Source organism: Plantibacter sp. CFBP 8798 (assembly GCF_014841195.1).
Lineage (GTDB): Bacteria > Actinomycetota > Actinomycetes > Actinomycetales > Microbacteriaceae > Plantibacter > Plantibacter auratus.
In genome coordinates, this window is the sequence record NZ_JACYTS010000001.1 from 1179427 (window position 1) to 1235943 (window position 56517).

Below are 56517 nucleotides of genomic sequence, written 5' to 3' on the forward strand. Positions count from 1 at the left end.
GTCCGGAGACCTGCCACATGCCGGTGAGGCCTGGCTTGATGTGCAGACGCCGGTGGACGTCCTTCTCGTACTCGGCGACCTCGCTCGCCAGCGGCGGCCGGGGCCCGACGAGACTCATGTCGCCGGTGAGGATGTTCCACAGCTGAGGCAACTCGTCGAGGGAGTACTTGCGCAGGATGCGACCGACGCGCGTGATGCGCGGGTCGTTCTTCATCTTGAAGAGCACGCCGTTGCCCTCGCTCTGCGCCATGAGGGCGGGGAGGGCGGCTTCGGCGTCGGTGACCATGGACCGGAACTTGAACATCGTGAAGCGCTCACCGTTCCTGCCGACGCGTTCCTGCCGGAAGAGGACCGGGCCCGGGCTGTCGAGCCTGACGGCGAGGGCGACGAGGGCCAGCACTGGCGAGATGAGGAGGATCCCGAGGCTCGTGAGCCCGATGTCGAGTGCGCGCTTCATGATGTGGTGACCGCCCTCGAACTGCGGGATCTCCACGTGGATGAGCGGCAGCTCCTCCACCGGGCGGAAGTGGATGCGGGGCCCGGCCACGTCGGTGAGTCGGGCCGCGAGCACGAGCTCGGTCGCCGTTCCCTCGAGGTCCCACCCGAGTCGGCGGACGTAGTCGCTGCCGCCGTCGACGGGGCCGGCGATGATGACCGCATCGGCGGTGAGGTTCGCGGCGGCCTGGGCGACGCCGTCGATGTGCGCGATGACCGGCACCGAGGTTCCCCGGCTCGAGAACGGCTCGGCCGTCTCCTGGTCGACCACGGCCGCACCGACGACGGTGTAGCTCATGCTGTGCTGCTTGGCGACCTGTTCGAGGACGTACGCGACGTCGTCACGCCGGCCGACGACGACCGTCCGTGCGGTGTACTCACCGACGCGACGACGGCTGAGCAGCCATCTGCGCCACATCCAGCGGGAAGCGAGGAGCGCGAGTGTCCCCGCGGGGAGCGCGAGGATGAAGTAGCCCCGGGCGATGTCGATCTTCAGGATCAGGAAGACGATGGCGAGGATGCCGAAGGCGAACGCGCTGGCGTTGACGACGCGCTTGTACTCGGCGACACCGGAACCGATGATGCGGCTATCCCGGGTCCTGGTGAAGCCGAGGAAGGCGAGCCACACGAGCACGATGACGCCCGACAGCAGGATGTAGAGCTGCTGGGCCTCGGGGCCGACCGGGTCGTCGCCGAACCGCACGACGAACGCGGCCGAGACGGCGAAGAGTGCGATGACGCTGTCGGTGAGGATGAGCCAGCGACGGTAGCGCTTCGACCACTCGCGCTGGGTCATGGACTTGACCGCGACGGTGGAGGACTCCGCGCCGAGCGCAGCAGCTCGGCGTCGGACGAGCGCGATGGGTCCCGTGATGGGGAAGGCGTTGTCGTTCACGTCGGCGCTCATGCTCGGGTCGACCCCTCGGAGCGGAACTGGGCGAACGCCGCGCTTCGGGTGCGCGGACGGATCTGTCGGGAGGACCGACGGCGGTTCGGGTACGTCGTCATTGGGTTGCTATCCACTTGTGGGGTTCGGGTGCGGTTCGGGTGCGCGATGCGCAAGGGCGGTTCGGGCCGCCCGCGGAGAACGCGACGTCGCTCGTGTGCCCACGACCGACCGGTGAAACCGGTCGAGATGAGCGTCCCCCTTGGATATCCCTCAACTGTAGGAAGCGGGGGTCATCGGCGGATCCCCCACTCCAGGGGGGTCGCCGCCCCCAATGCTGGGGGTGTGGGGGTCCTTCGACGCGCGATTCCGTCGTCATCGGCCGAGATGACGACGGACCTCGTCGGTCGCTCTCGTCGCCGCCCGGTGGGGGACAGCACCCACTGCCGACGTCACACCGGTCGTGGGTGGCGGCTCGGCCGTAGGCTCAGCGACTACATTGGTGCCATGGATGGAGCGCGCGCGACCGATGGCGTGATCGCCGACGCCGCCCGCGATCCCATGGCCGATTGGCCCACCGGGCGCCTCCTGTCCACGGCGTCACGACTGATCGAGCACACCTGGCAACAGGCCCTGGACGGCATCGGGGTGACCCACGCCGGTCTCATCGTGCTGCACCTGCTCGACAGCGGCCCCGCCAGTCAGAAGGAGCTCGCCCGACGAGCCCGCGTGCAGAACCAGACGATGTCACGCACGCTCGACCGACTCGAGCGGGCCGGCCACATCGAGCGGATCGCGGCGGCCGACGACCGTCGTCGTCACGTGGTGAGCCGGACACCAGCGGGTGACGAGGCCTGGCTGGCGGCACACCGGCTCGAGGCCGACGTCTTCCCGGAGCTGCCCGATGAATCGGCGCTGCGGTCGCAGCTGCTCGCGATCATCCGTTCGGGCGAGTCCGCCCGTTGGTCGCCCGAGGACGTCGAACCCGCCTGACCTGCCGGGCCGATCTTCCCCGGTAACTGAGCGTGCCCAGCTGTCCTTCGACGGGCTCAGGGACCGTTCCAGGTCCGGGTGCACCTCTCCCGGTCGCTGAGCTTGTCGAAGCGCCCACGAGGAACCTTCATGATGCGATGGCGTCCGGCCGGGGCGGCACTTCGGGTGTCCGTTCAGGGGCACGCCCAGGCACACCCGTGCCCCGTCCGGGGGGATTCGAGCTGGTGCTCCGGGACGAGAGTGGCTAGTGTGATCAAAGTTTCTATTGTGACTGTTGTGACAGGATGACGGCCGCGACCCGCCGAGGTCGCCGTGATCGTGTCGTCGGACTGGAGAATGATGACCCCCGCACGAACGCCCGGTGCGCAGTACGGCCGCCGCCGTCCCTGGCTGGCGATGGCTCTCTCCGTCGGCGTCGTCACGGCGTCACTCACCGTCGGTGCCCTGCCCGCCCACGCGGACGACTATCCGAGCTGGGCCGATGTCGAAGCGGCCAAGTCGAGCGAGTCCGCGAAGGCCGCCGAGATCACGAACATCACTGCACTCATCACCTCGCTGCAGGAGCAGTCCGACGCCGCGTTCCGCACGGCGCAGATCGCCGCCGAGGCCTATCGTCAGGCGCAGGACGCCGTGACCGAGGCGACCGCCCGCGAGTCGGCGCTGCGCGAGCAGGCCGAGGCCGCTGCGGCCGCCGCCAAGGTCTCGAAGCAGCGCGCCGGTGCGCTCATCGCGCAGCTGTCGCGTGGCGGCGGTGGCGACGTCTCGCTCGACCTCGTCCTCGGCGCTGGGAAGTCCGACGACCTGCTCTCCCGGCTGTCCGTCATGGACAAGCTGGGCGAACGGAACGCCGCGAGCTACGCCGAGGCGGTGACCGACCGCAACGCGGCGAGCGGCCTGACCGACCAGGCGGAGGTGGCGAAGACGGAACGCGAACGCCTCGAGGGCGAAGCGCAGACGAAGTACGACGAGGCGGAGAGCGCCTCGGCGGCGGCATCCGCAGCGGTTGCGGCCCAGGAGCAGCAGGCCGACCAGCTCTACGCGCAGCTCGCCTCCCTGAAGAACACCACCGCCGAGACCGAGCGCGGGTACGCGGCCGGTGAGTCCGCTCGCCAGGCGGCGGAAGCGGCGGCAGCAGCGGCTGCTGCTGCCGCGGCCAACACCCCTCCTGCTTCGTCCGGCGGTTCGTCCGGCGGCGGTGGATCGAGCGGTGGCGGCGGCGCGTCCAGCGGTGGTGGCGGCGGCGCGGTCGCACCTCCGGACTCCGCCGGCGTCGAGTCGGCGATCGCCTTCGCGCTCGCCCAGGTCGGCAAGGGCTACCAGCTCGGCGGTTCCGGTCCGAACGTCTGGGACTGCTCGGGCCTCACCCGCGCGGCCTACGGGAGCGGCATCGGGACGCACTCCGCGACGAACCAGTACTACACGATGCAGTCGCAGGGACGCCTCGTGCCCTACAGCCAGAAGCAGCGTGGCGACCTCATCTTCTGGTCGAGCGGCTACGACTACTACCACGTCGCCATCTACCTCGGGAACGGCCAGATCGTCGAAGCGGCCAACGAGCGGGCCGGCACCCGGGTCGGCGGTATCTGGGGATCCGGCGACGTCGCACCCTACGTCGGTCGCCCGACGGGTTGACCCCATGAGCTCCGCCGAGGTCGACGCCTACCTCGCCTCCCTCACGCACCAGCTGAAGCCGGCGGTTGTGCGGCTGCGCGAGGCGATCATGGCCTCGGACGAGGGCATGTCGGAGCACCTCAAGTGGAAGGCGCCGAGCTTCGTCTACGACGGCGAGGACCGCGTCACCTTCGCTCTGCACCCGGCGAACCGCATCCGGATCATCCTGCACCGGGGCGCGCATCAGCGGGACGACAGCGACGCCTTCCGGTTCGACGACCCCTCCGGACTCGTGGTGTGGGCGGCACCCGACCGCGGTGTCGTCACCTTCTCCAGCATCGAAGCGGCGGCGGATGCCGAGCCCGCCCTGCTCGAACTCATCGGGCGCTGGGTGCGGGCCTGACACCCGTCGACGAGCGCGGGAGCACGCGGTCGGCGAGCCGTCGTATGATCGACTGCCGAGCGGGCGACAGCGCACCGACGGACCGGCGGTGAAGGAGGCCTCGTGCGCAGTGCCGTGCTCGGCCTCGTGCTGCTCGTCATCGGGACGATCGCGATCCTCACCGGTGTCCTCCCCGCCCCGGAGGCCCTCGGCATCGCCGACCGCGTCTGGCCGATCCTCCTGTTCGTCGTCGCGATCACCGTCGTCGCCGAACTCGCTGCGGACGCCGGCCTGTTCACCCTCGTCGCCTCGCGGCTCGTGCGCTGGGGCCGGGGGAGCACCTGGTTGCTCTGGTTGCTCGTCGTCGCGCTGGCCACGCTCAGCACCGTCTTCCTCTCGCTCGACACCACGGCCGTCCTCCTGACGCCGGTCGTCATCACGCTCGCGAGGCACGCCGGGCTGTCGCCGGTGCCGTTCGCCCTGACCACCGTCTGGCTGGCGTGCACGGCGTCGCTGCTGTTGCCGGTGTCGAACCTCACCAACCTCCTCGCGGAGCACGCGATCGACGAGGCCGCCACGGCGTCGGGTGGCGGCCCGCTCGGCCCGGGCGGATTCGCAGCGCTCATGGTCGTCCCGGCGATCATCGCGGTCGTGGTCCCGTGCGTGGTCCTCGCGATCGTGTACCGCCGTCAGCTCGCCGGTGCCTACACGGTGGACGTGGAGGCGCAGGACGACGACCGGGTGCTGCTGTGGACGTCCGGTCTCGTGGTGCTCGTGCTCCTGCCGCTGCTGGTGTCCGGCATCCCGGTGTGGATGTCGGCGGTCGGTGCGGCGGTGATCCTCGTCGTCGTGTTCCTCATCCGGCGTCCGGCGGCGCTGCGTCCGGCGCTCGTCCCGTGGCAGCTCGTCCTGCTCGCGTCAGGACTGTTCCTCGTGGTGGAGGCAGCTCACGCCCTCGGGCTCGCGCGGGCGCTCGCGTCCATCGCGGGGACCGGCGACTCCCTCCTGGCGCTCCTGCAGTTGGCGGGGGTCGGCATGGCGAGCGCCAACCTCGTCGACAACCTCCCGGCGTACCTGGCCCTCGAGCCGGTCGCCGGCGACCCCGTGCGCTTCGCGGCACTGCTCATCGGTGTGAACGCGGGCGCGCTCATCACCCCGTGGGCGGCGCTCGCGACGCTGCTCTGGCACGCGCGGCTCACCGCGGCGGACGTCGAGTTCGGTTGGGGCCGGTTCATCGCGCTCGGGTTCGTGGTCGCCCCGCTGACGGTGGCCCTCGCCACCGTCGGGCTCTGGCTGGCCCACGGTGCCGGCGCGATGCTCCCGTGACTTCCCACGCCGCCCTCAATGCTCGTGGCGTGCGTCCGCCGCCCGACGCCGCTCCAACAGCTCCGTGACGATCCGGTCGATGAGCTCGAAGGGGATCGGCCGGCTGAACGGGAACTGCAGCGTGTCCTTCGCGGCCCGGTAGTCGGCGACGGCGTTCTGGAGGGGGCCGTCGAACGGCGGGATCGAGTACAGGGCGATGTGGTGCTTCCAGGCGCCGAGGTAGAGCAGGTAGCGGTCGTCGAGCATGAACGTCGGCATGCCGTAGCGGATGGCCTCGGTGACTCCAGGCACGATGCGGTGGACGCGGAGTCGGATCTCCTCGATGGCGTCCGCGGCGTCGGTGGGTTGCGCGGCGAGGTAGTCGTCGATCGTTGTGGGTGCACCCGGCATGTCTCTCCTCGTCGGAACGGAGACGGCACGGGAGCCCCTGCCCCCGTGCCGTCATCGTCCCATGTCCGCGTCTCGCGCGACAGTGGTGGTTCTACCGCTTCGCGAGGGCGCGGCGCACGTCCTCCTGGACGAGGTCGGTGTTCATGATCGCACCTGCCATCGATCCGGCGGCCGCCGCCTGCAGGACCTGGGTACGCAGGTTGGTGACGTCTCCGGCCGCCCAGACACCCGGCACCGAGGTGGCGCCCAGTTCGTCGACGCCGATCGCGTCGCCGAACTCGGCCCCACGCGGGTGCGGTCGCGTGTGGAGCCCGAGACCGGTGAACGCGTCGGCGCGCACCCGGTTGACCGGGACCACGGCCAGCGCCTCGACGGGGACGGTGCGGCCGTCGTCCAGGCGCACGCCGACGAGCCGGTCGTCGGCGATCTCGAGCCGCTCCACGACGCCGTCGACCACCTCGATGCCCCGTGCCGCGAACGCCGCCTCCTGCTCCGCCGTGAAGGCGCCCGCGGTGTTGCGGAGCACGACGACCCGGTCGCTCAGCTGCCGGAACAGTTGCGCCTGGTGGGCTGCGGCCTCCGCGTTCGTGCCGAGGACACCGATCACGCGGTCCTGGACCTCCCAGCCGTGGCAGTAGGGGCAGTGGAGGGCGTCGCGGCCGAACCGCTCCCAGAGGCCGGGGATGGACGGGAGCTCGTCGGCGGTGCCGGTGGCGATGAGGAGGCGGCGACCTCGGACGATCGCGCCGTCCGCCGTCGTCAGGGTGAATCCGTCATCGTCACGCCTCGCATCGACGACCTGACCGTCGACGACGCGGACGCCGTACGACGCCACCTCCGCGCGGCCGAGGCGCAGGAGCTCGCGAGGCGGGGTGCCCTCGCGGGTCAGGAAACCGTGGACGCCGTCGGCGGGCGCGTTCCGGGGCTCGCCGCCGTCGACGACGATCACGGACCGTCGTGATCGTCCGAGCATGATGGCTGCACTGAGCCCGGCGGCGCCCCCGCCGACGATGACGGCGTCGACGAGGTCGGTGGTGGGTGCTGGGGTGACGGGAGTGCTCATGGATCGTTCCGTTCGGTCGACGTGCTGGGAGGTGTCCAGGGTGCGCCGAACGGTGCCGAAGTGGCAAGAAGACTTGCCGAAGCGGCAACGTGGGAGCGAGAATCGACCCATGGCGCATGCACACGACGAGCAACGGTCCATCGACGGCGTCCTGGATGCCGTCGGGCCGAGGCTGCGAGCCATCCGGCAGCATCGCGGCACCACCCTCGCCGCCCTGTCGGCTGAGACGGGCATCTCGGTCTCCACGCTCTCCCGGCTCGAGTCGGGCCAGCGCCGACCGAACCTCGAGCTGCTCCTGCCACTCGCCAAGGCGCACCAGGTGCCCCTGGACGACCTCGTCGGTGCTCCGCAGACGGGTGATCCCCGCGTCCACCTGAAGCCCGTCCAGCGGTACGGCCAGACGATCGTGCCGCTGACGCGTCGATCGGGCGGCCTCCACGCGTTCAAGAGCATCATCCACGGCGGCGACGGCCCGCAGACGCCCGAGACGCAGAAGGTCCACGAGGGATACGAATGGCTCTACGTCCTCAACGGCCGGTTGCGGCTTCTCCTCGGCGACCAGGACATCGTGCTCACCGCGGGAGAGGTCGCCGAGTTCGACACCCGCGTCCCGCACTGGTTCGGCCGGGCAGAGGCCGCAGCGGTGGAGTTCCTCAGCCTGTTCGGCAAGCAGGGTGAACGGATGCACGTCCGCGCGACGTCGACGAGGAGGAGCACGTGATCGGACACGATGACGAGGAGGGTGCCCGCCCGCCCGAGGACGACCGGCCGTTCGCGGAGCAGGTCCTCGAACGCCGCGGGTTCGCGATCACGGCGGCCCTGTTCGTGATGCTCGGAGGGCTCGTCGTGCCGTTCGTCGGCTGGGTGGCCGGCATGGTCATGCTGTGGCGGGGGCGCGCCTGGACGACCAGGCAGAAGGTCTGGGCCACCGGCGGACCGATCTTCGCGAGCGCCGCGGTGCTGCTCGTCCTGGCCCTCCTGACCGCGAACGGGAAGTCGACGGACGCCGGCGTCGGTGGCTCCCCGGTGCTCCCCGTCGTCTACGACCTCGGGTCGACGGCCGTCGTGCTGCTGCTGATCGGGTATGCGGCGGCCGGCACCTGGTTGCTCTGGCTGGCGCTCCGGCCCGTGGGCCTGCGCGCCTGATTCGCGGTCGTCGCTCAGGTGGACCGGGCAGCATGGGGAGATGCCCGACTCCTCGCGATTCCGCCGCCCCCTGCCCGTCCAGCCCGGACCCGGTGAGGAGTCCGTCTGGGAGTACCCGCGTCCACCGCGGGTCGAGGCGCGCGACGAGCGCGTCGTGATCCGGTTCGGCGGCACGGTCATCGCGGAGTCGACGGCCGCGGTCCGGGTCCTGGAGACGAGCCACCCGCCGGTCTACTACGTCCCGGCGGCGGACTTCTCGCCGGGGGTCCTGGTGCCGGTCGACGGGACGACCATGTGCGAGTTCAAGGGCGAGGCACACTACCTCGACGTACGGGTGGGCGACACGGTCGCCGGTGCCGCCGCGTGGACCTACCCCGATCCGCGTCCGGGATACGCGCCGCTGTTCGGCATGATCGCCGTCTATCCGGGACGCATGGACGCCTGCGAGGTCGACGGAGTGCCGGTGCAGGCGCAGGAGGGCGACTTCTACGGCGGATGGATCACGCCGGGCATCGTCGGGCCGTTCAAGGGCGCCCCGGGCACGCGCGGCTGGTAGCAGACGCCGGAGCCTTACACCCGCTCCTCCTCCGCGCGCAACGCCCTGGGGCACAACGCACCGGCATGCCACGCTGAGCGCCAAGCGCCGTCGACGACGAGGCGCGCAGGAGGCGGTCGAAGCCATGGACGTGTTCGATGAAGCAGCGGACCCGGGTTGGTCCCTCCTCCGTGTCGTCCCGCTGTTCGGCCTCGCCGTCAGCGTCGGAGCGGTCGCCGGAGCGGCCCTCGCGGCCGGTGCAGAGCTCTTCGGGACGGTCAGGACCGTCTCGGTGCATCCGGCCGATCTCGGCGGGATCGCCGTCCTCGTCGGTGGACTCGTCGGAGGGATGCTCGCCGCCGTCGGGGCGGTCGGTGCGCTGCTGGCGCTCGGCATCCTCGACCACTGGGGCGAGCGGGGCCCGGTCCACCGGGCCTGGATCGCCGGTGGTGGTGCGGCCTTCCTCGTCCTGATCGTCGGCGGCCTCATCGCCGCACCCATCGGACTCGCCTCGACGATCGGGGTCGTCGTGTTCGCGGTGCTCGCCGCCGGGGTGGCGGCCGGCGGTGGGCTCTACGCCTTCGAACGGGCGCTGGCGCGTCGTCGATCCGGGTGGGCCGGCCTCAGCCGGTAGCGCGGACGGTCAGCCGGCGAGCTGTTGAAGGCGCGCCCGGTGCCAGTCGGTCTGCGTGAGGGCCGAGACGCGGAGGAGACCGGTCAGCGCGTCCCATCCGGCCGACCAGCCGATGCGGGAGGCGATGGTCCACACGCTCGCGTCGGGGTCGTCCAGAAGGACGGCGCGCACCTCGTCGGCTCGCCGCAGATGGTGGGCGGCCAGCTCGTCGCAGCGGTCCGCGAGTCCCGTGAACCGGAAGCCGTGTCCGGGGACCACCTGATCGCCGTCGTATCCGCGGACGCGGTCGAGTGATGACAGATAGGCCGTCACCGGGTTCTCCGAGGTGTGCGCCCCGAGGCCGAGGCCGGAGAAGATCGTCGGCAGCACGTGGTCGCCCGTGAACAGGTAGCCGCGGTCCTCATCGCGCAGGGTGAGGTGGCCCGTCGTATGGCCGGGGGTGTGCAGGACCCTGATCGAGCGACCGGGGAGCGTCAGCAGGTCGCCGTCCTCGAGCGTCCGGTCCGCACGGGTGTCGCCGAGGTGCCCGGCGGGTGCCGTCGCACCAGTGGCCCAGGGGCACACGGTCGTGTCGTCCGCCGGGACACCCCACTCGTCCAGTGCCGCAGCGAGGTCGGCCGGGCCCGGCGGGGTCGAGCCCGCCGCCTCGTCCTCGAGGCGGTGCATGAGGACCGGTGCGGCGAGCTCGTCGCGGAGCATGCCGGCGAGCCCCAGGTGATCCGGGTGCAGGTGGGTCACGACGACGCCGGTGAGCGTCGTCACCCCGATGCCGCGGAGCTCCCGCAACAGGTGCTCGCGGCCCTCGGGGGTGTCGGTTCCGGGGTCGATGACGATCGCACGACCGTCGGTGCCGAAGAGCACCGAGCAGAGGGTGAAGGGATTGCCGGGGTCGCCGGTCGGGACGGCGATGACGACCGTGTCGGCGTCGAGGTGCTCCGTCGCAGGGATCCGGCCGTCGCGGAAGGCGGCAGCCTGGGATTCGCTCGATGAGGTGATCATGGTGCTGCTCCGGGTGGTGTCGGGGGACGGACCAACCCTAGTCGTGGGGCCCGTCGGGTTCAGTACGATGGGTGCATGACCGTCAACGACATCCTCATCGGCGTGATCGCCTTCATCACCGTCTTCGGCGGCATCGGCCTGGTCGGGGCGCTCGTCGCCATGGCCAAGTCGGGCTACCACGGCTGATCCTCCCCGCAGGAGGCTCGGCCGGTTCCGCGGCGGCTCAGCGGGCGACGGCCTCGTCCGTGGCCCGCTGCACCGCCGCGAGTGCTGCCGCGACGGCCGAACGCTGCAGTGAGCCCTTCCGCGCCGTCGCGACGATCTTCCGCTCGCTCATCCCGGCGATGGGCTTCCGCACGACGTCCGTCCGCGAGCCGATCGCGATGTCCGGGAGGACGGCGATCGACAGCCCGGCCGCCACGTGGTCGATGACGACCTCGTAGCTCGTGAACCGTCCGGCCACCCTCGGCTCGAACCCCGCGCGACGACAGATCAGCGGGACGAGTTCGCCGAGGTAGGTGCCCGGTGCGTCGAGGGCCCACGACTCCGTCTGCAGCTCACTGAAGGTGACCTGATCCTGCGCGGCCAGTCGGTGGTCGAGCGGCGCGATGAGCAGGAGCGGGTCGGTGGTGAGCGGCACGCTGTGCACTGAGGGGTCGAGGAGGAACCCGTCCTCCTGATCGACGGTGATCACGACGTCGCAGCTGCCCCGCTGGACGGCGGTGGTGCTCTCGTGCGGCTCGACCTCGATGAGTTCGACCTCGAGGCGCGGGTACTGCCGCGCGAGGGAGCGCGCGGCGGGGATGAGGATCGGGGCGATGACGCTCGCGAACCCGGCGATGCGGAACCGACCGGACGGCTCGGACTCGACCTCGGCCAGTTCGACCTCGATGGCGTCCATCTGAGCGAGCAGGGCCCGAGCGCGCTCGACGAGCAGCGCACCCGTCGGCGTCAGGGTGAGCGTCCGGCCGCGTCGTTCCAGGAGCGCGGCGCCGGTCTCGGCCTCGAGCACGGAGAGCTGCTGCGAGACGGTCGAGGGGCTGAGGTCGAGCTCACGGCCGACGGCGCGGATCGTACCGAGGCGGTCGAACGCCTCGAGCAGTCGCAGTCGCACGGGGTTCAGGGCCATGCTGCAACAGTATCGAGCGCGCCAGGGCACCCTCCACACGGGTGGCAGTCCGATCCGGGTCCCGTGGCTCCCGGCGGGTGCCGACCGTCGCCGTCCTGGTCACTCCCAGACGAGCTCTTCCGGCAGATGGCCGGGCTCGGCGAGTCGGGCGTTCCGGAGCACCGCACCGTCGGGGCCGAGCGAGAGCGCCGTCACCGAGAGCGAGGCGAGACGCAGGCCGTCGTGGTCGTCGATGCGGACGATCGCCTCGTCGGCATCGGCGCGCACGGTCGTCGTGGAGCGCAACGTGCGCAACCACGGCTCCCAGGACGCGGCCGTCGCACCGTCCAACGGCCCGATGGGCGACGGGACGTCGAGGAAGGCCGGCCGCCACCGGTGGACCCGTGGGACGTCGAGGTGGTCGGGGCCCTCGTGCGTCACGAGGTGGAGACCGGGTTCGACGTCGATGGACCGGGGTGAGGTGCCGTCCCAGCTCGTGACGGTGACGCGGTCAGGACGCAGCTCCACGAGGTTCCAGGACCTGGCGCTGCGGGCGTCGTCCGGGTCGACGCCGGTCGTGACGGCTTCCAGCGGCAGCACGCCCCGCGAGGTCCACCCGGCGGCGGGCATGTCGAGGTCCTCGCGTCGGTTGAGGACCACCGCCGCCCGGGGGCCGCCCGGGGCGCCGTCGTTCGTCGCCAGCCACGCGCCGCCCGCTTCGCGGTCGTGGATGCCGCGGACGCTGTCACCGAGTCCGGGCCACCACGCGCCTGGTGGGTCCCAGGCACGCCCCGGCTGTTCGTCTCGCAGCCCGAGCACGGCGATCGGCCACGCGCGTCCCGGCTCGAAGTCGATGATCACGGTGCACACGCTGGTTCCTCCTCGGCCGGCCGGACTAGGACAGACTAGACGAGGACCCGGCGCGGGAGCGCCGGAAGCGAGGAGGCGGCATGGGCGTGCAGGACGCATCGCGGGAGGCGGCGGGGCGCACGGTCGTCGTCGGGATCACGGGCGGGATCGCCGCGTACAAGGCGGTCGGCGTCGTCCGCGGGTTCGTGCTCGCGGGATTCGACGTCCACGTGGTGCCGACTGAGAGCGCACTCCGGTTCGTCGGCCTGCCGACCCTCGAGGCGATCAGCCGGAACCCCGTCACGACCTCGCTGTACGACGGCGTCGCCGAAGTCCGGCACGTCGCCCTCGGGCAGCGCGCGGAGCTCATCGTCGTCGCGCCGACGACGGCCAACACCCTCGCGAAACTCGCGGCGGGACTCTCCGACGACCTCCTCGGCACCACCATCCTGGCCAGCCGGGCGCCGGTCCTGCTGGCACCGGCGATGCACACCGAGATGTGGCAGCACCCGGCGACGACCGCGAACGTCGCCCTCCTCCGATCGCGCGGGGTGGCCGTCATCGGGCCGGCGCACGGCGCGCTGACCGGCGGCGACACGGGGGCGGGACGCATGAGCGAACCCGACGACATCGTGGCCGCCGGCTTGGCGCTGCTCGCCGGACGCGCCGGTGGAGCGGACGCGCACCCGGACGACCTGCGGGCCGAGCGCGTCGTCGTCTCGGCCGGCGGCACCCGCGAGCCGCTCGACCCGGTGCGGTTCCTCGGAAACCGGTCGAGCGGCCGGCAGGGGCTGGCCATCGCGCAGGCCGCCGCCGAGCGCGGAGCCGAGGTGGTGCTCGTCGCGGCGCACCTGGACTCCAATGTCGCGGCCGACGCGGATGCGGTCGACGGTCTGCGGGTCGTCCCGGTCGGCACCGCAGCGGAACTCGCAGCGGCCATGGAAGACGCGGCGGCCCACGCGACGCTCGTGGTCATGGCGGCCGCCGTGGCGGACTACCGCGCCGCCGAGATCGCCGAACGGAAGATCAAGAAGGACGACACCGGCGACGAGCTCACCCTGCGACTCGTCCGCAACCCCGACGTGCTCGCCGGACTCTCCGCGGCCCGGGTGCCGGGACGGATGGTCGTCGGGTTCGCCGCGGAGACCGCCACCGACCGCGAGGAGTTGCTGGCCCTCGGCCGGGCCAAGGCGGTACGCAAGGGCGCCGACCTCCTCGTGCTCAATCGCGTGGGGTGGACGAACGGCTTCGGCACGCCCGACAACGAGGTCGTCGTGATCGACGGTGCCGGCGAGGTGGTCGGTGAGGCGACCGGATCGAAGCGCAGCATCGCCGACCGGCTGCTCGACCTCGTGCTCGCCCACCGGGCGGAGCCGGTTCGTTCCCAGGCGGGCGAGCCTCCCCCCGAACAGGGCTGACCACTGCCACGATGGCACCATGCCACGCCTCCGTCCCGCGCGCCGTCGCGCCTCCATCGCCGCGGCCCTCGCCGGAGTCATCGTCCTCTCGATGGGTCTCGCACAGCCGGCCGCAGCTGCGGAGTACCCCAGCTGGGAGGACGTCGAGGCGGCCCGCTCGAGCGAATCCTCGAAGCAGTCGACCATCGGTCAGATCGAAGGGCTCGTCCAGCAGCTGAAGACCGCTGCGGCGCTCGCCGAAGCTGAGGCCGTCCTCCGTGCCGACGAGTACGAGGCTGCTCAGCTGGCCGTCGACGAGGCGAGCTACCGTGCCGTCTCGCTCCGCGAGCAGGCCGTCGCCGCGACGACCGCGGCGCAGGCCTCCAAGCGCCAGGCCGGCGCGCTCGTCGCCGCGTGGTTGCGGTCGGGGAACGTCGACCTCAGTACCGCCGCATTCCTCGACGGCCAGGAGCCGGAGTCGCTCCTCGGGCGCTTGAGCACGATCACGAAGCTCAGCGAGTCCACGGACGGCACCTACGACCGGGCGAGGACCGATGCGAACACGGCGTCGCTCCTCACCGAGCAGGCGACCATCGCCGAGGCCGCCCTCGGCGAGCTCGCCGCGGCAGCCGAGACCGCGCTCGGAGATGCGGTCGCAGCCCGTGCCGACGCCGAGACCGCCGTGTCCGAGCAGCAGGAGTACCTCGCGACGCTTGAGGCCCAGCTCGTGGTCCTCAAGGAGAACCGCGCAGCCACCGAGGCCGACTACCGCAAGGGTGAGGAAGTGAAGGCGGCTGCGGCCGCCGCTGCTGCAGCCGCGGCGGCTGCGGCTGAGGCTGCACGCGCGGCTGCCGAGGCCGCTGCGAACGCGGGCGGTGGCGGAGGTGGCGGAGGTGGCGGCGGAGGCGGCGGTGCTTCGGGTGCCGTCGGGAGCCAGGGGTGGGCCCTGCCGATCTCCGGCCGGATCACCGACAACTACGGACCGCGACCCGGTCGCCCCGTGCCCGGCGTCAACCCGTTCCACTCGGGCACCGACATCGGAGCGGGTTGCGGGCGAGCGGTCTACGCCGCGAACGCCGGCACCGTGGTCTACGCCGGCTGGCTCGGCACCTACGGCAACTGGGTCCTCGTCGACCACGGTGGCGGCGTCATGACCGGGTACGCGCACAACAGCAGCATCCTCGTCGGCGAGGGGCAGTGGGTGTCCGCCGGTCAGAACATCTCGCTCGTCGGGACGACGGGTGCCTCGACCGGATGCCACGTGCACTTCGAGGTCAGGATCGGCGGCTCGCGCGTCGATGCCGTCCCGTTCATGGCGGACCGGGGCATCCGCCTGGGCTGAGCGGCGACGGACACCGGGGCGTCAGAGTCCGAGGCGCTCGAGCTCGGCATCCATCCGGCGAGCCATCTCCGCGTATCCCTCGTTGTTCGGGTGGAGGCCGTCCGCGGCCATCCACTCCGGGTGCCCCTCGATCCAGTGCGACGCCCCGGGGATGGTGTCGGCGTCGATCTCCTGCGCGGCGTCGGCCACCCAGCCGATGATCGTCTCGATCGACTGCGGCCGCTCGTCGGTGTACCAGAACGGTTCGACGACGATGAAGCGGGCCTCCGGGAGGGCGTCGCGGAGGCGCTGCAGGTCCGTCGTGATCTGCTCGTGGATCCGGTCGGCGGCATCGTCGAAGCTGAACGCGTCGTTGAGCCCCATCGTGACGAAGACGATGTCGGGCTGCTCGGCGATGATGAGGGAGGGCAGGTCGCCGCTGCCGTCGCCGAAGCGGTCGCGGTGGTTCACGAACCCGAGGCCGTTGACGCTGGGGTTGAACTCCCGCCAGCGGCGTTCCTCGCTGACGACGGTGGACCAGCGGTTGGCCGGGTCGCTCGCTCCGGTGCCGAGGGTGTACGAGTCGCCGTAGAACGCGACGAGCGGTCCGTCGCCCGTGGCGCCGCCGGTCCCCGAGCCGGGGGACGCGCAGGCGGTGAGGCCGGTGGCGAGGGCGAGCAGGGTGACGGCGGCGAGCAGTCGTGATCTCATAGGGATGCTTCGGAGCGGTGGGCGTCGCGGAGGGTCGAAGCGTCGATGGGCCGCCGACAACTCGAAACGCGAAAGCGGTTGCAGCTAGGGCATGTCCACGCGAATGCGTGCACTAGCCTGTCTCCATGCCGCAGATCCGTATCCGAGACGCAGCCCTGTTCCTCGGGGTCAGTGACGACACCGTCCGTCGCTGGATCGACCAGGGCGCGCTCGTCAGCGCGAAGGACGACGCAGGCCGTGGCGTCGTCGACGGCCTGTCGCTCGCTCAACTGGCCAGGCAGAACGCCGTCCTCCCCGTCGACCCCTCGGAGATCGGACGCTCGGCACGCAACCGCTTCGTCGGCATCGTCACCGACATCACGATGGACACGGTGATGGCGCAGGTGGAACTGCAGTGCGGCCCGCATCGCGTGGTGTCGCTCATGAGCAGTGAGGCCGTGCGTGAACTCGGCCTCGAACTCGGCTCCACGGCCATCGCCGTCGTGAAGGCCACGACGGTCCTCATCGAGACCCCGAAGGCGAGCTCATGAACCGCACCGCACCCCGTCGATCCTTCCGACTGTTCAGCGCGCTGGCCCTCGGCACCGGCGTCCTGCTCGCAGCGTCCGCGTGCGCCGCCCCCGCCGCGACGCCGACACCCACCGCCTCGGCCACGACGGATGAGCTCAGCGGCTCCATCACGGTCTACGCGGCGGCTTCGCTCAAGACGACCTTCACCGCGCTCGCGGAGGACTTCGAGGAGGCGCACCCCGGTACGACCGTCGAGCTGACCTTCGCCGGCTCCTCCGACCTCGTCACGCAGCTCACGAACGGTGCTCCCGGAGACGTGTTCGCGTCCGCAGACGAGAAGAACATGGCGAAGCTGACCGATGCCGACCTCGTCGAGGGCGACCCGGTCGACTTCGCGACCAACGTCCTGCAGATCGCCGTGCCCCCGTCGAACCCCGCCGGCGTGGAGACCTTCGCCGATCTCGCCCGTCCGGGCGTCAAGACGGTCGTGTGCGCGCCGCAGGTCCCTTGTGGAGCGGCCACCGTCGCCGTCGAGGACGCCTCGGGTGTCGCGCTGAGCCCGGTCAGCGAGGAGTCGTCGGTCACCGACGTCCTCGGCAAGGTGACCTCGGGCGAGGCCGATGCCGGGCTCGTCTACGTGACCGACGTCATCGCGGCCGGCGACGCCGTGCAGGGCATCACCTTCCCGGAGTCGTCGAAGGCCGTCAACACCTACCCGATCGCGCCGCTCGCAGGGAGCGCGAACCCCGCCGTCGCGGCGGCCTTCGCGGCCTACGTCGTGAGCGCCGGGGGACAGCGGGTGCTCGCCGACGCCGGCTTCGGCGCACCGTGACTGACCCCGTGAGAGGACTCGGCTCGGGGGTGCCCCGCTGGATCGTCGTCGTCGCCATGGTCGGCGCGGCGTTCGTCCTGCTGCCGCTCGTCGCGATCGTCCTGCGCGTGGACTGGGCGGACTTCGGTGCACTCGTCACCTCCGAGTCGTCGGTCGCGGCGCTCGGGCTGAGTCTGCGGACGTCGTCACTCGCGACGGCCCTCTGCATCGTGTTCGGCGTGCCGCTCGCCCTCGTCCTCGCGCGCACCCGGTTCCCGGGGCAGCGTCTGCTGCGGTCGCTCGTCCTCCTCCCGCTCGTGCTCCCGCCCGTCGTCGGCGGGATCGCCCTGCTCTACACCTTCGGCCGGCTCGGCCTGCTCGGACCGGCACTCGCGGACGCCGGGATCGACATCGCGTTCTCCACGACCGCCGTCGTCCTCGCCCAGACCTTCGTCGCCCTGCCGTTCCTCGTGCTGAGCCTGGAGGGGGCGATCCGCACGACCGGCTCGCGGTACGAAGCCGTCGCCGCGACACTCGGTGCTCGTCCCACCACCGTCTTCCGCACCGTCACGCTGCCGCTCCTCGCGCCCGCCGTCGTGTCGGGCGCGATCCTCTCGTTCGCGCGGGCCCTCGGCGAGTTCGGGGCGACCCTGACCTTCGCGGGCAGCCTCCAGGGGGTCACCCGGACGCTGCCGCTCGAGATCTACCTGCAGCGCGAGACGGATCCCGACGCCGCTGTCGCACTGTCGCTCGTCCTCGTCGTCGTGGCCGTGCTCGTCGTCGGCGTCGCTGGGGCGCAGGGGTCGATCCGCCGTGGACGGACCGTCGCCGGAGTGGTTCGATGACCGGGGTGGCCCTGGCGTTCCAAGCGACGCTGCGTGAACGCGACTGGGAGCTCGCCGTGGACCTCGCCGCGGGGGAGACCGTCGCCGTGCTCGGACCGAACGGCGCCGGCAAGTCGACGATGCTCGCCGTCCTCGCCGGGCTCCTGCGTCCGGACACGGGTCACGCGACCCTCGCCGGTCGCGAGCTCTTCGCGGTCGGTGGACCGGGTCGGGACCAGTGGTCGCCGCCGCACCGGCGGGGGATCTCGCTCCTGGCCCAGGAAGCACTGCTCTTCCCCCACCGCTCCGTGCTCGACAACGTCGCCTACGGCCCGCTGGTCGCCGGTGCGTCACGCGGCGAGGCTCGGGACATCGCCCGACGACGGCTCGCGGAGGTCGAGGCGTCCGAGCTCGAAGGGCGCCGTCCTGCCGAGTTGTCCGGCGGCCAGGCGCAGCGGGTGGCACTCGCGCGCGCGCTGGCCCCGGACCCGGCCCTCCTCCTCCTCGACGAACCGATGGCCGCACTCGACGCGACGGTCGCGCCCCACCTGCGCCGTATGCTCCGCGAGCAGTTGCGTGGGCGGACGACCGTCCTCGTCACGCACGAGGTGCTCGACGCGTACACGCTCGCGGACCGGGTGATCGTCCTGGACGCCGGGCGCATCGTCGAGCAGGGGCCGACGGCGGAGGTGCTCGAACGGCCGCGGACGGCGTTCACCGCGGACCTCGCGGGACTCGAACTGCTGACGGGCGTCCGCACGGCACGCGGGCTCCGTCTGCCGGACGGAACGGAGGTCGAGGTCGACCCCTCCGCGGAGGCCGACCCGATCCCGGCCGGGGTCGCCGTCGCCTGCGCGTTCCGACCGTCCCGCGTCGAGGTCCGCGAGGCTGGCGGGTCTGGCGGCCCGACTGCGTCAGGCGCCGTCCGCGCGACGATCACCGACCTCGAGCCGCGGGGCGACGTCGTCCGGGTCCGCTCGGCGGTCATCACCGCCGACGTCGCCGTGCAGCAGCTCGCGGCCGCGGGCTGGTCGACGGGCGACGTCGTCGACTTCGTGGTCGACCCGCGGGCAGCCGTCCTCTACCCGCGCTGAGGCGTCCTGCATCGGGACACGGCCGGGACGTGACAGAGTGAGCCGATGAACCGATTCTGGAGACGCTGGTGGCCGATCGTCGTCGGGGCGGCCGGCACCCTCGCGATCGGCGGGATCTGCGCGGCGCTCGTCGCCATGGGGCTGGTGCGGCCGAACGCCATCCTGGCCGCCTCGTACGCGGTGCGCGGTGTCGATGTCTCCTCGTACCAGGGCGAGATCGACTGGGACGTCCTCGCGGCTCAGCCCATCGACTTCGCGATCATGAAGGCGACCGAGGGATCCGGCGATCAGGACGAACGGTTCGCCGCGAACTGGGCGGGTGCGCAACGAGCGGCCGACGAGACCGGCTTGCTGATCGGGGCGTACCACTTCCTGAGTTTCGACAGCCCTGCCGAGACGCAGGCGCAGAACATCTTCGACACCGTGCCGGTCACGGCGGGCGCTCTCCCGATCACCATCGATCTCGAGTGCTATGCCGACTACTGCCGGACGCCACCGAGTGCGGAGCGGGTCGCCGCCGTGCTCGATCCGCTCCTCGCGGCACTCGAGGAGCACTACGGTCGGCCGCCGATCATCTACGCCACCATGCGGTACTACGACGCGTTCCTCGCGGGCTCGTACGAGCGGAACCCGATGTGGATCCGCTCGGTCGTCACGCCGCCGGTCCTGTCGGACGGGCGGGCGTGGGACCTCTGGCAGTACACCAGCCGGGAACGGCTGCCCGGGTACGTCGGCAAGGAGGAGTTCATCGACGTGAACGTCTTCGACGGCTCCCTGCGCGACCTCCAGGCCTTCGTCGGCCCCTGATCCGCGGCCCCGGAGGCGAGTCGGGGTTACGGGGCGGGAGCGGGTCCGGTGGTCGGCTCGGCGACGGGGAGGAACGTGTCCTCGCCGTCGACCTCCTGCTCGATGGAGTCCTCGGTGGTCTCGTGGTCCTCGGGGAGGTTGTCGTCGTTCGCTGCGTGCTTGCTCATACGACCACGATACGACGGGTGTCGCGCTGGGCAATGGGGTTGCGCGCCGATGCCGGGCGCTGGCCGACCACCATCGCTCTCAGGAGGCGAAGGCGAGTGAGCGGGCTGTGAGTTCTTCGGTCAGAATGTCGACGGCCTTCGGTCCGACGCCGTGGATGCGGAGCAGGGCGGCGGGGGAGACCCGCGTGAGCTGCTCGAAGCGGGTGAACCCGTGCGCGCCGAGCGCTTCGTGGGCGACCGAGCCGATGGTGGCCGGGAACTCGGACGCCTCGGCGGGCACGAGTTCGACGAAGAGCGCGGCGATCCGCTCCTCGATGTCGTCGCGGATGCGGCGGACGGCCTCGATGCCTTGGCCGGCCGGGTCCTCGAGTTCCCAGTCCTCGTAGCGCTTGCCGGGGAAGATCGGGCAGGCGTCGCCGCAGCCCATCGTGATGACCGCGTCGGACGCCCGGACGGCGTCGGTCGTGAGGATGCGGGGCACGGCTGCGGTGATGTCGATGCCGTGTTCGGCCATCGCCTCCACCGCCACGGTGTTGATCCGGTCCTTCGGTTCGCTCCCGGCCGACAGCACCTCGACCCGGTCGCCGGCGAGGGCGTCGAGGAAGCCGGCTGCGATCTGGGATCGACCGGCATTGTGCACGCAGACGAAGAGGACGGTCGGGGCGGTGGTGGTCGTGCTGGTCATGGCGTCTCCTGGAGGTGGCGTGAGCCGAGCGCGGACGAATGGTCGAGCAGGTCCACGAGGGCAGCGTAGCTGGTGGCGGGGTCGGCGCCGCGGGTGAAGCCGCCGACGAGCTCGAAGGACACGAAGCCGTGGAGGGCCGCCCGGACGATGCGTCCGGCGTCCGTCATCGCCACACTGTCGAGACCGCGCCCCGCGAGTGCCCGTTCGACGAGCATCACGAGCTCGCGGTCGGCCGGCTCGCCGGTGTCGGCGCGGACGTCCTCGATCGAGAACGCGAGGGCGTACCGGCCGGGATAGGCGAGGGCGAAGCGGCGGTACCCCTCGGCCAGCGCGGTGAGTGCAGGGGACCCGCTCAGACTGGTCGTCGCGATGTCGAGTCCGCTGGCCAGGTGGGCGAGGGCGAGCTGGGCGACGGCGGCGCGGAGGTCCTCGGTGCTGCGGACGTGCTTGAGGAGGGCCGGTGCCGAGGTGTCGAGCTCGCGGGCCAGGGCGGCGAGCGTGAGGGCGTCGGCGCCATACGTGTCGGCGAACTCGGCGGCTCCGACGATCACCCGTTGGCGGGAGAACTTCGTCCGGGAAACGGGTGCATCGGTCATCGGATCGAGCTTAACGCCACGCGGCCCTCATGCCGTGCGGCTTCAGACCGTCGGCGGTGTGGCTTCGTGGTGGGGCGCGCCGTGCGTGCGGCGGTCCTCCTTCATGGCGGCTTCCGCGAGGTGGCGTCGGCCGCCCGCCAGTTCGTTGCGGACCTCCGCCTCGAGCGTGCGGAACGGTTCCCAGTAGTTGCCGTCGTAGTCTTCGACGATCTGGAACGTCCAGCGTCCGTCGATGACGTTGCGTCCGACCAGCTCGGTGTCGATCCGGTCGGCGAGGGCGTCGTGTCCGGCTTCGCGCAGGGCGTCCGCGGCTTCGCCGAGCGCGAGGTCCGCTTTGCCGGTCAGGCGATGGAAGCCGTAGAGCATGCCGCGCGCCTGCTCGACCACTTCGAGCGCCTCGGTCACTTTGCCGACCGCTTCCACGGTGGCGTCGTCGACCCCTGCGGGGACTCGGTGGGCGTCGTCGGGGCCGTCGGTCGTGCGGTCGTCTGCAGAACTCATACGACCAGTCTGTCCGGATCGGCCCCGGATGTCTGGGGCTTGCGGACGGAGGTGCACGATGTGCGCCGGCGGATGTCCTCCCGCGCACCGAGCGAGAGCACCCCGCCTGCCCTTCGACAGGCTCAGGGACCGAAACGTTCTGGGCACACCGCTGCCGGTCACTGAGCTTGTCGAAGTGCCCACGAGGACGCCTCATCGTTCCGGGCACACTTTTCTCGGTCACTGAGCTTGTCGAAGTGCCCTCGAGGACGCCTCATCGTTCCGGGCACACTTTTCTCGGTCGCTGAGCTTGTCGAAGTGCCCACGGGGAACCCTTCGACACTTCGACAAGCTCAGTGCGGCGCAGCCCAGGGACCGGAAACGGTCAGAACGGTGCGGGGTCCGGTCCGGTCCGGTGGTGTTTGCCGTCGGGTGTCGTCCAATCGAGGACCCCGCCGGGTCCGTGTTCGAGGTTCCACCCGGGCAGGTGCTTCATCCGGTGATGATGTCGACAGAGACACGCGAGGTTCCCGACATCTGTGGTGCCGCCGTCTTCCCACGCGACCGAATGATCGAGGTCGCAGGCTCTGGCTCGCCTGCCGCAGCCCGGTGCCCGACAGGTGCCGTCCCGGAGGCGGACCGCGCGTTGCAGGTCGGCGGGAACGCGGTACTGATTCCGTCCCACTGAGAGGACGGCGCCGGTTTCCGGCTGGACGAGGATCCGGGTGAAGCTGGGCGCGTTCACCGCGATGCGTGCTGCGGTCTCCGGGTCGATCGGGCCGAAGCCGTCGAGGGTAGCCGGGGCGTCGCTGACACCGGCCATGCTCAATGCCGGCACGGTGATCTGCACGGTGGGCTTGATGTGCTCCTGGACCTCGATCGGATGCGGGAGCACCGGGCTCGACATCACGTCGTCCGGTGTCACGCCGGTGAGGGCGAGTGCCGCCAGGGCGTCCGCTTGCAGCTGCGCGCACGTGCGGGTGTCGCCGGCAGCGCGCGACTCCGCCGCGGCTGCTTCGACCCGCTCGACGAGCCCCTGGGCGATCGGCGCCGTGGTGAACAGGTGCACCCACGCCATGCCGTCGGCTGCGGGTTCGAACTCGACCCGGCGGTCAGCCTCGGAGCGGACCGCTCGGGCGGTGATGGACTCGGGGTGGAGGCGCTCGCGGATGATGCGAGCGCGTTGCCGGAGGTACGAGACGGTCGCACCTTCGGCGACCGGCAGCACCTGCTCGAGGAACACCGCCCGCCCAGCAGCAGGGACGTCACCGAGCTGGTCGGTGATCACCTGCGCATGCCGCGCCGAGATCCGCCCCGCCTCCAGCGACGCCAGCGCGACGGGTGCGTCGTTGACGAGACGTTCGGCATCGTTCGTCGCACGCTGGACGGTCCGCTCCGGCATCCGGGTCGCCATCGCGAGGGCCGCGCACGTCGACCGACGGGACAGCGCCTGACGCTCGGCCGGCGGGAAGATGGCCGGGACCGTGGCGTCCGCGAAGGCGTCCGCATAGGCGGCGGAACGGGCGAGGAGGCGCGCCTTCCGTGTGTCCAGGACAGCCTGCTGCCGGTGGATCTCAGCCCACTCGTCCGAGAACTCCGCGAGTTGCGCGGCGTATTCGTCGCTCGCGCGGGTCGCGGTGGCGGTGGTCTCGGTCATGGGACAAGTCGATCATGGACCACTGACATTCCAGATGGCGAGTCGTCTCGGATGTGGGAGTCTCCTCGTGTGCCCTTCGACAGGCTCAGGGACCGGAGGAGGCATGCCGGATTCGCGGGGTTCTCCCGGGCGCCCTTCGACAAGCTCAGGGGCCTGAGGGGGTTGCTTCGGGGGCCGGAGGGTTCGCTCGGGGACCGGTGGTGCGTGCTCAGGGACCAGAGCGGCATCGCTGGTGGGGGAGGGGTCGTGCGCCCTTCGACAGGCTCAGGGAGCGGAGGGAGTTCAGGGATCGGACGGGTGAGACTCGTCTGCCCGGGCGGGCTAGTAGTTCAGGCAGCGATCCGGATCCTCGGTCTCCGGAGGATCACCCTGATACAGGGTGAAGAAGTTCTCGGCCGGGCCGGACAATGATCCGCGGGCGTGGACACACAGGCGCGCGAGACCGTCGTCGCTCCGCACGTCGGAGGTGATCCGGGACGTCTCGCATGCGCCGTCGCCGGGATGGAGGACGAGGTCTCGATTGGTCCCCTCGTTGTCCACCATCCAGGTCCCGGAGAAGTCGATCGGGTCGTCAGCGTGGGGGTCGTCGTCAAGACTGCACTGGACATCCGAGGGCCATGCGGTGGCCTCGAAGGTCCCGTCGTCGGCGAGCTCGAGCCGGGTGTCCCCACTGCGCCAGGTGCCGACGGCCTCACCACGTGGCAGTCCGTACCGCGTGTCCGAGCAGGCGACGAGCGACGTGCCGAGCATGACTGCGAGTACGGAGGCGGTCACCCAGCGTGACGGTTTCGATTCCACAGTGCGAGTCTGTCCGCCGTGGGCCAGGAGTGGCAACTCGGGTGGTGGCGTGGGTGTTCGCGGGCATCCGGGCAAAAAAAGAACCCCCACCATGTAGAAGCTAGGTGGGGGTTCCGTGGCTCCGACGGGCGTCGATCCCGTGACCTCACGATTTTCAGTCGTGCGCTCTACCAACTGAGCTACAGAGCCGAGTACATCAGCTGCACGAACGGCGACGATGTCTCAAAAGCAGAAGCCCTCCCTTGCGAGAGGGCTTCCGACCTTTTGCGACCCTGACGGGACTTGAACCCGCGACCTCCGCCGTGACAGGGCGGCACGCTAACCAACTGCGCTACAGGGCCATACATGTTGAATTGCTGGTGATGCGAACTACGGTGATGCTGGTGTTACTCGGTGCTTCTCGCAGTCGCGCAGACTCACTATACCTGAATCCGAGCGGCTGTTTTTCCAGTAGTCATTGGTGACCCCAACGGGATTCGAACCCGTGCTGCCGCCGTGAAAGGGCGGTGTCCTAGGCCGCTAAACGATAGGGCCGCGAAGCCCTGAAGCTTCATGACTACCGAGCGACAAGCATACGGATGAAACGGTCGAATCCAAAATCGGGTTCGCGGAGCAGGGTTCGGCGCTCCATGCCGGATCTGACGACAGGCACCGAATGACCGCTCCACGGCCCCCGGCCGGGGTTAGCCTCTGGCGTGGACCACTCCCGGATGCCGCGGCCGACGGGAGTGTCCGCAGCTGGTCCCGACCCCCATCGGGCTAGCGTGGACAGTGGTACCGATGTGACCGATGTGACTGCAGCGAACCGAGATGGGCCCCTACTTCATGAGCAAGAAGCTTGCCGGCGCTTGGCGCCGAAGCCGGACGACCAACGCCGGATCGGCGTCCTCCGTGCGGTGGCGAGGACGCCTCACCGCCGCAATCGTCATGTCGCTCGCGATCGTCGGCTCGTTCGGCGTCGCCGGTCCGGCGTCGGCAGCCGACTACCCCTCGTGGGACGACGTCCAGGCCGCGAAGGGCAACGAGGCCGCCAAGGCCGCCGAGGTCACGAACATCAAGAACTTCATCGTCCAGCTGCAGGACGAGCTGCAGGTCGCCCAGGACGAGGCCGAGAAGCGCGGTACGGAGTTCCAGGCCGCTGAGGAGGCCTTCTTCGAGGCCGACGCCAGAGCCACCGCGATCCAGTCGCAGGCCGACGCCAAGACGGCCGAGGCCGACACCGCGACGAAGCAGGCCGGCCGGGTCGCCTCGCAGCTCTACCGCTCCGGCGGCGCCGACCTCAGCCTGAGCCTCTTCCTCGACGGCGAGAGCAAGGGCGCGACCGACCTCCTGTCGAAGCTCGGCAACATGAACCAGGTCGCCGAGCACAGCAACGGCGTCTACGAGCAGGCGGTCGCCGCGCGCAACACCGCGGCTGCGCTCGGTGAACAGGCCGGTGTCGCCCGCGACGAGCGCGAGTCGCTCCGGCAGGCGGCGCAGGCGGCCATGGAGGCCGCCCAGGCGGCGGCGTCCGCGGCGGCGGCGAAGCTCGAGAAGAACCAGGAGCTGATCGTCACGCTCAACGCCCAGCTGACGGCGCTGCAGGACACGACCGCGAAGACGGTCAAGGACTTCGAAGCCGGCGAGGCCGCGCGGAAGGCCGCCGAAGCTGCGGCAGCGGCCGCGCGTGGCGAGAGCGCCGACGGCGGTCAGCTCAGCAGCCAGGGCTGGGCGATCCCGGCCTCCGGCAGCATCTCGGGCACCTACGGCTACCGCGATCCGATCTCCACGGGCGGCGGCAGCTCAGGCAGCTTCCACCGCGGCACCGACATCGCGGGCGGCTGCGGCATCCCGATCTACGCGGCGACCTCCGGCACCGTGACCTACGCCGGTTGGTACGGCACGTACGGCAACTTCATCCTCATCGACCACGGCTCCGGCGTCTCGACCGGCTACGCGCACATCGTGAACGGTGGCATCCAGGTCGGCGTCGGCTACCAGGTCTCCGCCGGACAGGTCATCGCCTACGTCGGCACGACCGGTGCCTCCACCGGCTGCCACCTGCACTTCGAGGTCCGCATCAACGGCAGTGCGATCGACGCGCAGCCGTTCATGGCCGACCGCGGGGCGCCGCTCGGCTGACCGAGNTCCGCAGTGGGTCAGTGACCCTCCGCCTTGAGCTTGTCGAAGCCCGCGAGGATGATCTTCTCGGCCGCTGCGGCGTCGCCCCATCCGTCGATCCGCGCCCACTTGCCGGGCTCGGTGTCCTTGTAGTGGACGAAGAAGTGCTCGATCTCGTCGCGCGTCGCCTGCGGGATGTCGGTCAGGTCCTGGATGTGCGACCAGCGCGGGTCCTTGTACTGCACGGCGATGACCTTGTCGTCGCCGCCGCCGTCGTCCGTCATGTGCAGCACGCCGACGGGGCGGACCTTGATGCCGACGCCCGGGAAGGTCGGGAAGTCGAGCAGGACCAGGACGTCGACCGGGTCGCCGTCCTCGCCGAGGGTGTTCTCGAAGAAGCCGTAGTCGGCGGGGTAGACGAAGCTCGTGAACAGGACGCGGTCCAGGAAGACCCGACCGGTCTCGTGGTCGATCTCGTACTTGTTGCGGCTGCCCCGCGGGATCTCGATGACGGCGTCGTACTCGGCCATAAGCCTGCTCCTTGCGCGGTTGGATGACGTTGAGTCGGCGCGGTCGCCGACGAGGACCAACCATAACCGATGCGTCCCGGGGCGAACGGTGTGGGGAGGCGCTCGGCGCGGTGCAATAGCGTGGTCCGCGTGAACGACGTCCGACCCCCGCTCCACCCGTCCGTCGCCGCCCTCCGGAAGGCGGTGCGCGACGCGATCGCGGGCACGGCGCCCACGGCGTCGCGTGACGTCGCCGGTGCCGACCTGCTCGTCGCACTGAGCGGTGGCGCCGACTCGCTCGCGCTCGCCGCCGCGACCGCGTTCGAAGCCGGAAAGCTCGGCCTGCGGGCCGGCGCCGTGATCGTCGACCACGGACTGCAACCGGGCTCGGCGGACGTCGCGGCGCGTGCCGCGGACCAGGCGCGCGCCCTCGGGCTCGACCCCGTCCTCGTCCGGGTCGTCGAGGTGGGCTCCGAGGGTGGACCGGAGGCCGCGGCACGGGCGGCCCGGTACACCGCACTCGACGCCGCGCGAGTCGAGGTCGGCGCGTCCCTGGTGCTGCTCGCGCACACCCTCGACGACCAGGCGGAGACCGTCCTCCTCGGCCTCGCTCGCGGGTCCGGAACCGGCAGCCTCCAGGGGATGGCGCCCGTCTCCGGTGCGCTCCTCCGACCCCTGCTCGGGATCCGGCGCTCCCAGACCCGCGAGGCGTGCGCTGCCGAAGGACTCGAACCGTGGCACGACCCGCACAACACCGACGACGCCTACGCGCGGGTCCGGGTCCGGGAACGGGTCCTGCCGGTGCTCGAGGCGGAGCTCGGGCCGGGGATCGCCGAGGCCCTCGCCCGCACCGCCGACGCCGCCCGGGAGGACGCGGAAGCGTTCGAGGAGATGATCGACGAGACCATCGAGGAGCTCGTCGAGCACGCCGAGGCCGGGATCTCTGTCAGTGCCGGCGCACTCGCGGCCAACCCTGCAGCGCTCCGCCAGCGGATCATCCGGCACATCGTGCAGAGCGAGTTCGGCGTCTCGCTCACGCGGTCGCAGACGATCGAGGTCGCGCGGCTCGTCACCGATTGGGCGGGCCAGGGTCCGATCGATCTGCCCGGCCTGACGGCGTCCCGACACGCGGGACGCATCGTCTTCGCGGCCCGCTGACCGCCGGGCTCTCCGAGCAGGAGGCGCACGGGCTTCCGGGTCATCTCGCATACACTCGACGCATGGAGCAGAGCGACATTTCCGACGACCTCACGACCATCCTCGTCACCGAGCAGGAGATCCGCGACAAGCTCGCCGAACTCGCCCGGCAGATCGAGACCGACTACGCCGGGAAGGACGTCCTGCTCGTCGGCGTGCTGAAGGGTGCGGTCATGGTCATGGCCGACCTCGCGCGCGAACTCCGCATCCCGCTCTCGATGGACTGGATGGCCGTCAGCTCGTACGGTGCCGGCACGAAGTCGAGCGGTGTCGTCCAGATCCGCAAGGACCTCGACGCCGACCTCACGGGCCGCCACGTCCTGATCGTCGAGGACATCATCGACTCCGGCCTCACCCTCTCCTGGCTGCTCGAGAACTTCGCCTCGCGCGGAGCCGCGTCCATCGAGGTCTGCGCGCTCCTCCGCAAGCCCGAGGCCGCCAAGGTGCACGTCGAGTGCAAGTACGTCGGTTTCGACATCCCGAACGACTTCGTCGTCGGGTACGGTCTCGACTTCGACGAGAAGTACCGTAACCTCCGCGACGTCGGCGTCCTCGCCCCGCACGTCTACGCCTGAACCACTCCACCGACCTCACACCGCACCCCCGTTAAGCCCACGGCAAACACAGGGGAGGCATCCAGCGGCGAGGGGGTAGCCTGATTTCCGACGCGGCTCCGCCCGTCGACCCCTCCTGCAGAAAGGGAACGGGCCAGCCCCGGCCTCTCAACTTATGAACGTCAAGCGTCTCTTCAAGGGTCCCATCCCGTACCTCATCATCGCCGCCCTGGTCTTCTGGATCGGCATCAGCCTGATGAGCATGAACGGCTTCCGTGAGGTCTCCACGCAAGAGGGTCTCGCCTTCCTCGAGAAGGGTCAGGTCAAGGAGGCCGTCATCACCGACGGCGACCAGCGAGTCGACCTCACGCTGACGAAGGCGGACGACGAGTTCGGCAAGCAGGTGCAGTTCTACTACGTCGGCGCCCGTGCGGCCGACGTGGTCGAGGCCGTCGACGCCGCAGACCCGTCCGGTGGCTACAACGACAAGGTGCCCCAGCCGAGCTGGCTCCTGTCGATGCTCGGACTCCTCCTCCCGCTGCTCCTCATCGGTGTCTTCTTCTGGCTGATGCTCTCCGGCATGCAGGGCGGCGGCAACAAGGTCATGCAGTTCGGCAAGTCGAAGGCGAAGCTCGTCTCGAAGGAGTCGCCGAAGGTGACCTTCGACGACGTCGCCGGTGCCGACGAGGCGATCGAGGAGCTCGAGGAGATCAAGGACTTCCTCAAGGAGCCCGCGAAGTTCCAGGCCGTCGGTGCGCGCATCCCGAAGGGCGTCCTGCTGTACGGCCCTCCCGGAACGGGCAAGACGCTCCTCGCCCGCGCCGTCGCCGGTGAAGCCGGCGTGCCGTTCTACTCGATCTCCGGTTCCGACTTCGTCGAGATGTTCGTCGGTGTCGGTGCGAGCCGCGTCCGCGACCTCTTCCAGCAGGCCAAGGAGAACTCGCCCGCGATCATCTTCGTCGACGAGATCGACGCCGTCGGTCGCCACCGCGGTGCAGGCATGGGCGGCGGACACGACGAGCGCGAGCAGACCCTCAACCAGCTGCTCGTCGAGATGGACGGCTTCGACGTCAAGACGAACGTCATCCTGATCGCCGCGACCAACCGCCCCGACATCCTCGACCCCGCGCTCCTGCGCCCGGGTCGCTTCGACCGCCAGATCGGCGTCGACGCCCCCGACCTCGCAGGCCGAAAGAAGATCCTCGAGGTGCACGGCAAGGGCAAGCCGCTCGCCGCGAGCGTCGACCTCGAGGTCGTCGCCCGCAAGTCGCCCGGGTTCACCGGTGCCGACCTCGCCAACGTCCTCAACGAGGCCGCGCTGCTCACGGCACGCTCCAACGCCCAGCTGATCGACAACCGCGCTCTCGACGAGGCCATCGACCGCGTCATCGCCGGCCCGCAGCGCCGCACGCGCGTCATGCGCGAGCAGGAGAAGCTCATCACCGCCTACCACGAGGGCGGGCACGCGCTCGCTGCGGCGGCGATGAACAACACCGACCCGGTCACGAAGGTCACGATCCTCCCGCGCGGCCGTGCCCTCGGCTACACGATGGTCCTGCCCCTCGAAGACAAGTACTCCGTCACGCGCAACGAGCTGCTCGACCAGCTCGCCTACGCGATGGGCGGCCGCGTCGCCGAGGAGCTCGTGTTCCACGACCCGACCACGGGTGCGTCGAACGACATCGAGAAGGCCACGGGCATCGCTCGCAAGATGGTCACCGAGTACGGCATGACCACCGATGTCGGTGCCGTCAAGCTCGGGCAGTCCTCGGGCGAGATGTTCCTCGGCCGCGACATGGGCCACCAGCGCGACTACTCGGAGGAGATCGCGCAGCGGGTCGACGCCCAGGTCCGCGAGCTCATCGAGGCCGCACACGACGAAGCCTGGCAGGTCATCACGACCAACCGGGCCGTGCTCGACCGCCTCGCCGCCGAGCTGATGGAGAAGGAGACCCTCGACCACAACCAGCTGGCCGAGATCTTCAAGGACGTCAAGAAGCTCCCGCCGCGCCCCGTCTGGCTGTCCAGCAAGAAGCGTCCCGTCGGGTCGGGTTCGGCCGTCGGTTCCGCGTCCTTCACAGCACCCATCGACTCCGGTGCGGCAGACGGCGGTGTGAGCTCGGAGCCCGAGCCCGAGGCTCCCGTGAAGCCCAAGCGCACCCGCGCGACGAAGCCGCGACCGGCGACCGCCTAGCCCGCATGACCCACGGCGAGCACACCGCGGACGACGCGGTCGCAGCCGCGCAGGCCGAGCCCGATCAGGGCTCGGCCTCGCGGTCGTCCGTGGACCGCGAGCGGATCGCCGCAGCGGTCCTCGAGATCCTCGAGGCGATCGGCGAGGACCCCTCCCGCGACGGCCTCGCCGACACCCCGACGCGTGTCGCCGATGCGTACGCCGAGTTCTTCGGTGGCGTCGGTCAGGACGCCGGTGTGCACCTGGCGCGCCCCATCCCGATCGAGGAGGGCGCGACCAGCGACGCCGTGCTCGTCCGCGACATCGCCTTCCGTTCCGTCTGCGAGCACCACCTGCTCCCTTTCCTCGGCACGGCGCACATCGCCTACCTGCCCGACGAACTCGTCATCGGACTCGGTGCCCTGCCGAAGCTCGTCGACACACTCGCCTCGCGCCCGCAGGTCCAGGAGCGCCTCAGCGAGCAGATCGCCGACACCCTCGTCGAACGGCTCGCGCCCCGTGGCGTCCTCGTCGTGCTCCAGGCCGCACACGGCTGCGTCTCGATGCGCGGGTCACGCCAGCTGACGAGCACCACCGTCACCATCGCCAGCCGTGGAGCCCTGGCCGATCCGGCTGCACGGGCCGAGCTGATGGTCCTGATCGGCGCGTCCGCCGACCAGGCGGGGTGATCGCATGTTCCAGATCATGGGCGTCGTCAACGTCACCCCCGACTCGTTCAGCGACGGCGGCCGGTACCTGGACGTCGACGACGCCGTCGCCCACGGGCTCGAGCTCATCGCGGCCGGCGCGACCATCATCGACGTCGGCGGCGAATCGACCCGGCCCGGTGCCGCCCGGGTCGACACCCGCGAGGAGCAGCACCGGGTCGCACCCGTCATCGCCGCGCTGGCCGCCGCTGGTGCGCGAGTGAGTATCGACACGATGAACGCTGAGACCGCCCGTGCCGCGGCCGACGCCGGTGCCTCGATCATCAACGACGTCTCCGGTGGCCTCGCCGACGATCGCATGCCGGGCGTCATGGCGGCGTCGGGTCTCGATTGCGTCATCAGCCACTGGCGCGGGCACTCGGCCGACATGGCGAGCCGCGCCACCTACACCGACGCGGCGGTCGACGTCGCTCGGGAACTCGACGACCGGGTGACGACCCTCCGCGGTCAGGGCGTCGACCCCGGCCGGATCGTCGTCGATCCCGGCCTGGGGTTCTCCAAGCACGCCGAGCACAACTGGCGCATCCTCGCCCGACTCGACCTGCTGCGCGAGCTCGGATACCCGGTGCTGGTGGGCGCGTCCCGCAAGCGGTTCATCGGAGCGCTCCTCCCCGAGGACGCCCCGATGGAGGCGCGCGACCTGCCGAGCGCCGTGGTGAGCGTGCTGGCCGCGCAGGCCGGAGCCTGGGGTGTGCGCGTCCACGACGTCGCCGCAACCAGACTCGCTCTCGATACCCTCGATGCATGGCAAGGTGGAGCCGATGACTGATTCGATCACCCTCACGGGCCTGCGTGCGTTCGCGCACCACGGCGTCTTCGACTTCGAGCGCGAGGCCGGACAGGAGTTCGTCATCGACGTCACCGTGTCGCTGGACCTCCGCCCGGCCGCCGGCGGCGACGAGCTCGGCGCGACCATGCACTACGGCGAGCTCGCCGAGGCGGTCGTCGCGGCCGTGGAGCGCGACCCGGTCGACCTCATTGAAACGGTGGCCGAGCGCATCGCCGACGTGGTGCTCGCGAACGAGCGCGCGGAGGCGGTCCGGGTCACCGTGCACAAGCCGAGCGCCCCCATCACGGTGCCCTTCGCGGACGTGGCGGTGACGATCGAGCGCACCCAGGCCGACCGCACGCAGGCCGGGCGGGCCGTCTGATGGTCTCGCGCACACCGATCCACGACCCCGCCCGTCGGCCCGGACCACCGAAGCCGCGCGCCGTGTGGGCCGTCGTGGCCATCGGGGCCAACCTGGGGGACCGCCGCGCGACGATCGCACAGGCGGTGGACGACCTCGCCGCCGTCGACGGGGTGCTCGAGGTGCGGCCGTCGCCGCTCGTGTCGAGCGCGGCCGTCAAGTCGTCCGGCGTCGACGAGTCGGCTCCGGCCTACCTCAACGGTGTCGCTGCCGTCCGCACCCGCCTCCAGCCGCACGCGCTCCTCGACGAACTCCAGCGGATCGAACTCGCGCACGGCCGCGTCCGCGAGGAACGCTGGGGCGATCGGACGCTCGACCTCGACCTCGTCGCCTACGACGACGAGACGATCGACGACGAACGCCTGACGGTCCCGCACCCGCGAGCCGCCGAGCGCGGCTTCGTCGTCGTGCCCTGGCTGCTCCTCGACCCCGACGCGACGCTGCCCGGTGTCGGCCGCCTCGACACCCTCGCGGCCGCCAAGGACGGTTCCGTGGTCCCCGACGACGGCACGCACCCATGACCCGCACCACCGCGACACCGCTCATCGTCCTCGCCGGGGTGGGCGTCGTCTTCGGCTTCCTCGTCGAGGTCGCGATGGTCTCCGGCGGACGCGCGTCGATCATCCCGCCCGTCACCCTCGCGGTCTCGCTCGTGGCGGTCGCGATCATCCTCATCGCCCTGTCCTGGCCGATCCGCCGCAGCACGACCGGTCGCGCCACCCGTCGGATCGATCCGTTCCGCGCCATGCGGGTCGCCGCGCTCGCGAAGGCCTCGAGCCATGCGGGCTCCCTGGTGGCCGGGGCGACCGTCGGGATCCTGCTCTTCGTCCTGACCCGCCCGATCCTGCCCGCGATAGGCTCGTTGTGGCTGGTGATCGCGTCCATCGTGGGATCCGTCGCACTCGTCGTCGCCGCCTTGGTGGCCGAGTGGTTCTGCACCGTTCCGAAGGATGATGATGACGACGCCGCACCCGGGGGAGCCCCGTCCCACACCTGATCAGCCCGCCGAACGGCCGCTGATCGAGACGCCGCTGGAGGAGCTGTCGTCGCCGGAGGGGGTCCACGCCGGCCCCGCGGAGCAGAGCGGCAAGCGGCTCGAACTGCCTGATGCCGAGTGGCGCCGCGTGAGTCGCAAGCTCATCGCCGTCGAGTTCATCTCCGAGGGCGCCGGCCTCGTGCTCGTCACGGCGGCCGTGGTCTTCGTCGCGCTCGTCTGGGACTGGACCTGGATCTGGTGGCCGTTCGCCGCCTTCGCCGTGATCTCCCTGATCGCCGCGGCGTTCATCCCGCGCCGCATCCGATCGATCGGGTATCAACTGCGCGCGGACGACCTGTTGTTCCGCCGAGGGATCATGTGGCAGCGCTTCGTCGCCGTGCCGTACGGGCGCATGCAGCTCGTCGACATCAACCGCGGGCCCCTCTCGCGGGCGTTCGGCCTCGCCGACCTCAAGTTCGTGACCGCCTCCGCCTCGACCGGAGTGGTGATCAACGGGTTGCCGGAAGCCGAGGCCGAAGGGCTGCGCGACCACCTGGTCGCCGTGGCGGAGAGCCGGCGGACCGGACTGTGAGCGAGCACCAGGCGGCAGGACCGCCGGAGCGGTTCGAAGCTCCGGCCGCGGGTCCTCGGGTGAAGCCGACGGCCGAGGCGATCGTCCCACGGGTGGCCGGACAGAGTCTCGTCGACGGGCAATGGCACCGGCTGCACCCGGCGACGCCGTTGCTCCGAGGTGGCATCGCATTCGTCGCCATCCTCGGCATCGTGATCGCGAACCTCCGCGAGCGGCTCATCGAGTTCTTCATCCCCGCCCCGGGGATGGAGCAGCCGACCGACCCGATCGACTACATCCTCAACCACGGCTTCGTCGGGTGGGTGCTCCTCGCGATCGCCGTCGGGCTCATCGTGGTGATCGCCGTGTTCTGGTTCTCATGGCGCATGCACACCTTCCGGGTCACCGACGAAGCGGTGGAGGTGCGCAGCGGCATCCTGTTCCGCACGAACCGCAAAGCCAAGCTCGACCGCATCCAGGGTGTCTCCATCGAGAAGCCGCTCCTCGCCAGACTCATCGGGGCCTCGCGCATCAACGTGAGCGTCGCTGGCCAGGACGCGAACGTCAAACTGGAGTACCTGTACGGTGCCGACGCCGACGGCCTCCGCCGGGACGTCCTCACGCTCGCGAGCGGGGTGAAGCTCGCCGAACGCCGGCAGACCGCCGCAGCCGGCGACCCGGCCGACCCGACCCTGCCGCCGCAATCGGTACCCGACGGCGCCGGCGGGGTGTCCCGGTTCGTCACCGAGCGCGTCGACGACTTCATCTCGCCCGAACTCGACCCGGAGGAGGCGGTGCCGGACTCCGTCGTGCGATTGACGCTCGGACGCCTGGTCGGATCCACGCTGCTCAGCCCGTTCACCGTGATCGTCCTGATCTCGGTCGTGGCCGGCGTCGTGCTCCTCGTCAACGGGCTGGACTGGGCCTGGTTCTGGCTCGTCCCGATGGTGCTGAGTCTCGGGGCCTTCGTCTGGTCGAGCGTGACGAAGTCGCTGCGCTACAGCATCGCCGCGACGGCCTCGGGCGTCCGCATCGGCTTCGGGCTCTTCTCGACGACGAACGACACCGTCCCGCCCGGACGGATCCACGCGATCGAGGTGTCACAGCCCATCATCTGGCGCCCGTTCGGCTGGTGGCGGGTCCGGATCAACAAGGCCGGCCTGTCACTGGAGCAGGCTGCCCGGGGTGCGACGAGCAACACGGTGTTGCCGGTCGGGTCGCTCGTGGACGCCGCCCAGGTCGTGGAGCTGATGCTCGCGGGCCGCATCGACGGCAGTGCCTGGGCACCCCTGCAGTCGGCTCTCGCCACGCGTGACGGCGTCGGTTTCGTGGGTTCGCCCCGCCGCTCGCGATGGATCAACTGGTTCTCCTGGCGTCGTACCGGCTACGCCCTGCGCGACGGGATGCTGCTGTTCCGGCAGGGGGTGGTCTGGCGCAAGCTCCACATCCTCCCGCTCGCACGCCTGCAGAGCATCCGGATCGACCAGGGGCCGCTCCTGCGCGCGCTCGACCTCGCCTCCGCGACCGCGCACACGGTCCCTGGCCCGGTGATCGCCAAGCTCCCGGCCATGGCCCGCGACGAGGCGGTGCGGATGTTCGACGCGGCGTCGGCGGCGATCGTGGTCGCGCAGTCGACCGACCGCAGCCACCGGTGGGCGAGCTTCGACCCCGAGCACCAGCCCGACGAGGCGCAGGCGACGGCGCCCTACCTCGATGAGCCGGTGGCGCAGTCCGGCACCGAACCGACGACGCGGGCGCACGCCGAGCCGTGGCAGGAGCACAGCCCGGCACCGTCCGTGCCGTTCCCGGCGACCGACCAGGACCGGAGGACCACGTGAGCGCGGAACGACGGAGCGCCAGGCTCGGCGTCGGGATCATCGGGAGTGGTCGCGTCGGCCCGGTCATCGGAGCGGCGCTCGGGGGAGCCGGACACGCGATCGTCGGCATCACCGCGGTGTCGGAGGAGAGCCTCGAACGGGCGAACGCCCTGTTGCCGGATGTGCCGGTGCTCGATCCGACCGAGGTGGTCGAGCGGAGCGAACTCGTCGTCATCGCCGTACCCGATGCGCAACTCGCGTCGTTGGTCGAAGGGCTCGCGGCGGTCGGTGCGTGGCAGCCGGGTCAGCTCGTCGCGCACACCTCGGCTCGGTTCGGGACGGCGGTGCTCGCTCCGGCAGCGCGCGCCGGTGCCATCCCGTTGGCGTTGCACCCGGCCATGGTGTTCACCGGCACGAGCCTGGATCTCGCGCGCCTGCACGAGACCTCGTTCGCCGTGACCGCACCGGCCCCCGTCCAACCGATCGGGCAGGCGCTCGTGGTCGAGATGGGCGCGGAGCCCGTGATCATCGCCGAGGCCGATCGTGCGGCCTACGCCGAAGCGGTGGAGACGGCCGCGAGCTTCTCCCGCGCGGTCGTGCAGCAGTCGACGGCTCTGCTCCAGGAGATCGGCGTGGAGAACGCCGGCGGCTTCCTGTCGTCGCTCGTGCGGTCGTCGGTCGACGAGGCGCTGCGCGGTGCGACCACGCCCGACGTCGACGAGCTGCTCTAGCCGGGTGGACGAACCGCGCCGCCCGCCCCACCCGAGTCCGGGCAGGCGGGCGGGCCCGTGTCAGCGGCTGCGGCGGCGACGGATCAGCGGCTGCGGCGGCGACGGATCAGCGCGTCGATCGCGAATCGGCCCGGGCCGGCGAGGGTGAGCGCGAGCGACGCGAGCGCGAGCAGCATGACGTACTCGAAGCCACCGTCTGCGGCGTAGAACCCCGCCGGCAGGTGCACGAGCACCATCGCCACGGCCATCGTCACCGCCAGCAGGGCGCCCACGATGCGCGTGCCGAGGCCGACGATGAGCAGCAGGCCACCGACCACCTCGAGCCCGGCGACGACGACCGCCGCGATCTCCGGTGCCGGGATGCCCATGCCTCCGAACCCGGAGGCGACGCCTGGAATGGAGTCGACGAGGAACTTCTGGAGGCCGTGGGCGATGAAGACCACACCGAGGGCCAGGCGCAGGAGGAGGAGACCGGCGTCGATCCCCGCCTGTCGGCGCGGCGCGGCGGGGGAGGCCGGTACCGGTGGGACGGTGGTGGCTTCACGGTGGTCGGTGTGCTGGTGGTCGGAGAGCGTCGTCATGACGAGCCTTTCGAGTTCGTTTCCGGCGTCGGTGCCCCCGATCGGGACTCCTGTCCTTCGAGCCAAGCACGGCCCGGGTACCCGGCGATGTCCTCCGAATGGTTGTTCGCAGACCCTTGTCAGGGCGTCGATAGCCGGTTCATAGGAAACCGGCCGTGCGCGCGGCCCGCACGGTCCCCGGTAAACTCCAGTGACCGCACGAGGAGAATCCCACCGCATGACTGACACGACGCCAGAGCCGATCGACGACGCAGCAGAGCAGGCAGAGCTCTCCGAGCAGAAGGCCGTCCGGCTCGCGAAGCGCCAGCGCCTCATCGACGAGGCGACGTCGGGTGCCGGTGGCGCCTACCCCGTCACCCTCCCCATCACCGACACGATCCCGGCGGTGCGCGCCCGCTTCGGTGAGCTCCAGCCCGACGAGGCGACCGGCGTCACGGTCGGCGTCGCAGGCCGCGTCGTGCACCTGCGCAACACCGGCAAGCTCTGCTTCGCCAGCCTCCAGTCGGGCGACGGCAGCCGCATCCAGGCGATGGTGAGCCTCGCCAGCGTCGGCGACGACCAGCTCGCCGCTTGGAAGGAACTCGTCGACCTCGGCGACCACGTCTTCGTCTCCGGCGAGGTCATCTCCAGCCGCCGCGGCGAACTGTCGATCATGGTGGCCGAGTGGACCATCGCGGCGAAGGCGATCCTGCCCCTGCCGAACCTCCACAACGAGCTGAACGAGGAGACGCGGGTCCGGAGCCGGTACCTCGACCTCATCGCCCGCGACCAGGCGCGCAAGAACGTGCTCGACCGGGCCAAGACGGTGGCCAGCCTCCGCCAGACCTTCACCGAGCGCGACTTCGTCGAGGTCGAGACGCCGATGCTCCAGGTCATGCACGGTGGAGCCTCGGCCCGCCCCTTCGTCACCCACTCGAACGCGTTCGACACCGAGCTCTACCTGCGCATCGCGCCCGAGCTGTACCTGAAGCGCGCCGTCGTCGGCGGCATCGACCACGTCTACGAGATCAACCGCAACTTCCGCAACGAGGGCGCCGACTCCACGCACAGCCCCGAGTTCGCCATGCTCGAGGCGTACGAGGCGTACGGCGACTACGGCACCATGGCCGACCTCACGCAGACCCTCATCCAGAACGCCGCGCTCGCGACGAGCGGGAGTCACATCGTCACCTGGGCCGACGGCACGGAGTTCGACCTCGGTGGCGAGTGGGACCGCATCTCGATGTTCGAGAGCCTGTCGGCCGCAGCGGGTGTCGAGATCACGCCGCAGACGCCGATCGAGGAACTCAAGGCGCTCGCCGAGCGTGAGGGCGTCGAGGTCCCGCACCCCATCCACGGCAAGTACGTCGAGGAGCTGTGGGAGCACTTCGTCAAGGGTGGCCTCGAGCGCCCGACCTTCGTCATGGACTTCCCGGTCGACACGAGCCCGCTCGTGCGCGCCCATCGCTCCATCGATGGCGCGGTCGAGAAGTGGGACCTCTACGTCCGCGGCTTCGAGCTCGCCACCGGCTACTCCGAGCTCGTCGACCCGGTCGTGCAGCGCGAACGCTTCATCGAGCAGGCGAAGCTCGCCGCACAGGGCGACGTCGAGGCCATGCGTCTCGACGAGGAGTTCCTGCGGGCGCTCGAGTTCGGGATGCCGCCGTCCGGAGGCATGGGGATGGGCATCGACCGACTCCTCATGGCGCTGACCGGTCTCGGCATCCGCGAGACGATCCTCTTCCCCCTGGTCAAGTAGCGGCCACCCGGCAGCACGACCACCGACAGTCAGGCGCGACGATGAGCATGATGGACCCCGGCGACCACCAGGACCCGAAGAAACAGGGGCCGACGACGGCGCGCATCACCATCTGGATCGTGGTCGGCGGGATCGGCCTGTACCTCGTCGTCAGCGGCTTGTGGGGCGCCCTCGCCGGAGGCTCCTGAGGCCGCTGCGCGCTCGTTCGGCATGGCGCGACCACGTCGTTCCGGTCCCTGAGCGAACCCTCCGGTCCCTGAGCCTGTCGAAGGGCGGTACGATTGAGGAGTGATCGAAGACTACTGGCTCAACGCGCTCTGGTCGCTGCTGCCCACCGTGGTCGTCGGCATCATCTTCTGGGTCGTGATGCGCGCCATCCTGCGGTCCGACCGCAACGAGCGCAAGGCGTACGCGCAGGTCGAGGCGGAGCAGCGCGCGAAGCTCGGTCTCCCGCCGGTCGAGCCCTCCGCCCCTCGCGAGGTCTGACCCGCCCGTATCACGTGGCGATGTCGCCCCACAGCTGTCCGGCATGGTCAGTAGGCTGGAGCCTCGGCAGCTGAGCGGATGGGCGACATGACGATCGAGTTCTCCTGGAACTGGCTGGGCATCACGGCCCTCGTCCTGGACTTCATCATCCGTGTCATCGCGGTGATCGTCGTCCCGCGCAACCGGCGCCCGACCGCGGGGATGGCCTGGCTGCTCGCGATCTTCCTCATCCCGTACGTCGGTGTCATCGCCTTCCTCCTCATCGGCAATCCGAAACTCCCACGGGTGCGCCGGCGGAAGCAGTACGACATCAACGTCTACATCCGCCAGACGACCCGCGACCTCGTCAAGGCGAACCTGACGTCGAACGCCCCGGCCTGGTTCCGGTCGGTCGTGACGCTCAACCGCAACCTCGGGTCGATGCCGCTGCAGGGCGGGAACACCGCGAGTCTCATCGGTGACTACGAGGCCTCGCTCCATGCCATGGCCGACGAGGTCGACCGTGCCGAGCAGTTCGTGCACGTCGAGTTCTACATCCTCACCTGCGACCGCACCACGAAGCCGTTCTTCGACGCGCTCGAGCGCGCAGTGGCCCGCGGCGTCACGGTCCGGGTGCTGCTCGACCATTTCGCGAGCTGGCGGACCCCCGACTACAAGCACACGCTGAAACGCCTCACCGCGATGGGTGCCCAGTGGGCGCTCATGCTCCCGCTCCAACCGTTCAAGGGCAAGTTCCAACGTCCCGACCTCCGGAACCACCGCAAGATGGTGATCGTCGACGGCGCGGTCGCGTTCATGGGCTCGCAGAACATGATCGACCGGAGTTACAACAAGCCGGGCAACATCAAGCGGGGTCTCCAGTGGCAGGAGCTCATGACGCGGGTGGAGGGCCCCGGGGTCGCGGGGATCAACACGATCTTCCTGAGCGACTGGTACAGCGAGACGGGCGACGTGCTCTCCCACGAGGTCGGCCTGCTCGAGGCCCGACCGGTGGGCGACCTCGAGCTGCAGGTCGTGCCGAGCGGGCCGGGGTTCGACGGCGACAACAACCTCAAGCTGTTCCTCACGCTCATCTACGCGGCGCAGCGGCGCATCGTCATCACGAGTCCGTACTTCGTGCCTGACGAGTCGTTGCTCGCAGCGGTCACGACGGCGGTCCAGCGTGGTGTGCCGGTCGACCTGTTCGTCTCGGAGATCGGCGACCAGGCGATGGTCTGGCACGCGCAGCGCTCCTACTACGAGGCGCTCCTGCGAGCCGGCGTGCGGATCTTCCAGTACCCGGCGCCGTACATCCTCCACGCGAAGCACTTCACGATCGACGACGACGTCGCCGTCATCGGGTCGAGCAACATGGACATGCGTTCCTTCGGTCTCAACCTGGAGGTCTCGCTCATGGTCCGCGGGCGCGAGTTCGTCCAGGAGATGCGCGGCGTCGAGGACGGGTACCGGGAGATCAGCAAGGAACTGACGCTCGCGGAATGGTTGAAGCAGCCCCTCCGGTCGACGGTGCTCGACAACCTCGCCAGATTGACGTCCGCGCTGCAGTAACTGATATGTGTCGTTTTCAACAGATATATCTGTCTGATATTCTCGCAGGGTTCACCCCCTCGAGAAAGCGACTCCATGTCACTTCTGTTCTCCCCGCCACGCGCACTCGCGGCCTGCACTGTCGTTGCGGCAGCAGCGGTGATCGGCTTCGGCGCGATCGTGCCTGCGTCGGCCGCGACCGATCCGCCGACGACCGACGACACCTCGTCGGCGTCTCCCGAGGCGCCGACGGCGCCCGACGAGGCGCCCGCAGCTCCGACGGCGGTGACGCCTGACGCCGGTCCACTGACGCTGTTGACCAAGCTGCAGCGCACGGTCACGGGTACGGCTCCCTTCGACGACGATGCAGGGCCCGGTCGCGACATCAGCGGCGAGGATCTCATCGTCCGCTCGCACGACACGGTGTCCTATCGCATCGAGGTCCAGGTGAACGGCACGGCCCAGGACGGTGTCGTGACGATCCGTCAGGAGCTCCCCGGCGGCATGACGTGGCCTGCCGTCGGGTCCCTACCCGGCTACTGCGGCGACGGTTCGGTCGTGAGCGATGATGCGCGCACCGTCGACTGCGTCGTGCACGACGTCGCGCCGAACTCCGTGTCGACCTACGACCTGATCGCCTCCGCCAGCACGGCACTGCCCGACGGAACCGTCCTGCCGGCTCCGGCGGACGCCATCCAGGTGTCGGCCGCCGACGCGACGAGTGGGCAGGCCGCGTCTTCGACGGTGACGCCGGACGACCTCGTCATGAGTACGGGTCCCCGCCTCAATCTCGGCGTCAAGCGGCACACCACCGACCAGGTCGCGGTCAACGCGGAGGGGGTCAGGGGGTACCGCGTGTACTTCGACACGTTCCTCGACCTCGCCGACTACAACGCAGCGGGCGGACTCGGCGCACGGGGCCAGTCGGCCATCGTCGGCGACGTGACGTTCGACATCGACCTGTCCGACTTCAGCGACCATGCCGAAGCCGTCGATCTGGCCGGGCAGCGGTGCGCGCTGAACCCCTACGACGGCAGTGCGTTCCCCTGGAGCGCCGGCGGTGCGGAGAACAGCGTCACCGACTCGGGCACCTGGACGTGCACGCCCGATGCGGCGAATCCCCAGCTGATCCACGTGGTCGTCTCGGGTGCCGACCTCAGCGCGGATCACATCCCGACGAAGACCGCGGCCGGTGCCAACATCACCACTCGGGGCTACGTCGCGATCGGCAAGTTCGCGGTCTTCGTGCCGCACACCGACGTCCCGTCCGACGGGAGTATCGACTCGCTCGTCACCCTGCGCGACCTCGTGGCGTTCGGTGAGAACGCAGCCGGTGAGCCCATCGCGAACCGTGCGGAGCCGCTGACCGACAACACCGTGACGACGCGCCTCACCCGACGCGTGGGTGCGGGCCACAGCACGCGGTATCTCGACAGTGCGTCCAACCTCACCAAGGTCCCCGGCCAGAGCACGGTCGGTTCCGGAGACGGCCCGGTGACCAGCGGGCAGACCTTCGTCGCACACACGGCCGTCATCAACTCCTCGGTCGAGGCGCCGATGACGGGCGCGATCGTGTGCCAGGTCTTCGACCCCAAGACCCAGTTCGTCGCGACCGCGGGTGCCAGCGCTCCTCCGGTCACCGTCCGGGCGAGCGGGGCTGCCGACGGGTTCAACCCGAGTCAGGTCATCGTCGAGTACGGCACGACGCCGGTCGTCGACGCCACCGCCGACGACGAGACCCGCTGGAGCGGCCTCGACGCCGCGACCTGCGACGATTCAGACGACACCTGGACCGCGAACTGGCAGTCGCTCGATCTCGAGGACGTCACGCGGGTGCGCTACCGTCCCGTCGGCGGCGAGTTGTCTGCGGGAGCGCAGTTCAACGGGTCGCTCACGCTGCAGCTCCGCGATGGTCTGCCGGTCGGCGAGACCATCATGGAGACCTACTCCGTGAAGTCGACCTCGATGTACAGCGACGACGCCGATGCGCCGACCCACTGGATCGAGGACGCCTGGTACCACGGGAAGTACAATCCGGTGCAGTCGACGAACAAGGACTTCCCCCGTGGAGACCGCCTCCTCGTCTCGGAGGGGTCCGTCGCCATCGCCAAGCGCGCGATCGCGCCCGCCGTCGATGCGGGATCGCCGGCGCACGTCGCCTCAGGAGAGCGCGTGCAGTTCGAACTGACCCCGCAGATCGCCAGCAAGTCCGGTCTCGCCGACGCCGCGCGCGACGTCGTCGTGGTCGACCGACTCCCGAAGGGGCTCGCCTTCGACCCTGCAGACGTCTCGTCCGCTCCGGACTCGGTGGTGACCGCGGAGGACGGCACGACCGAGCTCACCTGGTCGTTCGAGCGGATCGACCGCGGGAGCGAGCCCGTCATCACCTACTGGGCCAAGACCGACTCGACGATCGTCGGCGACCTCGTCAACCAGGTCATCGTCTCGAGCTCCGACGATCCGTCGTCCCTCGAGGAGATCCCGGCCTCCCCGACGATCTCCGACGCGCACTACTCTCGTCAGACGGTCTCGCTCAGTGCTCCCGGCGGGCTGCGCATCGAGAAGTCGGTGGCACAGCAGGTGGTCGAGTCCGGCGACGACCTCGATTACACGGTCGCGTTCGCGAACATGAACGCCGACACCCCGCAGCAGGGCGCCTCGTCGATCGACGTGCTGCCCTACGCCGGTGATGCACGCTCGTCGTCCGTCGAGGGCGTGCTGGCAGCAGCGGTCGAGGCACCGTCCGGTGTCACGGTCCGGTACGCGGACGCCGATCCGGCGGCCGTCGCCGCGGCATCCGTCGTCGACGGCAGTGCCGGATACGGTGAGCTCCCGGCCGGTTCGGCCTGGTGCACCGCGTCCGAGCTCGGCGCCGAGGGTTGTGCCACGTCCTTCGCCGACGTCACCGCGATCCGGATGGACGTCGATTCGCTCGCGGCCCTGGAGCGCGTCGAGGTCCGGTACACCCTCGTCTCACAGGGTGCGCCGAGCGGTGCCACCTTCTCGAACGACGCGACCGTCCGCTCGGCGACCCAGACCCTGGGGGCCCGGTCGCCGCTCGTGAGCACCCGCGTGGTGTCCTCGTCGATCGGTCAGCGTCTGTGGTGGGACACGAACGAGGACGGTCTCGACAACGACGGCCCGGAGGGGGCGCCCGGTGAGGGCGTCGCCGACGTGCCCATGCACCTGTCCGGAGTCGACAAGTTCGGTGAAGTCGTCGAGGCCGAGACGGTGACCGACTCGACCGGCTCCTACCGGTTCTCGGGTCTCGTGTCCGGTGAATACGCGATCGTCGTGGACATCCCGGCGAACGCGGGTGTGACCACCTTCCGCGTCGGCGACGACGACCTGCTGAACTCCGCCGTGGACACCGCTGCGGGCGTGATGGAGGACATCACGATCGTCGATCCCTCACTCACTGGTGCCGACGGTGAGGACCTGACCTGGAACGGTGGGCTGGTCGTCGGAGCCGAGCCCCCGGTTGCGCCCGTGGATCCGCCCGGCATCCCGAAGGTGGACGACGCTGCCGCGAAGACCGCCCGCGGCGACCTGGCCGACACCGGTACGGCGTGGGTGTTCGCGGGGGCCGTGACGGCCGCGCTACTCCTTGCGATCGGAGCCGGTCTCGTCCTCGCCCGCCGTCGGCGGATGGAGCCGGAGGCGACAACGGCCGAGTGATCGCATCGAAGGGGGTCGACCGCATCGCGGTCGGCCCCCTTCGTCATGCTTCGAACGGATGGCCCGTTCCCGACAGGCGTCCTATATCGCATCGACATTCGGATATCCCACATATCAGTCGACCAACTTGTGTATCGTGTGACCGCCCCCTCTTCTCCAGAAGGTCGGACCCACGTGAACACCATCCTCTTCCGCAGGGCGCTCGGCGCCCTGTCCATCGTCGCCGTCACCGGCGGCGCCATGCTGCCGGTCACGGCACCGGACACCACCTCGACTCCCGCTGCCGCCTCGACCCAGGCGCTCGGCCTCAACACCTCGCTGCAGCGCACCGCCACCGGGAGCGTTCCCTTCGATCCGGCGCCCGGTCCGGGGCTCGACGTCTCACCCGACGACGCGGTGCTGCGGTCCCACGACGCCGTGACGTACACGATCGAGGCGCAGCTGCGCGGTGCCGCCCGCGACAACCGGGTGGTCGTCCGACAGCGGTTGCCCGAAGGGTTGCAGTGGCCCACCGTCGATCAGTTGCCGGGGTACTGCGTCGCCGGATCCACGGTCAGTCCCGACCGCGCCGTCCTCGACTGCGTCCGCTCCGACGTCCTCCCGAACTCCGTGAGCGCCATCGAGCTCACTGCGATGCTCACCACCGCGCCGGCGAACGGCACCGTCATCAGCGCGCCGCAGGACGGTATCGAGATCATCGCCGCCGACGCCGCCGACGGGTCCGAGATCCGGGCCAGCACGACCGCACCGGATCTGGTGGTGAGCAGCGGCCCGCGCGTCAACGTCGGCGTCCGACGGGGGCCGGTCGTCGACGGCGTGCAGGAGCAGGACGGCACCGTGGGTTGGTACATCGCACACGACACCTACCTCTCGATCACCGATTTCGGCACCGATGAGGGACGCGGCGCTCGCGGATCCGGGAACGTCGTGGGCGACGTCACCTTCGTCATCGATCTCAACGGGTATCCAGCCGGCGCGCGGCTCGCGACCGTCAACCCTGAGGGGAGGCCAGTGCCGCAGAGCTGTCTCACCGGGGCCTTCGACTCCGCGGTCTTCCCGAAGGCGGCGGGCGGAGGCGACGACGCGGTCTCGGATTCCGGGACCTGGACCTGCGAGCCGGCAGCCGACGGCCGTTCCGTCCTCGTCACGGTCAGTGGGGCCGACCTGAGCGGCGACCACATCCCCTCGCGGTCCGCTTCCGGCTCCGCGATCACGGCGCAGGGCTACCTCGCCATTGGACGATTCGGCGTGTTCGTGCCCGAGGACGACGTCCCGGCGAACGGCGCCCTGCCCGTGCGGCTGGACCTCGCCGATCTCCGCGTGACGGGTGTCGCCGCGGACGGGACGCCTCTGCCGAACGCTCCGGAGCCGCTGGCGGACAACGGCGCCACGGCGACCATCGCGCAGCGCACCGGCGGCGGAGACCACGCGAGCCGGTACTCGGACCGCCGGACCGACAACCGCATGGTGCCCGGACAGAGCACGGCGGGCTCCGGCGACGGGCCTGTCGCCGGCGGCCAGCGGTTCGAGCAGACCGTCGCCTGGAACAACACCACGACGAGCCCCCTGACCGGCGCCGTGCTCTGCGCGGTGTTCGACCCGGCCACCCAGCAGGTCGGTGAGCGTCCCGGCGGTGGAGACCCTGCGGAGTTCCGCTCAACCGCCGGAGCCGTGATCGTCGAGTACGGGACGACGCCCAGCGTCGACGCCGCGGCCGACACCGAGACCCGCCAGGCGCAGATGAATGCGACCACCTGCGACGACGCCGACGACACGTGGATCTCCGACCCGTCACTCGTCGACACCGACGACATCACGAAGGTCCGTCTTCGTCCCGTCGACGGCGAGCTCCCTCCTCGCACGAGCGTGACCCTGTGGGTGCAACTGCAGGCCAAACAGGGCCTCGACGTGGGCACCATGATCACCGAGACCTACAGCATCAAGTCCTCCGGCAACGGTCCGGACCGGGAGTCGGCGACCGCCTGGGTGGAGGACGGATGGTGGCACGGCCGGTACCGCGCGTCCGAGGGCAACGCACAGTACCCCCGTGGCGATCAGCTAGTCGCCGCGAACGCGGCGGTCACGCTCAACAAGCGGGCCACCTCGCCGGAGGTCGCGCCTGGCGCGCCGGCACCGATCGCGGCTGGCTCACCCATCACCTTCGAGGTGCGTCCGCAGATCATCACCCCCGACGGGGTGGCCGATCGAGCCGACGCCGTGACGGTCACGGACTCCCTGCCGGCCGGATTCCTCTTCGACGAGGGTTCGGCGACCCCGGCGGCCACGACCGTGGTCCCGCAGGCGGACGGCAGCACGCTCCTCACCTGGGACCTCGGGCGGATCCGACAGGGAGCCGAGCCGGTGATCGCCTACACCGCGGTCTCGGACCGGTTCTCCGTCGGACAGTTCCTCAATCGTGCGATCGTCGCGAGTCCGGACGACCCGGGGTCCCTGACGGACTTCCCCGCGGAGCCAGGACGACTCGACTCCCACTACTCCTGGCAGTCGATGGTGGTCACCACCCCATCCGGACTGCAGATCGACAAGCACGTGGCCCGGTCCGTCGTCGAGTTCGGCGACGCGGTCGAGGTCGACGTCGTCTTCGGGAACATGAGCGCCGGGGCCGTGCAGCGCGAGGTACGGATGATCGACGTCCTCCCGTACCCGGGCGACGAACGTGGCTCGACCGGGCAGGGCGTCCTGGCGGGTCCGGCCTCGTCGGACGGAGCGGACCTCCGCTACACGGCGGCCCCCGGTGATGCGGTCGCGAGCAACGTCGACCCCGTCGTCGACGACGGCTTCGGCACCCTGCCGGACGGAGCGCGGTGGTGCGCGGCGGACGAATTCGGCATGACCGGCTGCCCGGCGTCCATCGCAGAGGCGACCGCGATCGAGGCCACCGTCGCCGAGCTCGCGCCGTTCGCGCCAGTGGTCGTGGACTACGAGCTGACGACCACCGGTGCCGCGGTCGACGCCCGGTTCGTGAACGACGCCGTCGTGCATTCCGCGACGCAATCGCTCGGCGCACAATCGCCCCAGGTCGCGGCTCAGCTGGTGAGCTCGGCGCTCGGCGAACGCATCTGGTGGGATCTCGACGCGAACGGGCTCGACGACGACGGGCTCGACGGGACGCCCGGGCCCGGTGTCGCAGACGTCGAGCTCGAACTGACCGGCACCGACAAGCGCGGGGAGCCGGTCACCCGGACCGCCACGACCGACGCCGACGGCCGGTACCGGTTCGATGCGCTCCGCTCCGGTGCCTACCGGATCGACGTGCGACTCCCGGACGACCTGATGGCCGACGCCACGTCGCCTCGGGTCGGCGACGACGATCTCCGGAACTCCGCGATCGACCCTGCGGAGTGGGTCATGCCGGACATCGTGATCGCCGACCCGTCGCCGAGCGGAGCGGACGGCGAGGACCTCCGTTGGAACGGCGGTCTCATCGCGACCAACCCCGGGACCGGCCCGGAGCCGGAACAGCCGGGCGCGACGCCGGGTGCGCCGGAGGGCACGTCCAGCCGGGACACCGCGAGTCCGCTCGCCGTCACCGGCGCCGGGCTCACGACCGGCGCCCTCCTCGCGGCCGGCCTGCTCGTCGTCGCCGGTCTGCTCGTCCTCGCGCTGCGGCGGACGCGACGCCTCGTCGCATCGGAGCAGCCGACGGACAGCTCGGTCACGACCGAGTGACGAGGCCGTGAGTCGGGCCGCGGGATCGAGGTCCCGCGGCCCGACCCGGCTCCGAATGTCCGCAGAATCGACCCCGGATCGAGGGGTGGGCGCTCCCTATACTGGGGTCAAGTCAGGCCCACGACGGCGTCGCCTGCTCCCGGTCGACCCTTCGCCTGACGCGATCGAAGGAGGCATCAGTGCACCACACCGATATTCCGACCCGCTCCGACATCGTCGAGCTCGCCACCGCTCGCGAGCCGGGCAGCGTGTCGATCATCCTCGCGACGAGCACCAACCCCTCGGATACGAGCCATATCCGCCTGGACCTCAAGAACCAGGTGAAGGTGGCGGTCGAGCAGCTGACGGCCGCGGGAGCAGACCGGGCGGCGATCGCGACGTTCACGCAGCAGGTCGACGACCTCCAGGAGGATCCGGACTTCCTCCGCTACCTGTCGTCGAGTCTCGCGCTGTACATCAGCCCGAGCCTCACGCGCTACTTCCGCGTCCCGAACATCCTCCAGTCCTGCACGGAGGTCTCGGACCGCTTCTTCATCAAGCCGTTGATGCGTGCGCTCACCTTCCCGCAATCGGCCTATGTCCTGGCGCTCGCGCAGAGCGGTGTGCGACTCGTCGCCGTCTCGCGCGATCTGCCGGCCACGAGCATCGAGCTCGAGGGTGTCCCCGCCGACGTGGCCGCGGCCGCTGGTGTCGACTCGATCCGGGGTCGCGGTTCCGACGGACGCAGCCCCCAGGGGCGCATCCAGGGTTCCGAGGGACAGAAGGTCCGGATGCAGGAGTACGCGCAGGCGATCAACAAGGCGTTGTCGCCGGTGCTCGCCGGCTCGAAGGAGCCCCTCATCCTCGCGGGTGCCGAACCGATGACGGGGATCTTCCGGTCCGTCTCGAGTTACAAGCACCTCGTGAAGCCCGAGATCGAGGGCAATCAGCAGGAGCGCTCGGACGAGCAGCTCGCCGCGGCGGCCCGCCCGATCCTCGACGAGCTGTACGCCGCCGAACTGCACGCACTGTGCGAGGAGTTCGGCACCCGCGCGTCGAACGGCCGTGCCGTGACCGACCTCGGCGACGTGGCACGCGCCGCGACGGCGAACGCGGTCGACACCCTGTTCGTCGACATCGACAGCAACCTGCCGGGCACGGTCGACGAGACCACCGGTGTCGTCACCCTCGCCGACGACGCCGACGCGACGAACTACGGCGTGATCGACGAGATCCTCCGCCGGGCGCTGCTCTCCGACGCCCGGATTCTCGCCGTCCGCGCCGACGACGTCCCCGGTGGGGGCGCCCTCGCGGCGACCGTCCGGTTCCCGGTCTGACCGAGCCGCGATCCTCCGACACCCGCAGCGCACGTGCCCGGTGCACGTGCGCTGCGGCGTTCCCGGTGGCCGCGCATCACGCCCACGGCGAACAGGGGCGAAGAGAGCTGCGGCGGTCGTTACGCTCCTACTAACGGCATCACCACCCTGCCCGGTGCCGGAGGAGAGTGATCATGTTCGAGAGATTCACCGACCGTGCGCGTCGTGTCGTCGTCCTGGCCCAGGAAGAGGCCAAGATGCTCAACCACAACTACATCGGGACCGAGCACATCCTGCTCGGCCTCATCCACGAGGGAGAAGGAGTCGCCGCCAAGGCGCTCGAGTCCCTCGGGATCTCCCTCGATGCCGTGCGCGAGCAGGTCACCGACATCATCGGCACCGGCCAGCAGCAGCCGACGGGACACATCCCGTTCACGCCGCGCGCCAAGAAGGTGCTGGAGCTGAGCCTGCGCGAAGCGCTGCAGCTCGGCCACAACTACATCGGCACGGAGCACATCCTGCTCGGCCTCATCCGCGAGGGCGAGGGCGTCGCAGCCCAGGTCCTCGTGAAGCTGGGTGCCGATCTCAACCGCGTGCGCCAGCAGGTCATCCAGCTGCTGTCCGGCTACCAGGGCAAGGAAGCAGCCCCGGTCGGCGGCAACCAGAGTGAGCAGCAGGCACAGGGCGGGTCGCAGATCCTCGACCAGTTCGGCCGTAACCTCACGCAGGCCGCGCGCGACAACAAGCTCGACCCGGTCATCGGTCGCGACAAGGAGATGGAGCGGGTCATGCAGATCCTCTCCCGTCGCTCGAAGAACAACCCGGTCCTCATCGGTGAGCCCGGCGTCGGCAAGACCGCCGTCGTCGAGGGTCTCGCCCAGGCGATCGTCAAGGGCGATGTCCCGGAGACGCTGAAGGACAAGCAGCTGTACTCGCTCGACCTCGGCTCGCTCATCGCCGGCAGCCGCTACCGCGGTGACTTCGAGGAGCGCCTGAAGAAGGTCACCAAGGAGATCCGCACCCGCGGCGACATCATCGTCTTCATCGACGAGATCCACACCCTCGTGGGTGCCGGTGCCGCCGAGGGCGCGATCGACGCGGCCTCCATCCTCAAGCCGCTGCTTGCTCGCGGTGAGCTCCAGACCATCGGTGCCACCACGCTCGACGAGTACCGCAAGCACTTCGAGAAGGACGCCGCACTCGAGCGTCGCTTCCAGCCGATCCAGGTCATGGAGCCGTCGCTGCCCCACACGATCAACATCCTCAAGGGGCTGCGCGATCGGTACGAGGCACACCACAAGGTGTCCATCACCGACGGCGCGCTCGTCTCGGCGGCGAACCTCGCCGACCGGTACATCTCCGACCGCTTCCTGCCCGACAAGGCCATCGACCTGATCGACGAGGCCGGTGCACGCCTGCGTCTGTCGATCCTCTCGAGCCCCCCGGAGCTGCGCGAGTTCGACGACAAGATCGCCGGCGTCCGCGAGGCCAAGGAGACGGCCATCGAGGAGCAGGACTTCGAGAAGGCGGCGTCGCTCCGCGACGAGGAGAAGAACCTCCTCGGCGAGCGTCTTCGCCTCGAGAAGCAGTGGCGCTCGGGCGACGTCAAGACGACCGCCGAGGTCGACGAGGGTCTGATCGCCGAGGTCCTCGCCCAGGCGACCGGCATCCCCGTCTTCAAGCTCACGGAAGAGGAGTCCTCGCGACTCGTCTTCATGGAGAAGGCGCTGCACCAGCGGGTCATCGGTCAGGAGGAGGCCATCTCGGCGCTCTCCAAGACCATCCGCCGCACGCGTGCCGGCCTCAAGGACCCGAAGCGTCCCTCGGGCTCGTTCATCTTCGCCGGCCCCACGGGCGTCGGTAAGACCGAGCTCGCGAAGGCGCTCGCCGAGTTCCTGTTCGACGACGAAGGCGCGCTGATCTCCCTCGACATGTCGGAGTACGGCGAGAAGCACACGGTCTCGCGACTGTTCGGTGCTCCTCCCGGGTTCGTCGGCTTCGAAGAGGGCGGCCAGCTCACCGAGAAGGTGCGTCGCAAGCCGTTCAGCGTCGTGCTCTTCGACGAGATCGAGAAGGCCCACCCCGACATCTTCAACTCGCTCCTCCAGATCCTGGAAGAGGGCCGGTTGACGGATGGTCAGGGCCGCGTCGTCGACTTCAAGAACACCGTCATCATCATGACCACCAACCTCGGTGCTCGCGACATCGCCGGTGGTCCCGTCGGTTTCCAGATCGAGGGCAACGCCTCGACCGGGTACGACATCATGCGCGGCAAGGTGAACGAGGAGCTGAAGAAGCACTTCAAGCCCGAGTTCCTGAACCGTGTCGACGACATCATCGTGTTCCCGCAGTTGTCGAAGCCGGAGCTCCTGCAGATCGTGGACCTGTTCACGAAGCGTCTCTCGGAGCGTCTGCTCGACCGCGACATGACGATCGAGCTCACGCTGCCGGCGAAGGAGCGCCTCATCGAGGTCGGCTTCGACCCGACCCTCGGTGCTCGTCCGCTGCGTCGTGCGATGCAGCGCGAGGTCGAGGACCAGCTCAGCGAGCAGATCCTCCACGGCGAGCTCAACGCCGGCGACCACGTGCACGTCGACTTCGTGAACGGCGCGTTCGCCTTCACGACCTCGGCTCGTGGTGAGTCGGTCGGTGCCGGCGTCAACGCGCAGGCGTCGCTCGGTACGGGTTCGGCCACGCCGGACCTCGCCATCACGGGCGAGTAGTCCCGAGTCATCGAAGGCCCCCACTCCGCGGAGTGGGGGCCTTCATCGTGTCTGGTCGTGTTCGTTCGCCCATCTTCGGGCGCGCGAGCACTGGAGCGCCCGAACCTGGGCGAGCGAACGGTGGCGGTCAGCCGAGGCGGTCGAGGTAGCGGAGGATGATGCCCTCGCGGAGTGCCCAGGGGGAGACGTCGAGCTCGCGGACGCGGAAGGCGGCCATCGCCTCGGACAGGACGATGCCGCCGGCGACGATCTGGAAGGTCCGGTCGGCAGTGATCCCGGGGAGCGCGGGGCGGGCCTCAGCCGGAATGCGGGCGAGCCGGGGGATCCAGTCGTCGAGCTGGCTGCGCCGGAGCAGCGACCGTTCGGTGCCACCGATGCCGTCGGCCACCGATCCTGCGAGGCGTGCGAGGGAGCGGATGGTCTTGGACGACCCGACGACGTGATGGGCGTCGGGCTCCTCGGCGAACGCGGGGAGTGCTGCGGTGAGCACCTCGCGGGCGTGTAGGCGGAGCGCCTCCTGCTGTGCGGCGGTCGGCGGGTCGTCGTGGAGGAAGCCGACGGTGGAGCGTCCGGCGCCGAGCGGGAGGGAGATCGCGACATCGGGGTACTCGTCGCCGCCGGCCGCGATCTCGAGTGAGCCGCCGCCGATGTCGAGGAGGAGCATCTCGCCGGCCGACCAGCCGTACCAGCGGCGGACGGCGAGGAAGGTGAGCTTCGCCTCGTCGTCACCGGAGAGGACCTGCAGGGCGATGCCGGTCCGTTCCTCGACGAGGGCGAGGACCTCCGGCCCGTTCGTCGCCTCACGGATGGCCGAGGTCGCCATGGAAAGGAGCTCGTCGAGGCCGCTCTCGCGGGCGATCGCTGCGGCCGCACCGATCGACTCGAGGATGACCGCGACGCCCTCATCGCTGATCGATCCATCCGGCGTGAGGTATCGCATGAGTCGCAGCACCGACTTGTGCGACGACTGGGGGATCGGCCGTGCTCCCGGGTGGGCGTCGACGATGAGCAGGTGGACGGTGTTCGATCCCACGTCGAGGACTCCGAGTCGCATGCGCTCACAGTACTGCCTGCCCGCCCGGGTGAGGGGGCCCTCGGAGAGCGCAAGGCCGCGCGACCTCGTCGGCCCACCGCGTAGGATCGCCGCATGACCGCCGCCACCTCGGAATCCTCCGCCCCTCGAACCCTTGTGATCCTCGGTGCCGGGGGCGATCTCACGGCCAGGCTCCTGCTGCCCGGACTCGCGTCGCTCCTCGCCTCTCCGCGTGGCGAGGCGGTGCGCCTCATCGGGGTCGACCGCTCCGAGTCGAGCGACGAGGCCTGGCGGAAGCGCGTCGAGACCGCGTTCGCGGACGCCCCGTCGGAACTCGCCGAGAAGATCGTCGCCGAGACCGCCTACGTGCAGGCCGACGTCTCCGATCCGGCGTCGCTCGAACGCGTCCTCGCGGCAGCCGGACCGAACGTCGCCCTCTACTTCGCCCTGCCGCCCGCCATCACCCTGCTCGCCTGTAAGGCGCTGCGGAAGCTGGAGCTCCCCAAGGGCATCATGCTCGCCCTCGAAAAGCCGTTCGGGACCGACTACGCCTCCGCCCGCTCGCTCAACCGCCTGCTCCAGCACCTGGTGCCGGAGGAGCAGGTGTTCCGCGTCGACCACTTCCTCGGCAAGTCGACGGTCCTCAACCTGCTGGGCCTCCGCTTCGCGAACCGCATCTTCGAGCCGCTCCTCTCCGCCGACAACGTCGAACGCGTCGACATCGTCTTCGACGAGCAGCTGGCGCTCGAGGGTCGCGCCGGGTACTACGACCGTGCGGGCGCCCTGATCGACATGATCCAGAGTCACCTGCTCCTCGTCCTCGCGTTCGCGGCCATGGAGCCACCGGCGAGCGTCGACGCCGAGGATCTGCGCGGCGGCATGGCCCAGGTGCTGCGGGCGACCCGTCCGTGGAAGGCGAACGGCACGGAGAGTCGTCGTGCACGCTACGGCGCCGGGACGATCGGCGACCGCAAGCTGCCCGCCTACATCGACGAGCAGGGCGTGGACCCGTCGCACCACACGGAGACGCTCGCCGAGATGACGCTCGCGATCGACAACTGGCGTTGGGCCGGTGTCCCGTTCGTGCTGCGGTCCGGGAAGGCGCTGGCGGACACCCGTCAGGAGATCGTCTTCACCTTCAAGCCGGTGCCGCACCTCCCGTCCGGCCTGCACGGCATGAAGACCCCGGCGCGGCTCCGCATCGGCCTGAAGCCGGCGTCGCTCGACCTCGACCTGATGATCAACGGCGAGGACGACCCCTTCGAACTTGACCCGGTCGCCCTCCATGCCGAACTCCAGGCCGGGCAGCTCAGTGCCTACGGCGAGGTCCTGTCGAGCATCCTCGAGGGAGACCCGACCCTGTCGGTGCGCGGTGACGTGGCCGAGCAGTGCTGGCGGATCGTCGCGCCCGTCCTCAAGGCGTGGCGCAAGGACGAGGTGTCGATCGACACCTACCCGGCCGGCACCGCGGGCCCGAGGTCCTGGCACTGATCCGCCCCTTGTGATCCGGTGCCGTCACTCCGGTGTCCGGCGCCAGCGCGGTGCGCTGACGTGAGCGCGCCCCTCCGGACCGAGCGCGCCCCTCCGGAGGCCCGCGCTCGCGCGGCTGGGTAGCGCTGACGCCGCTTCGGCAGCGCTCGCTCGAGCGCACCGCGCTGACGCCCACCAACCCGCGCTCGGTCGGGCGCACCGCGCTGGCGTCAGTAGACTTCTCGGAGGTTCTGACAGGAGGAGGCGGGATGGTCGAGCAGGCTCAGCAGGGGTATGTGGTCCGTCGCGCCCGCACGAGCGACGTCCGCCGCATCCAGGCGCTCGTCGAACCGCTCGTGCAGCAGCGCATCCTCCTCGGCAAGGACGACGTCGTGTTCTACGAAGCGGTCCAGGAGTTCCGCGTCGCCGAGACACCCGACGGCGAACTCATCGGCTGCGGCGCGCTGCACGTCATCTGGGAGGACCTCGGTGAGGTCCGCACGCTCGCCGTCTCCGCAGACCACCTCGGCACCGGGGTCGGCCACGCGCTCGTCGAGCGCCTCGAGCACGACGCGATCGAGCTCGGCCTGCGTCGCCTGTTCTGCCTGACCTTCGAAACCGGCTTCTTCACGAGGCACGGCTATCAGGAGATCGGCGAGGAGATCGTCCCACCCGAGGTCTACGCACAGCTCGTGCGCTCGTCGGACGAAGGTGTCGCGGAGTTCCTCGACCTCGCGCGGGTCAAGCCGAATACGCTCGGTAACACCCGCATGCTCAAGCTGCTCTGAACCACAGCTTGAAGGTTGGCGCTCGTCGGAGTGACCGATGAGACCGTTCACAATACCTCGCTGATCAGCGATTTCGCACGTTTCCAACGCGAAGCCCGTGCTCAGATGAGCAGGCCCGGATTTACGTGCCGTTCACATTCGCGGTGGTCTTCCGTCACGCATGTCGGTTAGCTTGTGAGGCACTACCCATCGTCTGTGCCTCGAATGGGGGGTGCGTTGTCGCGCGCTCCGAACGAGGACGGCCCTCGATTCGGAGCCACATGTCGTTCAAACACCCGTGGAGGCTGTCCGCCTTCGCCGCCCTTGCCGGGCTCGTCGCCGCGCCCCTCGTGGCGACACCAGCCGTCGCCTCGACCGACGGCCTCGGTGTCGTCATCAACGAGGCCTACCTCTCGGGCGGGAGCGCGAACGCGCCCTACCTGAACAAGTTCGTCGAGCTCTACAACCCGAGCGACGCGGTGGTCGACGTCAGCGGCTGGTCGATCCAGTACCGCAAGCTCGACGGCGTCGGCGCCTCGTCCACCGTCGTGCCACTCACCGGCTCCATCGCGGCCGGCGGCTACTACCTCGTCTCCGGCTCCTCGAACGGCGCCAACGGCGTCGCCCTGCCGACCCCCGACGTCACGAGCACCCTCAGCCCCCAGGGCCAGAACGGCACGCTCGCGCTCGTCGCCTCGACCGCCGCGG

At 70.2% G+C, this 56517-nt stretch carries 53 protein-coding genes, 3 tRNA genes and 1 pseudogene (2 of these 57 cut by a window edge); 38 read left to right on the forward strand and 19 right to left on the reverse strand.

What is annotated here, in order from left to right; genetic code table 11:
* Positions 1-1402, reverse strand: the 5' portion of a protein-coding gene (locus IFU30_RS05585; protein WP_192004585.1) for a sugar transferase. The gene continues 131 nt to the left of window position 1, outside the view; the window shows 1402 of its 1533 coding nt (coding positions 1-1402); its start codon is at positions 1400-1402; its stop codon lies beyond the left edge, outside the window.
* A 486-nt stretch (positions 1403-1888) separates the two neighbouring features.
* On the opposite strand from IFU30_RS05585, the gene IFU30_RS05590 reads away from it, so the two are divergent.
* From IFU30_RS05590 to IFU30_RS05605, 4 genes are all read left to right on the forward strand, one after another.
* On the forward strand, positions 1889-2374 hold the full coding sequence (locus IFU30_RS05590) for a MarR family winged helix-turn-helix transcriptional regulator (protein WP_197977384.1): 486 nt from the start codon (positions 1889-1891) through the stop codon (positions 2372-2374).
* Between the two features lie 339 nt (positions 2375-2713).
* A complete protein-coding gene (locus tag IFU30_RS05595) occupies positions 2714-4006 on the forward strand; it encodes a C40 family peptidase (protein WP_249404639.1) in 1293 nt (430 codons plus the stop codon).
* A 4-nt stretch (positions 4007-4010) separates the two neighbouring features.
* Complete coding sequence (locus tag IFU30_RS05600; protein WP_124768719.1) at positions 4011-4388, forward strand: DUF1801 domain-containing protein; 378 nt, start codon at positions 4011-4013, stop codon at positions 4386-4388.
* A gap of 102 nt (positions 4389-4490) precedes the next feature.
* Entirely contained in the window at positions 4491-5693 is a 1203-nt protein-coding gene (locus tag IFU30_RS05605) for an SLC13 family permease (RefSeq protein ID WP_192004586.1), read from the forward strand.
* Between the two features lie 15 nt (positions 5694-5708).
* Here IFU30_RS05605 and IFU30_RS05610 read toward each other — a convergent pair whose 3' ends face one another.
* Both IFU30_RS05610 and IFU30_RS05615 read right to left on the reverse strand, forming a co-directional pair.
* Positions 5709-6083 carry an iron chaperone gene (locus IFU30_RS05610; RefSeq protein ID WP_124768721.1) on the reverse strand — a complete coding sequence of 125 codons (375 nt, stop codon included), beginning with the start codon at positions 6081-6083 and terminating at the stop codon, positions 5709-5711.
* A 91-nt stretch (positions 6084-6174) separates the two neighbouring features.
* Positions 6175-7146, reverse strand: coding sequence for an NAD(P)/FAD-dependent oxidoreductase (locus IFU30_RS05615; protein WP_192004587.1), 972 nt, complete (start codon positions 7144-7146; stop codon positions 6175-6177).
* 109 nt (positions 7147-7255) lie between these two features.
* Here IFU30_RS05615 and IFU30_RS05620 point away from each other — a divergent pair, with 109 nt between their 5' ends.
* From IFU30_RS05620 to IFU30_RS05635, 4 genes are all read left to right on the forward strand, one after another.
* Complete coding sequence (locus IFU30_RS05620) at positions 7256-7867, forward strand: helix-turn-helix domain-containing protein (protein WP_192004588.1); 612 nt, start codon at positions 7256-7258, stop codon at positions 7865-7867.
* Positions 7864-8292 (forward strand): hypothetical protein, encoded by a 429-nt coding sequence (locus IFU30_RS05625; protein WP_192004589.1) that lies wholly within the window; start codon positions 7864-7866, stop codon positions 8290-8292. The genes IFU30_RS05620 and IFU30_RS05625 overlap by 4 nt, the downstream gene beginning before the upstream one ends.
* A gap of 40 nt (positions 8293-8332) precedes the next feature.
* Positions 8333-8848, forward strand: coding sequence for a DUF427 domain-containing protein (locus IFU30_RS05630; RefSeq protein WP_192004590.1), 516 nt, complete (start codon positions 8333-8335; stop codon positions 8846-8848).
* 124 nt (positions 8849-8972) lie between these two features.
* Positions 8973-9461 carry a hypothetical protein gene (locus tag IFU30_RS05635; protein ID WP_192004591.1) on the forward strand — a complete coding sequence of 163 codons (489 nt, stop codon included), beginning with the start codon at positions 8973-8975 and terminating at the stop codon, positions 9459-9461.
* Positions 9462-9470: 9 nt separating this feature from the next.
* Here IFU30_RS05635 and IFU30_RS05640 read toward each other — a convergent pair whose 3' ends face one another.
* The 3 genes from IFU30_RS05640 to IFU30_RS05650 form a co-directional block, all read right to left on the reverse strand.
* The gene (locus tag IFU30_RS05640; RefSeq protein ID WP_192004592.1) at positions 9471-10460 is read right to left on the reverse strand and encodes an MBL fold metallo-hydrolase; all 990 of its coding nucleotides are present in this window, start codon (positions 10458-10460) and stop codon (positions 9471-9473) included.
* Between the two features lie 223 nt (positions 10461-10683).
* Positions 10684-11589 carry a LysR family transcriptional regulator gene (locus tag IFU30_RS05645; protein ID WP_124768724.1) on the reverse strand — a complete coding sequence of 302 codons (906 nt, stop codon included), beginning with the start codon at positions 11587-11589 and terminating at the stop codon, positions 10684-10686.
* 99 nt (positions 11590-11688) lie between these two features.
* The gene (locus tag IFU30_RS05650) at positions 11689-12438 is read right to left on the reverse strand and encodes an NRDE family protein (protein WP_164486923.1); all 750 of its coding nucleotides are present in this window, start codon (positions 12436-12438) and stop codon (positions 11689-11691) included.
* A gap of 80 nt (positions 12439-12518) precedes the next feature.
* On the opposite strand from IFU30_RS05650, the gene coaBC reads away from it, so the two are divergent.
* Both coaBC and IFU30_RS05660 read left to right on the forward strand, forming a co-directional pair.
* On the forward strand, positions 12519-13835 hold the full coding sequence (gene coaBC / locus IFU30_RS05655; RefSeq protein ID WP_192004593.1) for a bifunctional phosphopantothenoylcysteine decarboxylase/phosphopantothenate--cysteine ligase CoaBC: 1317 nt from the start codon (positions 12519-12521) through the stop codon (positions 13833-13835).
* Positions 13836-13854: 19 nt separating this feature from the next.
* Positions 13855-15156, forward strand: a complete 1302-nt coding sequence (locus IFU30_RS05660; RefSeq protein ID WP_192004594.1) for a M23 family metallopeptidase — start codon at positions 13855-13857, stop codon at positions 15154-15156.
* Positions 15157-15177: 21 nt separating this feature from the next.
* On the opposite strand, the gene IFU30_RS05665 is transcribed toward IFU30_RS05660, so the two are convergent.
* Entirely contained in the window at positions 15178-15846 is a 669-nt protein-coding gene (locus IFU30_RS05665; RefSeq protein ID WP_192004595.1) for an SGNH/GDSL hydrolase family protein, read from the reverse strand.
* Positions 15847-15971: 125 nt separating this feature from the next.
* Here IFU30_RS05665 and IFU30_RS05670 point away from each other — a divergent pair, with 125 nt between their 5' ends.
* From IFU30_RS05670 to IFU30_RS05690, 5 genes are read left to right on the forward strand one after another with little or no spacing between them, the layout of a single operon-like run.
* Positions 15972-16376: a TOBE domain-containing protein gene (locus IFU30_RS05670; protein ID WP_079705145.1), complete on the forward strand. Its 405-nt coding sequence runs from the start codon at positions 15972-15974 to the stop codon at positions 16374-16376.
* Positions 16373-17188 (forward strand): molybdate ABC transporter substrate-binding protein, encoded by an 816-nt coding sequence (modA, locus tag IFU30_RS05675; RefSeq protein WP_192004596.1) that lies wholly within the window; start codon positions 16373-16375, stop codon positions 17186-17188. The genes IFU30_RS05670 and modA overlap by 4 nt, the downstream gene beginning before the upstream one ends.
* Positions 17189-17244: 56 nt before the next feature.
* The gene (locus IFU30_RS05680) at positions 17245-18012 is read left to right on the forward strand and encodes an ABC transporter permease (RefSeq protein ID WP_085512174.1); all 768 of its coding nucleotides are present in this window, start codon (positions 17245-17247) and stop codon (positions 18010-18012) included.
* Positions 18009-19085 (forward strand): sulfate/molybdate ABC transporter ATP-binding protein, encoded by a 1077-nt coding sequence (locus IFU30_RS05685; RefSeq protein WP_192004597.1) that lies wholly within the window; start codon positions 18009-18011, stop codon positions 19083-19085. The genes IFU30_RS05680 and IFU30_RS05685 overlap by 4 nt, the downstream gene beginning before the upstream one ends.
* 45 nt (positions 19086-19130) lie before the next feature.
* A complete protein-coding gene (locus IFU30_RS05690) occupies positions 19131-19892 on the forward strand; it encodes a GH25 family lysozyme (RefSeq protein WP_192004598.1) in 762 nt (253 codons plus the stop codon).
* Between the two features lie 26 nt (positions 19893-19918).
* On the opposite strand, the gene IFU30_RS05695 is transcribed toward IFU30_RS05690, so the two are convergent.
* The 9 genes and pseudogenes from IFU30_RS05695 to IFU30_RS05735 form a co-directional block, all read right to left on the reverse strand.
* Entirely contained in the window at positions 19919-20059 is a 141-nt protein-coding gene (locus tag IFU30_RS05695) for a hypothetical protein (RefSeq protein WP_153303386.1), read from the reverse strand.
* Between the two features lie 274 nt (positions 20060-20333).
* Positions 20334-20744, reverse strand: a pseudogene (locus IFU30_RS05700) (arsenate reductase ArsC); the annotation flags it as partial.
* Positions 20741-21340 (reverse strand): TetR/AcrR family transcriptional regulator, encoded by a 600-nt coding sequence (locus tag IFU30_RS05705; protein ID WP_192004600.1) that lies wholly within the window; start codon positions 21338-21340, stop codon positions 20741-20743. The pseudogene IFU30_RS05700 and the gene IFU30_RS05705, both read right to left, overlap by 4 nt.
* Before the next feature lie 42 nt (positions 21341-21382).
* Positions 21383-21841, reverse strand: a complete 459-nt coding sequence (locus IFU30_RS05710; protein WP_064294389.1) for a hypothetical protein — start codon at positions 21839-21841, stop codon at positions 21383-21385.
* Between the two features lie 364 nt (positions 21842-22205).
* Positions 22206-23477 (reverse strand): HNH endonuclease signature motif containing protein, encoded by a 1272-nt coding sequence (locus IFU30_RS05715; RefSeq protein WP_192004601.1) that lies wholly within the window; start codon positions 23475-23477, stop codon positions 22206-22208.
* A 321-nt stretch (positions 23478-23798) separates the two neighbouring features.
* Positions 23799-24275, reverse strand: coding sequence for a hypothetical protein (locus IFU30_RS05720; protein ID WP_192004602.1), 477 nt, complete (start codon positions 24273-24275; stop codon positions 23799-23801).
* 116 nt (positions 24276-24391) lie between these two features.
* Positions 24392-24464: transfer RNA gene (locus IFU30_RS05725), tRNA-Phe, on the reverse strand.
* 78 nt (positions 24465-24542) lie between these two features.
* Positions 24543-24616: transfer RNA gene (locus tag IFU30_RS05730), tRNA-Asp, on the reverse strand.
* A 117-nt stretch (positions 24617-24733) separates the two neighbouring features.
* A tRNA-Glu gene (locus IFU30_RS05735) sits at positions 24734-24809 on the reverse strand.
* 291 nt (positions 24810-25100) lie between these two features.
* Between IFU30_RS05735 and IFU30_RS05740 the strand changes: the two genes are divergently transcribed.
* Positions 25101-26396, forward strand: a complete 1296-nt coding sequence (locus IFU30_RS05740; protein ID WP_249404640.1) for a M23 family metallopeptidase — start codon at positions 25101-25103, stop codon at positions 26394-26396.
* Between the two features lie 17 nt (positions 26397-26413).
* On the opposite strand, the gene IFU30_RS05745 is transcribed toward IFU30_RS05740, so the two are convergent.
* Positions 26414-26905, reverse strand: a complete 492-nt coding sequence (locus IFU30_RS05745) for an inorganic diphosphatase (RefSeq protein ID WP_079705152.1) — start codon at positions 26903-26905, stop codon at positions 26414-26416.
* Between the two features lie 129 nt (positions 26906-27034).
* Here IFU30_RS05745 and tilS point away from each other — a divergent pair, with 129 nt between their 5' ends.
* The 11 genes from tilS to IFU30_RS05800 all read left to right on the forward strand — a co-directional run bounded on the left by tilS (position 27035) and on the right by IFU30_RS05800 (position 36821).
* A complete protein-coding gene (tilS, locus tag IFU30_RS05750; protein WP_342450807.1) occupies positions 27035-28042 on the forward strand; it encodes a tRNA lysidine(34) synthetase TilS in 1008 nt (335 codons plus the stop codon).
* 62 nt (positions 28043-28104) lie between these two features.
* Positions 28105-28656, forward strand: a complete 552-nt coding sequence (gene hpt, locus IFU30_RS05755) for a hypoxanthine phosphoribosyltransferase (protein ID WP_064294334.1) — start codon at positions 28105-28107, stop codon at positions 28654-28656.
* A 154-nt stretch (positions 28657-28810) separates the two neighbouring features.
* The gene (gene ftsH, locus IFU30_RS05760) at positions 28811-30829 is read left to right on the forward strand and encodes an ATP-dependent zinc metalloprotease FtsH (RefSeq protein ID WP_079705154.1); all 2019 of its coding nucleotides are present in this window, start codon (positions 28811-28813) and stop codon (positions 30827-30829) included.
* 5 nt (positions 30830-30834) lie between these two features.
* Positions 30835-31497, forward strand: a complete 663-nt coding sequence (gene folE / locus IFU30_RS05765; protein ID WP_192004604.1) for a GTP cyclohydrolase I FolE — start codon at positions 30835-30837, stop codon at positions 31495-31497.
* A gap of 4 nt (positions 31498-31501) precedes the next feature.
* Positions 31502-32305 (forward strand): dihydropteroate synthase, encoded by an 804-nt coding sequence (folP, locus tag IFU30_RS05770; protein WP_079705156.1) that lies wholly within the window; start codon positions 31502-31504, stop codon positions 32303-32305.
* Positions 32298-32687 (forward strand): dihydroneopterin aldolase, encoded by a 390-nt coding sequence (folB, locus tag IFU30_RS05775; protein WP_079705157.1) that lies wholly within the window; start codon positions 32298-32300, stop codon positions 32685-32687. Before folP ends, folB begins: the two co-directional genes overlap by 8 nt.
* Entirely contained in the window at positions 32687-33247 is a 561-nt protein-coding gene (gene folK / locus IFU30_RS05780; RefSeq protein ID WP_079705158.1) for a 2-amino-4-hydroxy-6-hydroxymethyldihydropteridine diphosphokinase, read from the forward strand. Before folB ends, folK begins: the two co-directional genes overlap by 1 nt.
* Entirely contained in the window at positions 33244-33723 is a 480-nt protein-coding gene (locus tag IFU30_RS05785; RefSeq protein WP_086474548.1) for a DUF3180 domain-containing protein, read from the forward strand. The genes folK and IFU30_RS05785 overlap by 4 nt, the downstream gene beginning before the upstream one ends.
* The gene (locus IFU30_RS05790; RefSeq protein WP_137242239.1) at positions 33683-34294 is read left to right on the forward strand and encodes a PH domain-containing protein; all 612 of its coding nucleotides are present in this window, start codon (positions 33683-33685) and stop codon (positions 34292-34294) included. The genes IFU30_RS05785 and IFU30_RS05790 overlap by 41 nt, the downstream gene beginning before the upstream one ends.
* Complete coding sequence (locus IFU30_RS05795) at positions 34291-36111, forward strand: PH domain-containing protein (protein WP_192004605.1); 1821 nt, start codon at positions 34291-34293, stop codon at positions 36109-36111. The genes IFU30_RS05790 and IFU30_RS05795 overlap by 4 nt, the downstream gene beginning before the upstream one ends.
* Positions 36108-36821, forward strand: a complete 714-nt coding sequence (locus IFU30_RS05800; RefSeq protein ID WP_079705162.1) for a Rossmann-like and DUF2520 domain-containing protein — start codon at positions 36108-36110, stop codon at positions 36819-36821. Before IFU30_RS05795 ends, IFU30_RS05800 begins: the two co-directional genes overlap by 4 nt.
* 83 nt (positions 36822-36904) lie before the next feature.
* Here the strand turns inward: IFU30_RS05800 and IFU30_RS05805 are convergent, their stop codons facing one another.
* Positions 36905-37402 carry a DoxX family protein gene (locus IFU30_RS05805; protein ID WP_192004606.1) on the reverse strand — a complete coding sequence of 166 codons (498 nt, stop codon included), beginning with the start codon at positions 37400-37402 and terminating at the stop codon, positions 36905-36907.
* Between the two features lie 217 nt (positions 37403-37619).
* On the opposite strand from IFU30_RS05805, the gene lysS reads away from it, so the two are divergent.
* The 8 genes from lysS (at position 37620) to IFU30_RS05845 (ending at position 52539) form a co-directional block, all read left to right on the forward strand.
* The gene (lysS, locus tag IFU30_RS05810; protein WP_192004607.1) at positions 37620-39140 is read left to right on the forward strand and encodes a lysine--tRNA ligase; all 1521 of its coding nucleotides are present in this window, start codon (positions 37620-37622) and stop codon (positions 39138-39140) included.
* A 41-nt stretch (positions 39141-39181) separates the two neighbouring features.
* Positions 39182-39328, forward strand: coding sequence for a hypothetical protein (locus tag IFU30_RS05815; protein WP_153303387.1), 147 nt, complete (start codon positions 39182-39184; stop codon positions 39326-39328).
* Between the two features lie 100 nt (positions 39329-39428).
* Positions 39429-39626 (forward strand): hypothetical protein, encoded by a 198-nt coding sequence (locus IFU30_RS05820; RefSeq protein WP_194718988.1) that lies wholly within the window; start codon positions 39429-39431, stop codon positions 39624-39626.
* 78 nt (positions 39627-39704) lie between these two features.
* Positions 39705-41174, forward strand: a complete 1470-nt coding sequence (gene cls / locus IFU30_RS05825; protein ID WP_137242235.1) for a cardiolipin synthase — start codon at positions 39705-39707, stop codon at positions 41172-41174.
* A 75-nt stretch (positions 41175-41249) separates the two neighbouring features.
* A complete protein-coding gene (locus IFU30_RS05830) occupies positions 41250-44831 on the forward strand; it encodes an SdrD B-like domain-containing protein (RefSeq protein ID WP_192004608.1) in 3582 nt (1193 codons plus the stop codon).
* 174 nt (positions 44832-45005) lie between these two features.
* Positions 45006-48521 (forward strand): SdrD B-like domain-containing protein, encoded by a 3516-nt coding sequence (locus tag IFU30_RS20835; protein WP_192004609.1) that lies wholly within the window; start codon positions 45006-45008, stop codon positions 48519-48521.
* 179 nt (positions 48522-48700) lie between these two features.
* Positions 48701-49837 carry a baeRF11 domain-containing protein gene (locus IFU30_RS05840; RefSeq protein WP_137242232.1) on the forward strand — a complete coding sequence of 379 codons (1137 nt, stop codon included), beginning with the start codon at positions 48701-48703 and terminating at the stop codon, positions 49835-49837.
* A gap of 173 nt (positions 49838-50010) precedes the next feature.
* A complete protein-coding gene (locus tag IFU30_RS05845; RefSeq protein WP_064294324.1) occupies positions 50011-52539 on the forward strand; it encodes an ATP-dependent Clp protease ATP-binding subunit in 2529 nt (842 codons plus the stop codon).
* Between the two features lie 127 nt (positions 52540-52666).
* Here the strand turns inward: IFU30_RS05845 and IFU30_RS05850 are convergent, their stop codons facing one another.
* On the reverse strand, positions 52667-53593 hold the full coding sequence (locus IFU30_RS05850; RefSeq protein WP_064294323.1) for a Ppx/GppA phosphatase family protein: 927 nt from the start codon (positions 53591-53593) through the stop codon (positions 52667-52669).
* 93 nt (positions 53594-53686) lie between these two features.
* Between IFU30_RS05850 and IFU30_RS05855 the strand changes: the two genes are divergently transcribed.
* The 3 genes from IFU30_RS05855 to IFU30_RS05865 form a co-directional block, all read left to right on the forward strand.
* A complete protein-coding gene (locus tag IFU30_RS05855; protein WP_192004610.1) occupies positions 53687-55063 on the forward strand; it encodes a glucose-6-phosphate dehydrogenase in 1377 nt (458 codons plus the stop codon).
* Positions 55064-55311: 248 nt separating this feature from the next.
* Entirely contained in the window at positions 55312-55830 is a 519-nt protein-coding gene (locus IFU30_RS05860) for an amino-acid N-acetyltransferase (protein WP_064294321.1), read from the forward strand.
* Between the two features lie 260 nt (positions 55831-56090).
* Positions 56091-56517: the 5' end (the start) of an ExeM/NucH family extracellular endonuclease gene (locus tag IFU30_RS05865; protein ID WP_192004611.1), read on the forward strand. It continues 4487 nt past the right edge of the window; the window shows 427 of its 4914 coding nt (coding positions 1-427); its start codon is at positions 56091-56093; the stop codon falls past the right edge of the window.

What these genes read in the sequence shown, in the direction of transcription:
- folK (WP_079705158.1), top strand. Translation starts at nt 32,687, where the DNA reads ATGGTCTCGCGCACACCGATCCACGACCCCGCCCGTCGGCCCGGACCA.
- IFU30_RS05665 (WP_192004595.1), bottom strand. Translation starts at nt 15,846, where the DNA reads ATGAGATCACGACTGCTCGCCGCCGTCACCCTGCTCGCCCTCGCCACC.
- IFU30_RS05855 (WP_192004610.1), top strand. Translation starts at nt 53,687, where the DNA reads ATGACCGCCGCCACCTCGGAATCCTCCGCCCCTCGAACCCTTGTGATC.
- IFU30_RS05620 (WP_192004588.1), top strand. Translation starts at nt 7,256, where the DNA reads ATGGCGCATGCACACGACGAGCAACGGTCCATCGACGGCGTCCTGGAT.
- IFU30_RS05705 (WP_192004600.1), bottom strand. Translation starts at nt 21,340, where the DNA reads ATGACCGATGCACCCGTTTCCCGGACGAAGTTCTCCCGCCAACGGGTG.
- folB (WP_079705157.1), top strand. Translation starts at nt 32,298, where the DNA reads ATGACTGATTCGATCACCCTCACGGGCCTGCGTGCGTTCGCGCACCAC.
- coaBC (WP_192004593.1), top strand. Translation starts at nt 12,519, where the DNA reads ATGGGCGTGCAGGACGCATCGCGGGAGGCGGCGGGGCGCACGGTCGTC.
- IFU30_RS05600 (WP_124768719.1), top strand. Translation starts at nt 4,011, where the DNA reads ATGAGCTCCGCCGAGGTCGACGCCTACCTCGCCTCCCTCACGCACCAG.
- IFU30_RS05640 (WP_192004592.1), bottom strand. Translation starts at nt 10,460, where the DNA reads ATGATCACCTCATCGAGCGAATCCCAGGCTGCCGCCTTCCGCGACGGC.
- IFU30_RS05695 (WP_153303386.1), bottom strand. Translation starts at nt 20,059, where the DNA reads ATGAGCAAGCACGCAGCGAACGACGACAACCTCCCCGAGGACCACGAG.
- IFU30_RS05815 (WP_153303387.1), top strand. Translation starts at nt 39,182, where the DNA reads ATGAGCATGATGGACCCCGGCGACCACCAGGACCCGAAGAAACAGGGG.
- IFU30_RS05685 (WP_192004597.1), top strand. Translation starts at nt 18,009, where the DNA reads ATGACCGGGGTGGCCCTGGCGTTCCAAGCGACGCTGCGTGAACGCGAC.
- IFU30_RS05830 (WP_192004608.1), top strand. Translation starts at nt 41,250, where the DNA reads ATGTCACTTCTGTTCTCCCCGCCACGCGCACTCGCGGCCTGCACTGTC.
- IFU30_RS05610 (WP_124768721.1), bottom strand. Translation starts at nt 6,083, where the DNA reads ATGCCGGGTGCACCCACAACGATCGACGACTACCTCGCCGCGCAACCC.
- IFU30_RS05690 (WP_192004598.1), top strand. Translation starts at nt 19,131, where the DNA reads ATGAACCGATTCTGGAGACGCTGGTGGCCGATCGTCGTCGGGGCGGCC.
- IFU30_RS05740 (WP_249404640.1), top strand. Translation starts at nt 25,101, where the DNA reads ATGAGCAAGAAGCTTGCCGGCGCTTGGCGCCGAAGCCGGACGACCAAC.
- IFU30_RS05670 (WP_079705145.1), top strand. Translation starts at nt 15,972, where the DNA reads ATGCCGCAGATCCGTATCCGAGACGCAGCCCTGTTCCTCGGGGTCAGT.
- folP (WP_079705156.1), top strand. Translation starts at nt 31,502, where the DNA reads ATGTTCCAGATCATGGGCGTCGTCAACGTCACCCCCGACTCGTTCAGC.
- ftsH (WP_079705154.1), top strand. Translation starts at nt 28,811, where the DNA reads ATGAACGTCAAGCGTCTCTTCAAGGGTCCCATCCCGTACCTCATCATC.
- lysS (WP_192004607.1), top strand. Translation starts at nt 37,620, where the DNA reads ATGACTGACACGACGCCAGAGCCGATCGACGACGCAGCAGAGCAGGCA.
- IFU30_RS05860 (WP_064294321.1), top strand. Translation starts at nt 55,312, where the DNA reads ATGGTCGAGCAGGCTCAGCAGGGGTATGTGGTCCGTCGCGCCCGCACG.
- IFU30_RS05790 (WP_137242239.1), top strand. Translation starts at nt 33,683, where the DNA reads ATGACGACGCCGCACCCGGGGGAGCCCCGTCCCACACCTGATCAGCCC.
- IFU30_RS05635 (WP_192004591.1), top strand. Translation starts at nt 8,973, where the DNA reads ATGGACGTGTTCGATGAAGCAGCGGACCCGGGTTGGTCCCTCCTCCGT.
- IFU30_RS05680 (WP_085512174.1), top strand. Translation starts at nt 17,245, where the DNA reads ATGGTCGGCGCGGCGTTCGTCCTGCTGCCGCTCGTCGCGATCGTCCTG.
- IFU30_RS05615 (WP_192004587.1), bottom strand. Translation starts at nt 7,146, where the DNA reads ATGAGCACTCCCGTCACCCCAGCACCCACCACCGACCTCGTCGACGCC.
- IFU30_RS05745 (WP_079705152.1), bottom strand. Translation starts at nt 26,905, where the DNA reads ATGGCCGAGTACGACGCCGTCATCGAGATCCCGCGGGGCAGCCGCAAC.
- IFU30_RS05805 (WP_192004606.1), bottom strand. Translation starts at nt 37,402, where the DNA reads ATGACGACGCTCTCCGACCACCAGCACACCGACCACCGTGAAGCCACC.
- IFU30_RS05595 (WP_249404639.1), top strand. Translation starts at nt 2,714, where the DNA reads ATGACCCCCGCACGAACGCCCGGTGCGCAGTACGGCCGCCGCCGTCCC.
- IFU30_RS05850 (WP_064294323.1), bottom strand. Translation starts at nt 53,593, where the DNA reads ATGCGACTCGGAGTCCTCGACGTGGGATCGAACACCGTCCACCTGCTC.
- modA (WP_192004596.1), top strand. Translation starts at nt 16,373, where the DNA reads ATGAACCGCACCGCACCCCGTCGATCCTTCCGACTGTTCAGCGCGCTG.
- IFU30_RS05710 (WP_064294389.1), bottom strand. Translation starts at nt 21,841, where the DNA reads ATGAGTTCTGCAGACGACCGCACGACCGACGGCCCCGACGACGCCCAC.
- IFU30_RS05715 (WP_192004601.1), bottom strand. Translation starts at nt 23,477, where the DNA reads ATGACCGAGACCACCGCCACCGCGACCCGCGCGAGCGACGAATACGCC.
- IFU30_RS05630 (WP_192004590.1), top strand. Translation starts at nt 8,333, where the DNA reads ATGCCCGACTCCTCGCGATTCCGCCGCCCCCTGCCCGTCCAGCCCGGA.
- IFU30_RS05590 (WP_197977384.1), top strand. Translation starts at nt 1,889, where the DNA reads ATGGATGGAGCGCGCGCGACCGATGGCGTGATCGCCGACGCCGCCCGC.
- IFU30_RS05660 (WP_192004594.1), top strand. Translation starts at nt 13,855, where the DNA reads ATGCCACGCCTCCGTCCCGCGCGCCGTCGCGCCTCCATCGCCGCGGCC.
- hpt (WP_064294334.1), top strand. Translation starts at nt 28,105, where the DNA reads ATGGAGCAGAGCGACATTTCCGACGACCTCACGACCATCCTCGTCACC.
- IFU30_RS05845 (WP_064294324.1), top strand. Translation starts at nt 50,011, where the DNA reads ATGTTCGAGAGATTCACCGACCGTGCGCGTCGTGTCGTCGTCCTGGCC.
- folE (WP_192004604.1), top strand. Translation starts at nt 30,835, where the DNA reads ATGACCCACGGCGAGCACACCGCGGACGACGCGGTCGCAGCCGCGCAG.
- IFU30_RS05785 (WP_086474548.1), top strand. Translation starts at nt 33,244, where the DNA reads ATGACCCGCACCACCGCGACACCGCTCATCGTCCTCGCCGGGGTGGGC.
- IFU30_RS05645 (WP_124768724.1), bottom strand. Translation starts at nt 11,589, where the DNA reads ATGGCCCTGAACCCCGTGCGACTGCGACTGCTCGAGGCGTTCGACCGC.
- cls (WP_137242235.1), top strand. Translation starts at nt 39,705, where the DNA reads ATGGGCGACATGACGATCGAGTTCTCCTGGAACTGGCTGGGCATCACG.